General features: G+C 47.9%; 55 protein-coding genes and 3 pseudogenes. 34 read left to right on the top strand and 24 right to left on the bottom strand.

All coding sequences use genetic code 11. The features are described from left to right. Positions 1 to 132 precede the first annotated feature (132 nt). Positions 133 to 741 (bottom strand): 30S ribosomal protein S4, encoded by a 609-nt coding sequence (gene rpsD, locus ACJ2PR_RS11420; protein ID WP_446856689.1) that lies wholly within the window; start codon positions 739 to 741, stop codon positions 133 to 135. Between the two features lie 93 nt (positions 742 to 834). On the opposite strand from rpsD, the gene yidD reads away from it, so the two are divergent. After that, the gene (gene yidD, locus ACJ2PR_RS11415; RefSeq protein WP_446856690.1) at positions 835 to 1,053 is read left to right on the top strand and encodes a membrane protein insertion efficiency factor YidD; all 219 of its coding nucleotides are present in this window, start codon (positions 835 to 837) and stop codon (positions 1,051 to 1,053) included. 571 nt (positions 1,054 to 1,624) lie between these two features. Beyond that, a complete protein-coding gene (locus ACJ2PR_RS11410) occupies positions 1,625 to 1,999 on the top strand; it encodes a Mo-dependent nitrogenase C-terminal domain-containing protein (RefSeq protein ID WP_446877093.1) in 375 nt (124 codons plus the stop codon). A 243-nt stretch (positions 2,000 to 2,242) separates the two neighbouring features. Here the strand turns inward: ACJ2PR_RS11410 and serS are convergent, their stop codons facing one another. The 3 genes from serS to ACJ2PR_RS11395 all read right to left on the bottom strand — a co-directional run bounded on the left by serS (position 2,243) and on the right by ACJ2PR_RS11395 (position 5,327). Continuing rightward, on the bottom strand, positions 2,243 to 3,523 hold the full coding sequence (serS, locus tag ACJ2PR_RS11405; protein ID WP_446877092.1) for a serine--tRNA ligase: 1,281 nt from the start codon (positions 3,521 to 3,523) through the stop codon (positions 2,243 to 2,245). 106 nt (positions 3,524 to 3,629) lie between these two features. Continuing rightward, complete coding sequence (locus ACJ2PR_RS11400; protein ID WP_446877091.1) at positions 3,630 to 4,550, bottom strand: hypothetical protein; 921 nt, start codon at positions 4,548 to 4,550, stop codon at positions 3,630 to 3,632. Positions 4,551 to 4,667: 117 nt separating this feature from the next. Beyond that, positions 4,668 to 5,327, bottom strand: coding sequence for a SanA/YdcF family protein (locus tag ACJ2PR_RS11395; RefSeq protein WP_446856695.1), 660 nt, complete (start codon positions 5,325 to 5,327; stop codon positions 4,668 to 4,670). A gap of 139 nt (positions 5,328 to 5,466) precedes the next feature. Here ACJ2PR_RS11395 and ACJ2PR_RS11390 point away from each other — a divergent pair, with 139 nt between their 5' ends. Both ACJ2PR_RS11390 and ACJ2PR_RS11385 read left to right on the top strand, forming a co-directional pair. Continuing rightward, on the top strand, positions 5,467 to 6,201 hold the full coding sequence (locus ACJ2PR_RS11390; RefSeq protein WP_446856696.1) for an SDR family NAD(P)-dependent oxidoreductase: 735 nt from the start codon (positions 5,467 to 5,469) through the stop codon (positions 6,199 to 6,201). A 168-nt stretch (positions 6,202 to 6,369) separates the two neighbouring features. Continuing rightward, entirely contained in the window at positions 6,370 to 6,864 is a 495-nt protein-coding gene (locus ACJ2PR_RS11385) for a 3'-5' exonuclease (protein WP_446866109.1), read from the top strand. A gap of 124 nt (positions 6,865 to 6,988) precedes the next feature. On the opposite strand, the gene ACJ2PR_RS11380 is transcribed toward ACJ2PR_RS11385, so the two are convergent. Beyond that, positions 6,989 to 8,086 carry a sensor histidine kinase gene (locus ACJ2PR_RS11380; protein ID WP_446877090.1) on the bottom strand — a complete coding sequence of 366 codons (1,098 nt, stop codon included), beginning with the start codon at positions 8,084 to 8,086 and terminating at the stop codon, positions 6,989 to 6,991. Between the two features lie 866 nt (positions 8,087 to 8,952). Here ACJ2PR_RS11380 and ACJ2PR_RS11375 point away from each other — a divergent pair. Beyond that, positions 8,953 to 9,087: a hypothetical protein gene (locus ACJ2PR_RS11375; RefSeq protein WP_446856699.1), complete on the top strand. Its 135-nt coding sequence runs from the start codon at positions 8,953 to 8,955 to the stop codon at positions 9,085 to 9,087. Between the two features lie 12 nt (positions 9,088 to 9,099). On the opposite strand, the gene ACJ2PR_RS11370 is transcribed toward ACJ2PR_RS11375, so the two are convergent. Together ACJ2PR_RS11370 and aqpZ are read right to left on the bottom strand one after the other, a co-directional pair. Then, a complete protein-coding gene (locus ACJ2PR_RS11370) occupies positions 9,100 to 9,882 on the bottom strand; it encodes an SH3 domain-containing protein (RefSeq protein WP_446856700.1) in 783 nt (260 codons plus the stop codon). Positions 9,883 to 10,644: 762 nt separating this feature from the next. Continuing rightward, the gene (aqpZ, locus tag ACJ2PR_RS11365) at positions 10,645 to 11,418 is read right to left on the bottom strand and encodes an aquaporin Z (RefSeq protein WP_446856701.1); all 774 of its coding nucleotides are present in this window, start codon (positions 11,416 to 11,418) and stop codon (positions 10,645 to 10,647) included. Positions 11,419 to 11,705: 287 nt separating this feature from the next. On the opposite strand from aqpZ, the gene ACJ2PR_RS11360 reads away from it, so the two are divergent. Further along, positions 11,706 to 11,885 (top strand): hypothetical protein, encoded by a 180-nt coding sequence (locus ACJ2PR_RS11360; protein WP_446877089.1) that lies wholly within the window; start codon positions 11,706 to 11,708, stop codon positions 11,883 to 11,885. Positions 11,886 to 12,141: 256 nt separating this feature from the next. Here ACJ2PR_RS11360 and ACJ2PR_RS11355 read toward each other — a convergent pair whose 3' ends face one another. Next, complete coding sequence (locus tag ACJ2PR_RS11355) at positions 12,142 to 12,306, bottom strand: ABC transporter permease (protein ID WP_446866111.1); 165 nt, start codon at positions 12,304 to 12,306, stop codon at positions 12,142 to 12,144. 252 nt (positions 12,307 to 12,558) lie between these two features. Between ACJ2PR_RS11355 and ACJ2PR_RS11350 the strand changes: the two genes are divergently transcribed. The 5 genes from ACJ2PR_RS11350 to ACJ2PR_RS11330 all read left to right on the top strand — a co-directional run bounded on the left by ACJ2PR_RS11350 (position 12,559) and on the right by ACJ2PR_RS11330 (position 17,570). Continuing rightward, positions 12,559 to 13,548, top strand: coding sequence for a helix-turn-helix domain-containing protein (locus tag ACJ2PR_RS11350; protein WP_446877088.1), 990 nt, complete (start codon positions 12,559 to 12,561; stop codon positions 13,546 to 13,548). Positions 13,549 to 13,649: 101 nt separating this feature from the next. Then, entirely contained in the window at positions 13,650 to 16,184 is a 2,535-nt protein-coding gene (locus ACJ2PR_RS11345) for a TonB-dependent siderophore receptor (protein ID WP_446877108.1), read from the top strand. Positions 16,185 to 16,274: 90 nt separating this feature from the next. Then, the gene (locus ACJ2PR_RS11340; RefSeq protein WP_446877087.1) at positions 16,275 to 17,183 is read left to right on the top strand and encodes an iron-siderophore ABC transporter substrate-binding protein; all 909 of its coding nucleotides are present in this window, start codon (positions 16,275 to 16,277) and stop codon (positions 17,181 to 17,183) included. Positions 17,184 to 17,229: 46 nt separating this feature from the next. Next, positions 17,230 to 17,367 carry a hypothetical protein gene (locus tag ACJ2PR_RS11335; RefSeq protein WP_446877086.1) on the top strand — a complete coding sequence of 46 codons (138 nt, stop codon included), beginning with the start codon at positions 17,230 to 17,232 and terminating at the stop codon, positions 17,365 to 17,367. After that, on the top strand, positions 17,316 to 17,570 hold the full coding sequence (locus ACJ2PR_RS11330) for a hypothetical protein (RefSeq protein WP_446877085.1): 255 nt from the start codon (positions 17,316 to 17,318) through the stop codon (positions 17,568 to 17,570). Before ACJ2PR_RS11335 ends, ACJ2PR_RS11330 begins: the two co-directional genes overlap by 52 nt. On the opposite strand, the gene ACJ2PR_RS11325 is transcribed toward ACJ2PR_RS11330, so the two are convergent. The 3 genes and pseudogenes from ACJ2PR_RS11325 to ACJ2PR_RS11315 all read right to left on the bottom strand — a co-directional run bounded on the left by ACJ2PR_RS11325 (position 17,524) and on the right by ACJ2PR_RS11315 (position 18,550). Further along, entirely contained in the window at positions 17,524 to 17,811 is a 288-nt protein-coding gene (locus tag ACJ2PR_RS11325; protein WP_446877107.1) for a DUF4351 domain-containing protein, read from the bottom strand. The two genes, ACJ2PR_RS11330 and ACJ2PR_RS11325, sit on opposite strands and share 47 nt — an antisense overlap. Positions 17,812 to 17,865: 54 nt before the next feature. Then, positions 17,866 to 18,411 (bottom strand): annotated as a pseudogene (locus ACJ2PR_RS11320) (Rpn family recombination-promoting nuclease/putative transposase); the annotation flags it as partial. Further along, on the bottom strand, positions 18,401 to 18,550 hold the full coding sequence (locus ACJ2PR_RS11315) for a hypothetical protein (RefSeq protein WP_446877084.1): 150 nt from the start codon (positions 18,548 to 18,550) through the stop codon (positions 18,401 to 18,403). The gene ACJ2PR_RS11315 and the pseudogene ACJ2PR_RS11320, both read right to left, overlap by 11 nt. A 19-nt stretch (positions 18,551 to 18,569) precedes the next feature. Between ACJ2PR_RS11315 and ACJ2PR_RS11310 the strand changes: the two genes are divergently transcribed. Further along, positions 18,570 to 19,160, top strand: a complete 591-nt coding sequence (locus tag ACJ2PR_RS11310) for a Uma2 family endonuclease (RefSeq protein ID WP_446877083.1) — start codon at positions 18,570 to 18,572, stop codon at positions 19,158 to 19,160. A 273-nt stretch (positions 19,161 to 19,433) separates the two neighbouring features. Here the strand turns inward: ACJ2PR_RS11310 and ACJ2PR_RS11305 are convergent, their stop codons facing one another. The 3 genes from ACJ2PR_RS11305 to ACJ2PR_RS11295 form a co-directional block, all read right to left on the bottom strand. Further along, a complete protein-coding gene (locus ACJ2PR_RS11305; protein WP_446877082.1) occupies positions 19,434 to 20,276 on the bottom strand; it encodes an Rpn family recombination-promoting nuclease/putative transposase in 843 nt (280 codons plus the stop codon). A 173-nt stretch (positions 20,277 to 20,449) separates the two neighbouring features. Further along, entirely contained in the window at positions 20,450 to 20,779 is a 330-nt protein-coding gene (locus tag ACJ2PR_RS11300; RefSeq protein ID WP_446877081.1) for a DUF5615 family PIN-like protein, read from the bottom strand. Further along, positions 20,772 to 21,101 (bottom strand): DUF433 domain-containing protein, encoded by a 330-nt coding sequence (locus tag ACJ2PR_RS11295; RefSeq protein ID WP_446877080.1) that lies wholly within the window; start codon positions 21,099 to 21,101, stop codon positions 20,772 to 20,774. Before ACJ2PR_RS11295 ends, ACJ2PR_RS11300 begins: the two co-directional genes overlap by 8 nt. Before the next feature lie 435 nt (positions 21,102 to 21,536). On the opposite strand from ACJ2PR_RS11295, the gene ACJ2PR_RS11290 reads away from it, so the two are divergent. From ACJ2PR_RS11290 to ACJ2PR_RS11250, 9 genes are all read left to right on the top strand, one after another. Continuing rightward, positions 21,537 to 21,725 carry a hypothetical protein gene (locus ACJ2PR_RS11290; RefSeq protein WP_446866119.1) on the top strand — a complete coding sequence of 63 codons (189 nt, stop codon included), beginning with the start codon at positions 21,537 to 21,539 and terminating at the stop codon, positions 21,723 to 21,725. 71 nt (positions 21,726 to 21,796) lie between these two features. Then, positions 21,797 to 23,698: an ATP-binding cassette domain-containing protein gene (locus ACJ2PR_RS11285; protein WP_446877079.1), complete on the top strand. Its 1,902-nt coding sequence runs from the start codon at positions 21,797 to 21,799 to the stop codon at positions 23,696 to 23,698. Positions 23,699 to 23,953: 255 nt separating this feature from the next. Next, positions 23,954 to 24,952 carry a helix-turn-helix transcriptional regulator gene (locus ACJ2PR_RS11280; protein ID WP_446877078.1) on the top strand — a complete coding sequence of 333 codons (999 nt, stop codon included), beginning with the start codon at positions 23,954 to 23,956 and terminating at the stop codon, positions 24,950 to 24,952. A gap of 141 nt (positions 24,953 to 25,093) precedes the next feature. Beyond that, positions 25,094 to 27,646: a TonB-dependent receptor domain-containing protein gene (locus tag ACJ2PR_RS11275; RefSeq protein WP_446877077.1), complete on the top strand. Its 2,553-nt coding sequence runs from the start codon at positions 25,094 to 25,096 to the stop codon at positions 27,644 to 27,646. 11 nt (positions 27,647 to 27,657) lie between these two features. Then, positions 27,658 to 28,491 carry a class I SAM-dependent methyltransferase gene (locus ACJ2PR_RS11270; RefSeq protein WP_446877076.1) on the top strand — a complete coding sequence of 278 codons (834 nt, stop codon included), beginning with the start codon at positions 27,658 to 27,660 and terminating at the stop codon, positions 28,489 to 28,491. Between the two features lie 27 nt (positions 28,492 to 28,518). Next, positions 28,519 to 29,661, top strand: a complete 1,143-nt coding sequence (locus tag ACJ2PR_RS11265; protein ID WP_446866124.1) for an FAD-dependent monooxygenase — start codon at positions 28,519 to 28,521, stop codon at positions 29,659 to 29,661. A 5-nt stretch (positions 29,662 to 29,666) separates the two neighbouring features. After that, positions 29,667 to 30,893, top strand: a complete 1,227-nt coding sequence (locus tag ACJ2PR_RS11260; protein WP_446877075.1) for an MFS transporter — start codon at positions 29,667 to 29,669, stop codon at positions 30,891 to 30,893. A gap of 24 nt (positions 30,894 to 30,917) precedes the next feature. Next, entirely contained in the window at positions 30,918 to 32,708 is a 1,791-nt protein-coding gene (locus ACJ2PR_RS11255; protein WP_446877074.1) for an ABC transporter ATP-binding protein, read from the top strand. A 188-nt stretch (positions 32,709 to 32,896) separates the two neighbouring features. After that, positions 32,897 to 34,639 (top strand): ABC transporter ATP-binding protein, encoded by a 1,743-nt coding sequence (locus ACJ2PR_RS11250; RefSeq protein WP_446877073.1) that lies wholly within the window; start codon positions 32,897 to 32,899, stop codon positions 34,637 to 34,639. 26 nt (positions 34,640 to 34,665) lie between these two features. Here ACJ2PR_RS11250 and ACJ2PR_RS11245 read toward each other — a convergent pair whose 3' ends face one another. Genes ACJ2PR_RS11245 through ACJ2PR_RS11220 form a run of 6 tightly spaced genes read right to left on the bottom strand, consistent with a single transcriptional unit; the run spans position 34,666 to position 37,877 of the window. Continuing rightward, entirely contained in the window at positions 34,666 to 35,406 is a 741-nt protein-coding gene (locus ACJ2PR_RS11245; protein ID WP_446877072.1) for a metallophosphatase, read from the bottom strand. 59 nt (positions 35,407 to 35,465) lie between these two features. Then, positions 35,466 to 36,167, bottom strand: coding sequence for a class I SAM-dependent methyltransferase (locus ACJ2PR_RS11240; protein WP_446877071.1), 702 nt, complete (start codon positions 36,165 to 36,167; stop codon positions 35,466 to 35,468). Positions 36,168 to 36,169: 2 nt separating this feature from the next. After that, positions 36,170 to 36,496 carry a metallophosphoesterase family protein gene (locus tag ACJ2PR_RS11235; RefSeq protein ID WP_446866130.1) on the bottom strand — a complete coding sequence of 109 codons (327 nt, stop codon included), beginning with the start codon at positions 36,494 to 36,496 and terminating at the stop codon, positions 36,170 to 36,172. Next, complete coding sequence (locus tag ACJ2PR_RS11230) at positions 36,456 to 37,106, bottom strand: hypothetical protein (protein WP_446877070.1); 651 nt, start codon at positions 37,104 to 37,106, stop codon at positions 36,456 to 36,458. Before ACJ2PR_RS11230 ends, ACJ2PR_RS11235 begins: the two co-directional genes overlap by 41 nt. After that, positions 37,072 to 37,476 (bottom strand): hypothetical protein, encoded by a 405-nt coding sequence (locus tag ACJ2PR_RS11225; RefSeq protein WP_446877069.1) that lies wholly within the window; start codon positions 37,474 to 37,476, stop codon positions 37,072 to 37,074. The genes ACJ2PR_RS11230 and ACJ2PR_RS11225 overlap by 35 nt, the downstream gene beginning before the upstream one ends. 8 nt (positions 37,477 to 37,484) lie before the next feature. Further along, entirely contained in the window at positions 37,485 to 37,877 is a 393-nt protein-coding gene (locus ACJ2PR_RS11220; protein WP_446877068.1) for an SCO5389 family protein, read from the bottom strand. Between the two features lie 88 nt (positions 37,878 to 37,965). Here ACJ2PR_RS11220 and ACJ2PR_RS11215 point away from each other — a divergent pair, with 88 nt between their 5' ends. From ACJ2PR_RS11215 to ACJ2PR_RS11205, 3 genes are all read left to right on the top strand, one after another. Beyond that, complete coding sequence (locus ACJ2PR_RS11215) at positions 37,966 to 39,216, top strand: SidA/IucD/PvdA family monooxygenase (RefSeq protein ID WP_446877067.1); 1,251 nt, start codon at positions 37,966 to 37,968, stop codon at positions 39,214 to 39,216. Positions 39,217 to 39,343: 127 nt separating this feature from the next. Continuing rightward, complete coding sequence (locus ACJ2PR_RS11210; RefSeq protein ID WP_446877066.1) at positions 39,344 to 39,697, top strand: hypothetical protein; 354 nt, start codon at positions 39,344 to 39,346, stop codon at positions 39,695 to 39,697. 59 nt (positions 39,698 to 39,756) lie between these two features. Beyond that, entirely contained in the window at positions 39,757 to 39,879 is a 123-nt protein-coding gene (locus tag ACJ2PR_RS11205) for a hypothetical protein (protein WP_446877065.1), read from the top strand. An 11-nt stretch (positions 39,880 to 39,890) separates the two neighbouring features. Here the strand turns inward: ACJ2PR_RS11205 and ACJ2PR_RS11200 are convergent, their stop codons facing one another. Next, complete coding sequence (locus tag ACJ2PR_RS11200) at positions 39,891 to 40,262, bottom strand: FeoA family protein (RefSeq protein ID WP_446856733.1); 372 nt, start codon at positions 40,260 to 40,262, stop codon at positions 39,891 to 39,893. A 332-nt stretch (positions 40,263 to 40,594) separates the two neighbouring features. Between ACJ2PR_RS11200 and ACJ2PR_RS11195 the strand changes: the two genes are divergently transcribed. Continuing rightward, positions 40,595 to 41,635 (top strand): chlorophyll a/b binding light-harvesting protein, encoded by a 1,041-nt coding sequence (locus tag ACJ2PR_RS11195; protein WP_446877064.1) that lies wholly within the window; start codon positions 40,595 to 40,597, stop codon positions 41,633 to 41,635. A gap of 138 nt (positions 41,636 to 41,773) precedes the next feature. Further along, the gene (locus tag ACJ2PR_RS11190; protein WP_446877063.1) at positions 41,774 to 43,300 is read left to right on the top strand and encodes a chlorophyll a/b binding light-harvesting protein; all 1,527 of its coding nucleotides are present in this window, start codon (positions 41,774 to 41,776) and stop codon (positions 43,298 to 43,300) included. 189 nt (positions 43,301 to 43,489) lie between these two features. Here ACJ2PR_RS11190 and ACJ2PR_RS11185 read toward each other — a convergent pair. Then, positions 43,490 to 44,178 (bottom strand): annotated as a pseudogene (locus ACJ2PR_RS11185) (IS630 family transposase); the annotation flags it as partial. A 5-nt stretch (positions 44,179 to 44,183) separates the two neighbouring features. Here ACJ2PR_RS11185 and ACJ2PR_RS11180 point away from each other — a divergent pair. Further along, positions 44,184 to 44,402 (top strand): annotated as a pseudogene (locus ACJ2PR_RS11180) (transposase); the annotation flags it as partial. On the opposite strand, the gene ACJ2PR_RS11175 reads toward ACJ2PR_RS11180, so the two are convergent. After that, positions 44,403 to 45,065, bottom strand: coding sequence for an ABC transporter transmembrane domain-containing protein (locus ACJ2PR_RS11175; RefSeq protein ID WP_446877062.1), 663 nt, complete (start codon positions 45,063 to 45,065; stop codon positions 44,403 to 44,405). 944 nt (positions 45,066 to 46,009) lie between these two features. Here ACJ2PR_RS11175 and ACJ2PR_RS11170 point away from each other — a divergent pair. Then, a complete protein-coding gene (locus tag ACJ2PR_RS11170) occupies positions 46,010 to 47,350 on the top strand; it encodes a CmpA/NrtA family ABC transporter substrate-binding protein (protein WP_446877061.1) in 1,341 nt (446 codons plus the stop codon). 700 nt (positions 47,351 to 48,050) lie between these two features. Here the strand turns inward: ACJ2PR_RS11170 and ACJ2PR_RS11165 are convergent. Further along, positions 48,051 to 48,551 carry an orange carotenoid protein N-terminal domain-containing protein gene (locus ACJ2PR_RS11165; RefSeq protein WP_446856736.1) on the bottom strand — a complete coding sequence of 167 codons (501 nt, stop codon included), beginning with the start codon at positions 48,549 to 48,551 and terminating at the stop codon, positions 48,051 to 48,053. Between the two features lie 192 nt (positions 48,552 to 48,743). Between ACJ2PR_RS11165 and ACJ2PR_RS11160 the strand changes: the two genes are divergently transcribed. From ACJ2PR_RS11160 to ACJ2PR_RS11135, 6 genes are all read left to right on the top strand, one after another. Further along, a complete protein-coding gene (locus ACJ2PR_RS11160) occupies positions 48,744 to 49,526 on the top strand; it encodes an SDR family oxidoreductase (RefSeq protein WP_446856737.1) in 783 nt (260 codons plus the stop codon). Positions 49,527 to 49,550: 24 nt separating this feature from the next. Further along, entirely contained in the window at positions 49,551 to 51,890 is a 2,340-nt protein-coding gene (locus ACJ2PR_RS11155; RefSeq protein WP_446877060.1) for a glycoside hydrolase family 31 protein, read from the top strand. A 1,014-nt stretch (positions 51,891 to 52,904) separates the two neighbouring features. Beyond that, positions 52,905 to 54,755: an iron uptake porin gene (locus tag ACJ2PR_RS11150; RefSeq protein ID WP_446877059.1), complete on the top strand. Its 1,851-nt coding sequence runs from the start codon at positions 52,905 to 52,907 to the stop codon at positions 54,753 to 54,755. A 193-nt stretch (positions 54,756 to 54,948) separates the two neighbouring features. After that, positions 54,949 to 56,130 (top strand): sugar ABC transporter substrate-binding protein, encoded by a 1,182-nt coding sequence (locus ACJ2PR_RS11145; protein ID WP_446877058.1) that lies wholly within the window; start codon positions 54,949 to 54,951, stop codon positions 56,128 to 56,130. 230 nt (positions 56,131 to 56,360) lie between these two features. Then, a complete protein-coding gene (locus ACJ2PR_RS11140; protein WP_446856742.1) occupies positions 56,361 to 57,173 on the top strand; it encodes an ATP-binding cassette domain-containing protein in 813 nt (270 codons plus the stop codon). A gap of 8 nt (positions 57,174 to 57,181) precedes the next feature. Further along, positions 57,182 to 57,671 (top strand): ABC transporter permease subunit (locus ACJ2PR_RS11135; RefSeq protein WP_446877057.1); only part of this gene is annotated, 490 nt, incomplete at its 3' end.

The following is a 57,671-nucleotide window of genomic DNA, read 5'->3' as shown; positions in this document are numbered from 1 at the left end:
TTCAAAGTGACTTTCCACAATCAAACAATTCTCCTAGATCAGCGTCCTCAAAGCAAAAACCCCTTGACTGACGGGATCAAAGGGTTTTGAAAAAATATTCGAGTGCCGCGAAATCTCGATAACTTTGAAAAACTAGGCTTGACGTGAATAGTACTCAACGACCAGCAGTTCATTAATTTGAAGGGCAATCCATTCGCGCTCTACAACGCCATTGACCTTGCCTTGCATTTTGTTTTTGTCGAACTCTAAGTGGCTCGGCAGGTTTGCCAAACCGGGATACTGCAAGTTTTGTTGCACCAGTTTACGCGAAGCATCCCGATCTTTGACTCCGATCACTTCTCCTGAACGGCACTGATAGCTGGCAATGTCTACCACTTTGCCGTTGACAGTGACATGTCCGTGGTTGACCAACTGACGAGCGCTCGGAATCGTAGGAGCCATACCCAGACGGAAAATGGTGTTGTCTAACCGCATCTCAAGCAGTTGGAGTAGTACCTGTCCCGTGGAGCCTGCTGCCCGACGAGCTTTTCTGACGTAGCGGAGCAGTTGACGTTCGGTAACGCCGTAATTAAAGCGGAGTTTTTGCTTTTCTTCTAAACGGACAGCATATTCAGAGCGCTTTTTGCGTTCTTGACCGTGTTGTCCGGGGGGATATGCTCGTCTGGGAGATTTGCGGGTTAGACCAGGTAAATCTCCTAAACGCCGCACAATTCTAAGGCGCGGGCCTCGATATCGCGACATGAATACTTCCTCTGTTGCTCGAATTTTTAAACAGCTTATCTAGTATAGTCGCCAAGCTGCTAACTTCAAAGAAGATGCAGTGGTTTTTTTGAGATGAAGGTTTTACTTATCGGGTTGGTACGGGGCTATCGAGTTTTTATCTCGCCGTTGTGGTTGCCGTCCTGTCGGTTTCAGCCAACTTGCTCACAGTATGCGATCGAAGCCCTCGATCGTCATGGGGCCCTCAAAGGCACTTGGCTGGCAACTCAACGTATCTGTCGCTGTCACCCCTTTAACCCTGGGGGATATGATCCGGTGCCAGAGAGAAAGTGAGGGATTGATAGAGAGGGAGACGATCGGGCTATGGCTGGCAATAATCCAGGGACGTTTTTGGATGACCAGTTGTAGGGAAGCACTTTACTGGCGAAGCATTTTATTGAATTTGCACTAAATTTCGCTCAATAGGTTCGATCGATGCAGGGATCACATGTTCTGCATTCCAAAGCTGCATGATCCTTGTAAACAGACCTGAAAGCTTGCCAAAAGACGTTTAGAATAAGAATCAAATCCTTTACGTTCCGCTACAAAAACTGGCTGTTTACTTTGCACGATCGACACATTTGGTAAGTTAGACTATCAGAGGTAAAGCGCTACAGGTCTCTAAAGTTCAGTAGTTTCTCGCATTTACCCTGCCGAAACATAAGGCAGTATTGGTGCGGCAGGTTACAGACTGTAACATCAGTTTTAGTCTATACTTCAAGCTGTCCCTGCTGAGGTTTGTACTCTCAAGGTTTTAGGCTTCCGGGAGTGCTGCCAGTCACGCTGTATTCAACTTCAGAATCACTAAAGTCTTTATTCATCTCCTTCATTCCCTTCACGCACTACAAGTTGAGGCTACGCAAGAATGAAATCTCAACAGACCAACCGAAGAATCGCCTTAGAAGGTTGGGTCAGACTTTCTCCCGCAGTACACTCTACCGATGCTGCTACCGTCACCGACTCTTCTGCCCGGAAAAATAATATTGATTGGTTGCTTCCTTTACGGAAACAGATCGATCGTGTTCAGGTTCGTGATGCAGGCTTGGCTCATCGCCTCTGCAAAGTGATCCCAGCTCAATGCCCATTTGAACGCGATGTCAAAGTTTTGGGCAAGACTCTGTTTCACATTCCACCCATGTGCAAGCTCAACCCTCTCTATGATGAGGTGGTTGCTCTACGCTTTCGCGCATTGTGCTATTTAGCGGATGAGTGCGGTGAAGATATTAGCTGTTACTGCTAATTTTCAAAGGTTTAACCCTACCCATTGCACGAAAATAGCTTGAGCGACGATTTAACTGATTCTTAACTAGATGCTGTGATGACAGTTTAGCGAGTTGATCGTTCTAACGCTCATAATTGCAACAAACCTTATCATTTTCCTCTGAGCTTTGCCTCAGACTTTTATAGAGATGCCTACCGTTAAGGGTCTCTATTTTTTTGAGTCCTTATGAACGTGGACATTATTTCCAGCCAGCCTTTCCTGTTACAGCGTTTCTCGGTTTAAGTAGGGCTGTAACACTTCTGGTAGGCGCACTGTCCCGTCAGGTTGCTGGTAATTTTCTAGAATGGCGGCCATCGTTCGACCGACGGCCAACCCCGATCCGTTGAGCGTATGAACGAACTGAGTGCCTTTTTGTCCGGCTTCTTTAAATCGAATGCTGCCGCGTCGAGCTTGAAAATCAAGGAAATTGGAGCAGCTTGAGATTTCGCGGTAGGTGCCAGCGGCGGGAAGCCACACTTCTAAGTCGTAGCATTTGGCGGCACCAAAGCCGAGATCTCCGGTACAGAGTTCGATCGTTCGATAAGGCAGCTTGAGGGCTTCTAAAATCGCTTCGGCATTTTGGACGAGGGTCTGATGTTCTTGCTCAGAAGTGCCAGGGTGAACGATTTTGACGAGTTCGACTTTGTTGAATTGGTGCAGACGAATCAGTCCACGGGTATCTCGGCCATAGCTGCCCGCCTCGCGGCGAAAACAGGGCGTGTAGGCACAGTGACGAATCGGTAACACTTCGGACGACAGCACTTCTTCGCGATAAAGGTTAGTCACCGGAACTTCGGCCGTGGGGATCAGCCAGAGATCGTCGTCACTACACTTAAAGCTTTCTTCGGCAAACTTGGGTAGCTGACTGGTGGCGGTGAGCGATTGGCTATTGACTAAAAGGGGTGGCAAAACTTCGAGGTATCCAGCGGCGATCTGGCGATCGAGCATAAATTGAATCAGCGCTCTCTCTAAGGCGGCTCCGGCTCCCAGCAGGGTAATAAATCTGGCCTGGGCGACTTTGGTGGCTCGCTCGGTGTTGAGAATGCCTAGCTTTTCAGCGATTTCCCAGTGGGGCAGAATCTCTGTGTGCTGCGGTTTATATTCATCGCCCCAGCGCCGGACTTCTATATTTTCGGTTTCATCTTTGCCGATCGGCGTACTGTCACTCGGTAGATTGGGCAGGGTTAGCAACAGCGCTTCGATTTGGGTTTTGAGGTCTTTTTCGGCTGGCTCTAACTCGCTCAACTGGGCTTTAATCTGGTTGCCTTCGTCGCGCAATGCCTGAATTTCTTCGCCCTTGGGATCGCTGCCCGATTTGATTTTCTGTCCGACGAGTTTGCCGATTTCGTTGCTGCGGGCCTGGAGGTGCGATCGCATTTTCTCCAAGTCGCGCTGTTGGAGGTCAAGCTGCACGATCGGCTGAATGTCATAACTGCCGTTTCGATGGCTGAGTTTTTCTTGAACGAGTTCTGGATTTTCGCGAATTAGCTTCAGGTCAAGCACAAATCTTTTCCAATCAGGTTGAGTTATGAGTTTAGCCCAATCTGAAATTGAGCGATCGCCCATTCATCAGGATACATCGCACACGAGAGGATGGTGGAATCTGCTGTCAGAAGCGCTGCAATTTCACGGTTAGAGTACGCTGCTGGGATGCGTGGGGTTTGAGTTGGGCGATCGTTCCGTTTTGACTAGCGACTTCTAGATCGAAGGGAATGGTTGTAGCAGGCTCCATCACCAGGACGTAGTGATCGCGCCATCCGCCATAACTTTGAAAGAGCCAAACGTAAGGGAAATCGGCCGTATCGAAGCTCATGAGAAAGGTTGACTGTTTGCTGCGAATGCCACACTCGCCGATCGCTAAATCTGAACAGTAGTAAAATTCTTGCAGCTTTGAGGATTTGGGCGGAATCTTCTGCACTTCGATTTCTCGTCCGTCAGCGGCAAAGGCTTTGGGAAAGCGAGTTTTCTGGTTTTGTCCGATGATTTTGCTGAATTCGATGAAGGCGGGTTCGATCAGGCAGTCGGGTAGCAGAATTTCGTCGTCGGCTTGAATGGCGATCGCGCAGTGTTGTTTAAACAGAAAGGGAATCGTTTGATCAGATTGATTTCGGAAGATGTAGGCGATCGTCACTTCCGGTTGGGTTGCGTTGAGTTGAATAGTTTTCTCGACGCTGACGGGCACCGTTTGGCAGGCGTAAATTAATTTGACGCTCAAGGGAGAAGCGTCGGCAACTCTCCAGCTTTGTGACCAAAATTCACCGTGATCGACGAGTTGATAGCCGCGAAATTCACCTGCGGCATCGTTGGGAAAAATTTCGTCCCAGCCGCCTGTCCAATTGTCGTCAAATGAGGCACCAAGGGAGAGCGACCCCTTGCGGGTATCTCGAAGAGATCGCGTTTCTGAGTCGTCATACTCTAAAGGATGCCACAGCCAATCTTTGCCTGTTTTGAGATCCTGGAAGCGATCGAGACGACCTCCCAAATCAGGACGGATGTTCAGCTTAATTTCAGCATTTTCTAGCGTAATCATGGACTTTAAATCGGGGGGTTTTACGTTGCTTGTAGCATTCGTTCAGTGAATCGCAAGCGCATTTATTCTACGATTTGCACGTAAGCAAAATAAATCGTCCGTAGGGATTAAATTCTCTTAGCGAATGCCTTCAAACTGTCCCAAAAAAGTGGGCTTGGGATGCAATAAATGCACTTGTAAAGTTGCTTTCATCGTCGAGGCGATTTCGCGCAGGGCGTAGGGCACCATCACCTGATTTCCGTAGCTTTCCCAGTCTGGCGTTCCGAGTCCGATCGCATCGATTCCGAGTTGACGACAGGTGTAGACAGCGCGCGGCAGATGATAGTGCTGAGTCACCAAAACAGACTGCGTAACGCCAAAAATTGCTTTAGCACGATAACAGCTTTCATAGGTGCTAAACCCGGCATAGTCGAGCGTGATGTCTTTTTCTGGGATTCCTAATGTCATTGCGTATCGCTTCATCGCCGTAACTTCGTCATAATTCGTGGCGCTATTGTCTCCGGTCATCAACAGTTTGCGAACGCGGCCCTGACGGTAAAGATCAACTCCTCCCTGTACTCGATCCGCTAGCATTGGTGTAGGCGTTCCGTTTGTATAAATTCCAGCGCCAAATACGATCGCCACAGGTTTAACGGGTACATTCTTAGCAGCGTTGTAACGATCGTTTCTCGTCATAAAACTCACGTATTGCATTAATAGAAGCGGCAGTATGAGTGTTCCGATTGCCAAACTGAGTAAAAGAATGCGATTTTTCAGGATGGGTTTGAGCCGATTCATAGATTTTGGGACGATTTGCAACAAATTAGAGATTGCTACAGACTGACTGATCAACTTTCCGCATTAAATCTTGAATGGTATACTCAGAGGACGTTTTATCGATTTACCTTTATCGTTTTATCCTTTATTTTTTTGTACAATGACGATCGCTGCATTAATCACGGGAGCAGGACAAGGCATCGGACTAGAATTTGTGCGTCAACTGCTGCAACGCGATCGGGCTGACCTTCTCTACGCGACTTATCGCAATCCGGAGTCAAACTTATTGGCGCTTCAGGATTCTCGCTTGCGCTGTCTGCCGATGGACATTACAGATGAATCTCAAATCGCCAGCGTGATCCAAAAAATTCAGACAGAAACGACCACACTTGAGTTAGTTGTTAACTGTGTAGGCGTGTTGCATACCGAGACGATGCAGCCAGAAAAGAGTTTGCGCCATATTAACTCAGAACAACTGCTGGATTATTTTCGGACAAACAGCATGGGTGCAGTCCTTTTGGCGAAACACATCCAACCATTGCTCAAGCATCAAAACCGATCCATCTTCGCCACGATCTCAGCAAAAGTTGGCAGTATTGGCGACAATCAACTGGGTGGCTGGTATGGCTATCGGGCCTCTAAAGCCGCGTTGAATATGTTGATGAAAAACACGGCGATCGAATACAAACGCACTTGTCCCAAAGCGATCGTCGTCACGCTACATCCTGGCACCACGGACACAAATCTGTCTCGCCCCTTTCAGCGCAACGTGCCGCCCGAAAAGCTGTTTAGCGTCGATCGTACCGTTCAGCAATTACTCACCGTTTTAGACAAACTACAAGCCCACGACAGCGGCGAATTCTTTTCTTGGAACGGCGATCGCTTGCCCTGGTGAAGCGCGTCTGGCTTAAAATAGCAGTAATTCTCAGTGAGCGTGATCGATGAACGATCATTTTTTGATGCCCTCCGAAAATTGGCTAGAGTGGGTAACGGTATTGGGCTATCTCAGCTTTGCGGGGTTTATTGCATGGCGTGTGTTGAGCAGCAAGTAGAGGCAGGTTGAATGAATTTGAATCGATCGTTTGTGTCACTCGATTTTGAAACGGCCGATTATGGGCGAGATAGTGCCTGTGCGATCGGTCTGGTGCGGGTTGAGAATCATCGGATTGTACGATCGGTTCATGCGCTGATTCGTCCACCGCGTCGTGCTTTCAAGTTTACCGACATTCACGGGATTACCTGGGACGATGTAGCTGAGGAGCCGACCTTTGGCGAAGTTTGGGAAACATTGCAACCCATGCTGGAGAATGTTGACTTTATCGCGGCTCACAATGCTTCTTTTGACCAGGGAGTGCTGTATGCCTGCTGCGATGCTCATGGTATGGTGCGTCCCTCTCAAAACTTTGTTTGCACTGTACAACTAGCCCGTAAAACCTGGAGAATTTACCCTACCAAGTTGCCCAATGTTTGTGACTACTTAGGAATCGATCTAGTGCACCATCACGCCTTATCAGATGCAGAAGCCTGCGCTCGAATCGTGATAGCAGCTAGTCGTTAATAAAGCTCAGTCGATCTCAAAGTAATGTTGTTTTGTAGATTATTGGATCTCGATTGTTTAAAGTGTCTTCGATCGCAGGTCTCTCACGCTTGTTAGCTTTAATTCCGGTTCCATCCCTTATCCCTCATCCCTCTCTTACCGAAGTACTCGTCGCAGGCAACCGAAAGGCAAACAGCGCCCCGTGAGGAGACCGATTTTCTGCCCAAATTGTCCCGCCGTGCGCTTCGATGATTTGCCGAGTTAAATAGAGTCCCAGTCCAGATCCTTTGGCTTGTCGATCGCTGTGTCCCTGATAAAATCGTTCAAACAGATGAGGCAGTTCTTCGGGGGTAATGCCGGGCCCCGTGTCGAGAATTTTGACAATTTGGTGTGAGGAATAGGATTCTAGACTGACTTCGACTTTGCCGCCCCTGGGTGAGTGATTGATACTGTTAGCCAGCAGGTTCGTAAAAACTCGCTGAAGCTGCAAGCGATCGCCCATCACCCACAACGCCCGACGAAAATCAGAATCGCCATGACAGGTACTCAGATAAACGCGCCGAGTCGCCGCCAAATCTCGCAGCGTCACGATCGCATCTTCTGCGCTGTCTGTGAGGTTGAGTGGCTCCAGGTCAAGCTGCAATCCTTCGGCATCGTTGCGATAAACATCAAGCATCATCTCAACCATTTGCAGTGTTGTTTGATGACTGCGCGCCATCATGTCAAAAATCTTTTGCTGCGTTGAGCTAACAATCCCAAACTCGTGCCGCTGAAAGGCTTTGATGGTCTCGATCGCGCCCAATAGCGGCGTTTTTAGATCGTGGGTCAGCGTCGAAACAAAATCTTCTCTCAGTCGAGACAGTTGCTCTTGAGCTTGAAGTTGGCTTTGCTGTTGAGCGATCGCATCTTGATAATCTCGATTTCGGATTTCTAACAATCCCGTTACCACCAGTGCGATCACAGTAATGATGCGATTGGCAATCGTAGAAGACTCAACTAATTGACCTGACGGAAACCACAAATTAGAAAAAGTCAGTATCGCTGAAACAACCATTACTTGAAAAATTTCTGATCGTCTCAGTTTAGAACTTGCGAGTAAAATTGCACCGATGTAGAGATAGCCAAACACATAGCTAGGCGGCGTAAGATACTCCAACATCAACACGATCGCGCAAAAAATTACAATCAGCCAACGAGTAGAATCAGCCCGATCGAGACTAGAAAACACAGAACGACGTAACATATGCACTGGTCTGTACGATCTAATTTTCTGTACTCGACCCCTCCGTCTTGAGCGTACCGCAAGCGCGATCGAATGGTTTCGGGCGGAGACAGTATGATCACAGTAAAATCCCAGCTTCCCAGAGAGAGCGGGGATCTTAGTTTTGGAGCGAAATTAACACCAATCAGGCTAATTAGTTTTCGTCAAACCAAACCGATTTAAGAAGTCGTTGACCCACTGTTTTGTTTGCTCAACTCTGACACTTTCAGGTGACTGTGACCATGCCTTGTGTAAGGCTCATCATTGTCAATCTGAACGCGATCGTATTAGATCGTATTAGGTGTCCTTCAAGTCTTAGCACTTGAACTGCCTCAAACGGTTTGGAACGGGTTCCCCGATGGTTTCGCACTTTCCCGGAACATGGCTATCCGAGCGAGCAGATTGTGCGCCTGACACTTCAGCATCAACAGCCAATGATTTTTTCGAGAAGTAGAGTGCGTCTACTTCTGCCTCAATTGATTGCCGATAAAACTGGGTGATCTACATCACTGAATATGCTTGAGTTAACGGATTGATGCAACTGTCGAGGGGCATCAATAACTTCGCACTGTCCAGAGAGTCAACTTTTTCTAAAGAATTAGAAATTTTGCTAGTTAAACGGGCGTTGCTGATTGGAGGGATGAATCTGTGAGAAGTGTCCATCTTTTCGCCCCCTAAATTCCCCAAAATTGGAGGACTTTGAACCTGGGGTTCCCGCCGCTTTGGGGCACACCCCCTGATTCAGCAACGCCGTTAAACGTTAGTTTGATGAAGCTTTAAAGTTCTCTAGAATCAGCAGCTTGGGGGGCAGAAGCTTGACAACAAAGCGAAAAAGTTTCATCGAATTCATGTTAATTAAAATTGGTCGATGCACAAAAAGTAGAACACAAAATAATGGGACGATCGCTCCCAGAGATTTCTTAACCCCTGACCTCGATCGCCCCATCACTTTTATGAGTCCAGATATCAATCCAGAACGCTAAAATCTAGCTGGTTTACTGAACATGAGATCCCGAAACCCAGCCGCCTGAGACCCGATACCAACCGCCAGAAGTGCCAAACGTTGAGACTCTCGCCCCACCGCCAAGACCGCCGACGATCGCATAATTGGTGCCCGGCCCGCTGCGAACATTCACCCCGATCGCAGGAATGACGGTAACGACACCAGTCGATGGGCTGCTCCCCCCACTGCCGCCACCAATGCCACCTGTATACGCGCTCGAAATCCAGCCACCATTGACTCTGAGCCAGCCATTAGAAGACCCGAAGGTACTGACTCGCGCGCCGTTGCCTAAGCCGCCGACGATCGCATAGTTGGTGCCCGGCCCGCTGCGAACATTTACGCCGCTGCCTGCTGTGATGGTGACCGTTCCCGTCTGAGAGCCACCGCCAGTGCCGCCGCCTGATGATGATACGCCTAGCGCCGATGCTGTGGCAGAGCCAACAATGCCATCCGCGACTAGACCCCGATCGCGCTGAAACGCCCGGATGACAGATTCGGTTTGGACACCAAAAACGCCATCTACACCCAAGCTATAGCCTCGATTTCTCAAAGCAGATTGCACCTGAGTCACGGCTGCACCCGTATTGCCGCGCACGATGAGCGCCATTGCTTGATGAGTCGTTGCCACAATTGACACCGCAATCATCAAACTCGCCACGCCAACCCAAGTGGAGTTGGGCAACGTTAGTCCCAGTTCTTTGAGCGATCGCACCGCTGGTTCTGGACTGGGGTCTTCATAATCAACTGCTACATGAAGGTATGCAAAGTTTTCCATAATGGTCTCCCTGATTCAATCAGCACAAAAATGAAGTGGTTTGTCACGATCGACTTGCCTTAGCAGATTTCCCTTTTGCCTTCAAGAGGAGAAATCTCTATTCCGCAAGCGGCGATCACGGAATGTCAGAATTTCTACTAACACGGGGACTGTATGCGTAGAAAAAGGTTGGTTTTTAGAAGGGGTCAGTAATTTTGCTGAATCTTCAGCATCTGTATCATCCTCCTTTTTTCATTGAGGGTAAAGTAAAATTACCAAATCAGCGAAAAAAGTTAAGAATTGACTTACAAAGGGCACTGCCAGACGTTCAGATTGCAGTCGATCGCAAATTGACGTTACTTGGTGAATCGTCGAATCTCGCTTGTTGTGAAGCAGGTTTGATCTCAGGCTGAGGTCTTGAAGCTCCTCACTAACCTCCCTTAAAAAAACGTCAGTTCGATGAACGCTTCGCTTTTAGATCCAGGAACGCCCCCTAAATCCCCCACGAGTGAGGGACTTTGAACCAGAATTCCTCTCTTAAAGTCCCCCAAATTGGGGGGTTGGGGGGCAGAAGCCGTGAACAACGAAGCGAAAAAACTCTCATCGAATTCACGCTAAAAAGAGAAAATCAGCAGACTGCAAATTGCTGTGACTGTGTGGATTGCCTCATCTTCATTTCTCTCACCTCTCTAAGCGTCGTGACTAACTAAAAATGTTTACTTGCGATCGACGGAATCTGTAATCAGGTGGGGCAGTTACTTTTTAGTTAGATTATCCGTCAAATCAGACGGTTTCTCTCAGGTGTTCTTCAGCGATCGCGGCTTCACTAAACACAGCCGAGTACAGCCACCCCGCCAGCACCGCTCCTAAAATAGGCGCAACCCAGAATAACCACACTTGTCCCAGCAGTTCTCCGCCTGCAAACAGAGCAGGGCCAAAGCTTCGAGCCGGATTGACCGAGGTATTGGTGACCGGAATGCTAATCAAGTGAATCAGTGTCAAAGCAAGCCCGATCGTAATTGGAGCAATCCCTTGAGGGGCGCGGCGATCGGTGGCTCCCAAAATAATCATCAAGAAAAAGAACGTCAGCACCACTTCGATGACCAGACAAGCAAAGAGGGAATAGCCTCCGGGTGAGTGTGCGTCAAATCCGTTGGTTGCTAGAGGGTTTGAGCCACCTAACGAAAATCCAGGCTTACCGCTGGCAATTAGATAAATCAGACCCGAAGCGGCGATCGCGCCCAAAACCTGAGCCACAATATAGCCCAACAGATCGGGGCCTCCTCGAAATCGCTTGGCGGCATACAGTCCAAAGGAGACCGCCGGGTTGAGATGACAGCCAGAAATATGTCCGATCGCGGATGCCATCGTTAGCACGGTCAACCCAAAAGCCAACGACACGCCGACCAGCCCGATCCCCAATGGAAACGACGTGTTCTCTCCAATTTTTGCTGCGTCTGCGGTGTAAGCGGCGGCCAAAACTGCACTGCCACAGCCTCCCAAAACTAGCCAAAAGGTGCCAATAAATTCTGCTACACAGCGGGTTATCAAAGGCATTTCAACAGACTCCGTGACGTTAGAATATGTGCTGCAAACGATTAGTGTCAGATGGGTCTAATCGTAAATTTTGCAACATGATCCCTGATGTTAGAACTCTGTTATCCACTAATCTAGTTTTATAAAGAAAAATTAATGAATCAAGCGTTTATGACTCAAACTTTTCGATTAATAAGCTCATGAATTGATTTCAAAATTGGAGTTAGAGAGGAATCTTTCAGGCTGGTCTACCTAGCTCACGGTTCGCCCATTTTTGAGTAAGGTCGTGAGATTGAGCTGATGCCCAGATGCAGGAATATCTCAGCCACGCTCAGAGCAAACAGGTGGAGTTAGAGCGTGTTGACTATGACTACGCGGATGGCAAAACACTGCTGATTGCTGAGGGCTATGAACACCAACACGATTGTTCGATGCCAGTCGATGCAACCGAATCGGCAAAAAAACATGACGCGACCTCGAAAGTTTGACGACTGCAACTGAGCAAGTGATGGCGAAGCATCGGGTGGCATCTTTGTTCCAGTTGAACTATCCAGCACAATTGACCCAGGTTACCCAACGGAAATATGGTGATAGACCTGCACGGGTGGTCGAACACCGCCGCTTTCAAGTGGGCTTTTCCTTAGACCTTGCAGCAGTAGAGCAACAAATGCAGCAGTTGGGCTGGCGGGTCTATGCGACCAATCATCCTCAAGCTCAGTTATCGCTGTCTCAGGCAGCCATTGTCTATCGACAGGAGTATGGAGTGGTTAAATCTTCGACTAGGCGATCGGGTGCCAGAGAAGTCCCAGTTAGAGCATTGCCCAGGATCATACCCAACATTGGAATGATGTATTGCGGATTGTACCAAGGCTCAACTCGAATAATTCCAGTCACTGTTATAGAACCCATTTGGTATCTTTTAATGTGTTTCAAAGCTAATATTTTTCTGGATTTTATGTTCCTTATAGTTCCAGAACAATGATTTTCCTTCTAAATTCAGGCTCTGCTTGAAACGGCTCTCCTACACGCCTTGTATATCAACAAGAGATCTCAAACGGGTTCTATAGAATGCGGTACACTCAGGTAAAATTTTTTATTGACAGAGATTCTCACTAGGCTTATGCTACAGCAATATTGGCTCTGAAGTTGCTGTCGATTGTCATGACGATTACGATTTCAGGTGAGGATTTTTTTGATCTACTGAATGCAGAAAAGCCTAAATTCGTTGATCCGTCTGATCCGAGAGATCAAACTCAACAGTACTCCAATCAATTTGGTCAGGGTTGTGTGCGATCGATCGAGTTGCGGGAAGGGTTAGCGATCGAGATTGGTAAGATTCGGTGGCTTGATCAAATCGCGATTCATGACTGCGAAGAACCCGCTTACCTGACACATCATTTTCACCTGTTTGGTCAGCATCAGGATCAGCAAACCACCGTGGGCGATCGAGAATATGCACTCTACGGACGTGGGCTATATCCGAAGCAAACAATCCTCGCACCAGCGCAATCAGCATTAGAGGTGCAGGTCTACATTGAGCCAACGATGCTGCGATCGCTTGTAGGGGATCAGGATGGCGAGTTGCCGATCGCGATTCAGAATTGGATACGTCCAGAAGATCAGGTGCATTATGCCCGATCGGGGGTGCTTTCTCCAGTGATGCAAACGGTGCTATGGCAAATCGTGCGATGCCCCTATCAAGGCACGACCAAGCGATTGTTTATAGAAGGTAAAACGCTGGAACTGATGAGCCTGGTAATCGAGCAAGAACAGGCAATCTATCTCGATCGCGTCGGGACAATTCCGGTGCAAAAGCTATCGCCAGGAACCATTGAGCGAGTTCACTATGCGAGAAATCTGCTGCTGCAAAATCTGCATGAGCCGCCATCGATCGCTACTCTCGCAAAGCAGGTGAAGCTGAATGAATGTACGTTGAAGCGGGGATTTCGCGCCTGTTTTGGCACAACGCCGTTTGATTATCTGCGCGAGTATCGCTTGGAGCAAGCGCGGCAACTGTTGGAGTATGGCGAAATGAAAGTTGAGGAAATTGCCGCACGGGTGGGGTTTGCCAGCCGCAGCCATTTTGCGATCGCGTTCAAAAAGAAATTTGGTCAAAATCCCAAAGACTATCAGCAGCGCAAGTTTTTCTAAAAACCGTTCAAACAAAATTCCAGCAATCGTTCGTTTTGCTTTCTTTCCAAGTTGTAGTTCGGTAATCTTCTTGACATGAATTCTTAACTGGTGTGGGCAAGATGACGAGGAAAGCTTCTATTCTGGGATTGCAACTGAGTGCGATCGGTGTTTTGGCGGTTTTGGCAGCGCCTTGGACTGTTGCACAGGCGACAGAAGAGAACTCTATGCCTCAGTTGAGCCAAGTTCCTCGTCCTGCTACGACGGTGAAAGAATGGATGGCACAGGTGGAAGCGGCAACGGTTCGGGTGACGGGCGTTCGGGTGGAACCTGCGGCGGGAACGATTCGGGTGATTTTGGATACTAGCGCGGGAATCAGTGCGGTTCCGACTCGGCGGAGTGAGGGGAATACATTGATCACAGAGTTAGAAGGGGCAGTGTTGGCGTTGCCGGAGGGAAATCGAGTTGCGATCGACAAACCGGGAGAGGGAATTAGTGCGATCGAGGTGATTCAAGCGACTCCGACAGCGGTACAGGTAAGAATTATGGGAGAAACAGCCGTTCCAGTGGTGGAAGTTGTGCCGAGTGCGGCAGGATTGGTGCTGAGTGCAGAAGTGGATGAGGATGCTGCGGAAGAAGAGATTACAGTGACGGGGGAACGGCAGCAGGATGGTTATCGAGTGCCGAATGCGAGTACGGCGACGAGGACAGATACACCGATTCGTGATATTCCGCAGTCGATTCAGGTTGTGCCGCAGGAGGTGTTGCGCGATCGCAAAGTGAGAAATTTGACTGAAGCTGTAGAAACGGTCAGTGGTGTAGCTGATGGTGGAACCTTCCTTGGTGTTCCCGGAGGGCGCAGAATTCTCAGAGGATTTGTACAAGGATTTCAAGGTAGTGGCATAACTTTCAGAGATGGTGCGCCAGATGCTGATTTTGTCACTCCTACATCGATTGGCACAATTGAGCAAGTGGAGGTACTCAAGGGACCTGCTTCAGTTCTATTTGGATCTGTAGAACCTGGTGGAGTTGTCAATACAATTACCCGCAAGCCTTTGAGCGAACCTTATTACCAGATTGGGTTAGAAGCGGGGAATTATGGATATTTCCAACCCAGTATAGATTTATCAGGTCCATTAAGCACCGACAAAACTTTACTATATCGCTTCATTGCAGGCTATCAAGGTTCAAATGCTATTCAACCTTTTGTAAAGGAGGATTTGACAACTATTTCACCTTCAATCACTTGGAAATTAGGGGATAAAACAAGCCTGAATCTGTACTATGAATACGTCAAATTCTTTTCAGATAATTTGAGAAATAGTTATCCGCGCCTTAGTGATGGCAGTCTTTTGCCGAGGGACTTTTATGTTGGCTATCCTAGTTTAGACTTGCTTGATATTACAGCCCACAGATTTGGCTACAAATTAGAACATAGATTTAACGATAATTGGCAGCTTCGTAATAATCTTTCTCTAAATCTTAGTGATTTTAGAGATGAGCGGAGTTATTCCATTGGGGTAATAGACGATCGCTTCGTAGAAATAGAATCTTTTGATTATGAATATACTCGAAATTTCTATTTTGGACAAATTGATTTAGTAGGAAAGTTTAAAACAGGATCGATTGCACACCAACTTCTAGTGGGCTTCGACATCAACCGATATGTAGAAAATATTGAAGTATTTAGCAATAATGACCCTAGCTTACCCCTTCTGGATATTCGTAATCCCAACTACGATATTCCAAAACCAGTACCTGTTGCAGCTTATAAAGGTATTGACACGATTCAATCTTACGGAGTTTATCTTCAAGACCAGATCAGTTTCAATGATCACTTCAAACTGCTAATTGGTGGTCGCTATGATTGGTCGTCTTATGAAAACGAAATTGCCGATTTCGGATTAGATGGAAATACAGTTGATGACCCGGTACAACGGGACGGTGCCTTTAGCCCACGTATCGGTTTGGTCTATCAGCCCAGTAAAAATATTTCACTTTATGGTAGTTACAGCAGTTCATTTCGCCAAAGCCCAGGTTTTAACCCTGATGGCAGATTCTTTGAGCCAACGAGGGGAACGCAGTATGAAGTTGGTGTCAAAACTGATTTTCTTGATGGCAGGCTTTCGGCAACATTGGCAGCCTATCACCTTACTAAGACAAATGTTACGACGGAAGATCCAAACAATCCCAGATTTTCCATCCAGACTGGAGAGCAACGAAGTCAAGGAATTGAGTTGGATATTGCCGGGGAAATTTTGCCCGGATGGAAAGTGATTGCTTCCTATGCATACACCAATGCAGAAGTGACTAGGGATAATAGCACCCCTGTTGGTAATAGATTAAATGGTGTACCAGAGAACCAAGCCAGCTTATGGACAACCTATGAGATTCAGAACGGCACTTTAAAAGGGTTGGGCTTTGGCTTGGGATTGTTTTATGTCGGCGAGCGGCAAGGGAATTTAGCGAATACGTTTCAACTGAAAGATTACTTGCGGACTGATGCAGCAATTTATTATCGCAGAGATCGCTTGAAGGCAGCAATTAATGTTCGTAATCTATTTGATGTAGATTATGCCAGCTTCGCGTTCCGACCATCTGTTGTTCAGAGAGGTGCGCCGTTTACAATTACTGGTTCGATCAGTTGGGAGTTTTAAGTAGTTTGCCGTGAACTAGTGTTTACTTAGCTAGATATAGTATCAATGTTCTTACACCGCTTTATTAGCTTGTTGTTGGTAGCATTCTTGATGGTTACAGTTGGTTCAGCTTGCGGCAGAAATATTTCTTATCCTGCTTCAAACCTAGAACCATCTGTAGAATACTGTCGCAAGGTTCAGCATTCTTTGGGCGAGATTTGTGTTCCGCTTAATCCTCAACGGGTGATAGCACTGTGGTCCGCTCCCTTTGCAAATGCGTTAGCTCTCGGTGTTAAACCAATAGCGGCAGCATACGATACCTCTCAAGATTTTCCAAATTATCTTCGAGATCGAGTCGGTGAAATTGAATTAATTGGAGATATCTTTGCGCCGAATCTAGAGAAGATTTTACGACTGAAACCCGATCTTATTCTAGGAAACCCCTGGTTACCCAAGATCTACAAGCAGCTTTCTTACATCGCGCCCACTTATATTCCACCAACCGATTTTTCATTTGAGAAACAGTTGATGGAACTTGCTAAAGTCTTAGGCAGAGAGGAGCTTGGTAATCAATTGATGAAAGACTACTCGCAACGAACTACAAATCTTAGACAAGCTTTGGATATTGACGTAGCATCTCCAGGAAAGAACAGTAAGCAAATTCAAGTATCGTTTGCTGGAATATATCCTACAACTATGTACACTGGCGGAAACAAGAGTAATCTAGCCAGGATCTTCAGAGATATTGGATTGCAACGCCCACTGTCGCAACAGAAAGATCTGTTCTATATAGACAATATCTCCCAAGAACATCTACCTGACATTGATGGGGATGTTCTATTTCTCATGAATCAGCGGGGCGTATCAGAAGAAATCATACAAGAACCTCTATGGCAACAACTTAAAGCCGTTCAACAGAACAAAGTTTACTTCGTAGAGTATCACTGGCATTTCTTAGATATTCTCGCAGTTAATGCAATCCTTGATGATTTGTATAAACACCTCGTAAATGCACTATGAGGAGTAAGCGATTCATTTCTCAAGAGATCGATCGCTTAATGGTTTAGTGAGATCGCGCTTTGATTGTCGATCGCTTGATGGTTTGTGCGATCGCTCTATTATTTTTCAAGATGTCGATCGCTCAGTGACTCAGTGCGATCACGCTCAATTGTCGATCGCTCGATGGTTTTGCGATCGCGTTTGATTGTCGATCGCTTGATGGTTTATGCGATCGCTCTATTATTTCTCAGGATGACGATCGCTGGATGGTTTGTGCGATCGCTCTATTATTTTTCAAGATGTCGATCGCTTGATGGTTTGTGCGGTTCCTGCGGAGTTGCGCTTTGCGCTAATCGCTTTTCTAACTTTGTTCTGTCAGCCAAGCTTCTAAATTTGCAACATCAGTGAAATCGAGTAACGCTTCTCCCAAAGCTTCGAGTTGTTCGATCGATAAGGAGGAAACGCGATCTCGAAGAGATACCCGCGAGGGGTCGCGCAATGAATCATCTAAGGCTCCTACTTTTTTGGTAAGTTGGCGGAGAATTAGCGATCGCTCTCGTTGCAGTGCTTCTTCCCGTCCTTCTTCCCGCCCTTCTTCCTTCGCTTCTCGGATGGCGCGGGGTTCCTGCGTTAAATCTAGTCCTAGCATCCTTTTAATCTCCGTTCGGCTTAAAGTCGTCAGCTTGTAGACCAGAATCGAGGTCACGATATCTATTATGTCTTGTTTTTGTTGAGGTGTTAATGCTTCCCGTTCCGTTCGTGCAATTAGCTCTCTCGCAGCTTCCGGGGCTTCTGCTTCGTCTACAATCGTCAACACAATTGCCCCCACCGTCACAGGCAACTCGCTCACCTGCCCCAACTCATCCAAATACACCCGATGTGCCTGCCCACCGTTAAGCATTGACCGATGTGGATGCACATCACTTTGCTCGATCGACCGAGATGGATAAATCAGCACCACTTGCTAATCACTAAAACGGCTGCGATTGCGATAAAAGTACAGTGCAGACTCCGCAAACAGCCGCTCATACAGCAGTTCATCTTTCTGCATTTGCACCTCACAGAAGTAAACGATGCCCCTCTCATCTTCTGGCGGCAGAAACACCCCATCAATCTCAAACTTCGGTTCCTTCACTGCCACCGCATCAAAGCGATAGTTTGCTGCATTGCTCGGTCTTGTACCAATCAAATCAAACAGCAATCCTGGCGATTGTGCGAACAGTTTGTAAAAGAGCGGATCACGTCGCATTGCAGCCAGCCGGAAACAACACGAGCAAGTGTACTCTAAATACACCACCGCTGCTAGAATTCAGCGATCGCATCTCAAGGCTTTTGTGAAGTGCGATCGTACTGCTAAGACCGCAGTTAATTTGATAAACTGAGAGCATTGATTGGGCGAGGTGACCTATGACCGCTACAACCCAAAAACGCATGACATTGGACGAGTATCTGACCTATGACGACGGCACAGATACCCGCTACGAATTGGTGGATGGGATGCTAGTCGAGATGGGCACAGAAAGCACGATTAATACTTGGATTGTAGGTTTTTTATTTGAGGTCTTTATCCGCTTGGGCTTGCCTGCCTACCGCATTGGCTTCAAACAAAAGATTGAAGCAACCAGTGCTTACGCGAGTGCCCGTGACCCAGATTTGATCGTGCATACAGAAGAATCAGCATTAGCGATCGAGGGTCGCAAAGAATCCATCCTTCGATTGGGTGAACCCAACCCGATGCTGATCATCGAAGTCGCTTCCCCCGGCACCGAATCCAGCGAAAACTACCAGCGTGACTACCAGCAAAAGCCCGCCGAGTACGCAGCGCGTGGGGTGCTTGAGTATTGGATTACCGACCCCGATCGCCAATGGGTAAAAATCGGCAGCTTAATCAATGGAGCTCACCAATTTGCAGATTTCACCGGGAATCAGTGCATTCTATCCCCCACCTTTCCCCAACTGAACCTGACGGCGGAGCAAATCCTAAACGCGGGTCGATGACTCGCACGGTTCCTAGGTCGTTGCGCTTTGATTTCTCAAGAGGTCGATCGCCAGATGATTTTCGCGATCGCTCTATTATTTCTTAAGTGTGTTGCTGATTGGAGGGATGAATGCGTAGGAAGTGTTCATCTTTTCGCCCCCTAAATCCCCCAAAATTGAGGGACTTTGAACCTTGGGTTTCCCGCCGCTTTGGGGCAATTCATCCCCTGATTCAGCAACGCCTTCTTAAGATGTCGATCGCTCAATGACTTAGTGCGATCGCTTGATGATTTCTCAAGATGTCGATCGCGCTTCCAACCAAGCCTCTAAATCTGCCAACGTGGTGAAATCGAGTAAGGATTCGCTGAGGTCTTCTAGGACAGGTAAAGGTAGGGATGAAAGGCGCGATCGCATCTCCTCAGAAAGTTCCTGCCTTAGTCGTCGGGTTAATTGCCGAGTGATAAGCGCGATCGCTTCCTCTTCTTTTGCCTCCCGAATTGCTCGTGGCTCCTGAGTTAAATCGAGTCCCAACATCGCTTTTACCTCTGACCGACTTAGGTTTGCAAACTTGTACACCATGATGGATGTCACTATGTCTATTATGTCGCGTCTTTGAGCTACGGTGAAATCTTCCTGCTCCGTTCGTACGATTAGCTCTCTCGCGACTTCTGGAGCTTCATCTTCTTCCACAATGGTAAGTACGATTGCGCCCACTGTCACTGGAAGGGAGCGCACGTCCCCTAGTTCATTCAAATACACCCGATGGACTTGCTCTCCATTCAGTACCGAGCGATGCGGGTACACCTTACTCTGCTCTACTGCACGAGATGGATAAATAATCACCGCTTGCCAATCTGAGAAGCGAGAACTGTTTCTGTAAAAGTACAGCGCAGATTCACTAAACAATCGCTCGTACAATTCATCATCTTTCTGCATTTGCAATTCGCAGAAATAGATCGTCCCTGGTTCATCGGTTTCAGGTGGCAGAAACACCCCATCAATCTCAAACTTTGGTTCCTTCACCGCTACTGAGTCAAACCGATAGTTTGCCGCATTGCTCGGTCTGCTGCCAATCAAATCAAACAGCAGTTCAGGAGATTGCTGAAATAGTTTGTAAAAGAGCGGATCACGACGCATTACATCAGGTGAAAGACAATACGATCAAGTGTACTTAAGTCGCGCTCAATTGTCGGTACCTTCGGTAAGCTTCGCTAGCGCTTGATGGTTTGTGCGGTCAGCTTTGCTGTGCCGAAGGCAACGCAGTTCAGGTAATCGACCAAAAATCACAGTGGAATGTAGACAATGCGATCTTAAAATTCAGCGATCGCATCAACTTCAGCAATCAAAATCAAATCATCCAGAATTTCCCCCAAAGATGCCTTGGGTCTGAGCGCGAAAATCCCAGGAATATGCTGCCCACGATCGAGGTGTTCAACCCAGTGAGTTGGCATTGATCGACGATTGTTCGTGATCAGAATAAAGTCATGCTGTTCACACCATTCAAAAATTACTGGATCAAGCGTTCCTTTAGGTGGAGTTCCAGGATCGCCAACCGCCCAAACCGTCATATCTGGTTTACGTCTCAACAACTGCATTTGATAGCTCGGTGGCAGGTTTTCATCGATCAAATATCTAACCATGCGCGGTCAAACTGCGTTCCGCCTTAATCTGTTTCAGACGAACCACGATCGCCGATGGATTCTCGTCCTGTTCCCGCTCCACTTGAGTACAATAGTCCAACCAATCTGCCAAGTACTGAGTCACCTGAGCTTGGTTATGTAGATAGTAGAGAATCGTTGCGTAAATCTGTTCAAGCGTGATCTGAGGATAGATCTGAGCAATCTCTTCAGCCGTGCGCTGTTGGTGAATATAAGCATAGAGAATCGTTTCGATGCCCATGCGCGTCCCTTTCAGACGAATATCATCCGCACAAACGAAGTCAAAGTAATGTTCTAGTTCCACGGTAAAATCCTGCTTGCCGTCTTCTAAATTTTGGCACAGAATTGCTCTACCGCTAATCTTGCTCTAATGGTCGGTACCTTCGGTGAGCTTTGCGCTTCGCTCAATGACTTAGTGCGGTTCCTGCGGAGTTGCGCTTTGCGCTAATCGCTCGATCATTCCTCAAAGCGATCGCTCCCATCCTCATGGTACACAGATGATCTTCAGCCCTGCCATTTGACGAATAGACTTCCTGCACGAATCATAGATGCCCTCCGACTAAAGTCGGGGCTACAAGAGCAAAGTGTGCCTTCGCACACTAAAGAGGCGATTTTAACCGTTAGTCCACGGAGGTGGACTTTGTTCTGATAGCAGCGATTTCAATCGCCAGGTATTCATGCAGGAAGTCTAATATACTGATCAGACGAAAGAACCATAGGAATCTCCAAGCGTTGAGCCATGCTAGCAATGAACAATCTGTATCGCTCCAAAGCTTATCATCATACTGACAAAGGCTTCCCATACTGCCTGACCTGCCCCTGCGATGCCACCCTTCCACAAGCTTCGTCGGTTCCTACGGAGTTGCGCTTTGCGCTAATCGCGCTTCACCAAAAAAGTCCGTCTAGCATTCAAAAAAAGTTCCGCTAACCGTCAAAATAGGCTTTTACGATGTGCCGTGACTCGGTAGGCTAGCAGAGGAATACTTTTATCATCGCCCTATGCCGACTTCTAAGCCACCCAAGTCTACAACTCCCTTAGTTCGATTGTTAAATTATGGCAGACGATATCGATCGCAGATTTGGATGGCGGCAAGTTGCTCGATCGTCAACACACTGATGGATCTCGCGCCGCCTGCACTGATGGGAGCCGCGATCGATGTCCTCATCCAACAGCAAAACTCATTCTTATCTCGATTCGGAATGGCTAACGTTGTTCACCAGTTCTTTCTACTTGCTTTCCTTACGGTAGCAATTTGGGGACTCGAATCGCTCTCGAACTATGGCTACGATCTACTCTGGCGCAATCTCGCCCAAGATATTCAGCATGACTTACGATTAGATGCCTATACTCATTTACAAGAACTAGAAGCGGCATATTTCGAGGAACAAACAACAGGCGGCTTGATTGCAATTCTCAGCGATGATATCAATCAGCTAGAGCATTTCTTAAATACGATCGCAAACAATATTATTCAGATTATCAGTGCAGTGATTATCCTGATGATTGGTGCGTTTCTTGTTTTGCCGATTGAGATTGCGATCGCTTCAATGCTACCCATGCCGTTCATCTTAATCGGTTCGTTGCGCTATCAGAAATTACTAGAACCTCGCTACGATCGGGTTCGTGAGCAAGTTGGAGATCTCAATGCCAGGTTAGAGAACAACATTAGCGGCATTATCACAATTAAAAGCTTTACGGCAGAACGATATGAGCGCGATCGCTTAAAAGCCGAAAGTAATGCTTATCGTCGCAGTAACTCGAAGGCGATTCGATTGTCTGCGGGCTTTATTCCGCTCATTCGCATCTTAGTCTTGATTGGATTTACAACACTGTTAGTATTAGGTGGAATTGCAGCATTTTCGGGAAGATTGTCGATCGCAAATTACAGCGTTGCTCTAATCTTGATTCAGCAATTGCTCTGGTCACTGGTCAATTTAGGTGAAATCTTCGATTCCTATCAACGGGCGATGGCATCAACCAGACGAATTATGGATCTGCTCGATACGCCTGTGCAGATCCAGACCGGAGAGATTTCGCTCTCGACTGTGCAAGGTGAAGTCAACTTTGAGCAAGTAAAATTTGCGTACCCAAATCGGAATTCAGTGCTAACCAACCTATCACTGCATATTCCTGCTGGGAAAACCACCGCGATCGTCGGCTCTACCGGATCAGGAAAAAGCACCCTAGTTAAACTACTAATGCGACTGTATGAAGTCGATTCTGGCAGGATTACGATCGACCATCTCAACATTCGCGATCTCAACCTCTACGATTTGCGACGCAACATTGGGCTAGTTAGTCAAGATGTGTTTCTATTTCATGGCACAGTTGCCGAAAACATTACTTACGGAACCTTTGACGCAACTGAACAGGACATCATTGCAGCGGCAAAAGTCGCAGAAGCACATGAGTTTATTGAACGGTTGCCAGAAGGCTATCAAACCATTGTGGGTGAGCGCGGACAGAAACTATCGGGAGGGCAACGGCAAAGAATCGCGATCGCCAGAGCCGTAATCAAAAATCCACCAATTCTGATTCTCGATGAAGCGACTTCTGCGGTGGATAACGAAACTGAAGCGGCAATTCAGCGATCGCTCTCTCGGATTACACAAAACCGGACGACGATCGCGATCGCACATCGACTTTCAACGATTCGCCATGCAGACTGCATCTATGTGATGGAGCATGGGCAATTTGTCGAATCTGGAACCCATGAACAGTTACGCTCGCTCAACGGGGTTTATGCGAAGCTCTGGTCAGTGCAGTCTGGCGATCGGGTGTTTATCGAACAACACGGCAAGGAACCGAAACAAATCATCCTGGATCTGGATGTGAGCGATGATCCGGTGCAGGGGACACAGGAGCAAGCGTTCTTCAAGGGAGATGGAAAATCGCATTAAAGAGCATCAACTTGACCATTGAAAGTTATTATCAATAAGTCTAGGATTTAGGCAATAGAGGGTGTTGATGCTGATGGAATCTGGCGTTGCTGAATTGCAGGATGAAAGGCTAAATTCGCCCTCACCCTAACCCTCTCTCAAGGGGCGAGGGAACCAGAGTTCTGGCTCTCTTCTCCCTGGGGATGAGGGCAATTCATACCTGCATTCAGCAACGCCTGGAATCTCTCTTCAACAGGTGATCCCCGGAGGTTTAAATTGCAACTAACAATCACGGTGCAAGATTTGCTGGATATGTTTGAGGAGATTCAGTCTCAGACGGGCATTGGCTTTCAAGTAGATGGGTGTGAAACCTCTTTGCACTTACCCAGTGAATTTGGTAAAAGTTTAATCCGAAATTGGCATCTGCGCGATGGGCTGGAACTGTATGTCCAAACCCATGACCTGACCGAAGAAATCACGATCGCATCGCACAATCACTATGCCATGTTTGGCTTGTGCTATGGCATCGCTGGTACAGTCAATATGGTGGCAAATCAATCGCGATCGGAAGTCGCCATTCGCCCCGGATCTTGCTTGTCTGTAAACATGACGGACGCTCAAACCGTTGGGCAACTACCCGCTAACCAATCAATTTGCCTGATAGAACTGGCGATCGCGCCCCATCTACTCCAAGATTTTCTAAAAGATGAACTGGACACTTTCCCAGCTAGTTTGAGACACTGCTTGCAAACCTCTGACCATTTTTACTGGCAACAGGGAGCCACCACCTCAGCAATGAGGACTACATTGCACCAGATTTTACAATGTCCCTACCAGGGCGCAACTCAGCGATTGTATCTAGAAAGTAAGGCACTAGAGTTGATCACCTTTCAACTGCACCAACTCAAGGAAACACAAACCACATCCAGTCAGCGGGGCTTAAAATCAGACGAAGTAGAGCGGATTTATCAAGCGCGAGATATCTTGATCCAACAGTTGCACAATCCGCCTACACTGATAGCCTTGGCGCGACAGGTCGGGCTAAATGACTGCAAACTCAAACAAGGGTTTCATCAGGTATTTGGAACCACCGCCTTTGGATGTTTGCACCAGCACCGGATGGAACAGGCGCGCCAACTGCTGGAAACTCAGCCGATTCAGGTGGCGATCGCTGCTCATACTGTCGGCTACAGCAGCTTAAGTTCTTTTCACCGGGCCTACAAGAAATATTTTGGTGTAAACCCTGGTGTGCATCGGTATGAGAATCGTTCTTAAAAACTCCGTTTGGGACATCCGAAAATTCCGTTTGGGACAAATCGCCCTGGGTTGACCGCTCTACAATCACTCTCAGACAACTCATGCAAATGAGAATTAGTTGCGACAGGTCGTCGGACTTTTTGAATTGAGGAGTATATTGTGTCGCGAATTTCTCAACCCGATTTGAATCACCTGATGGGGTTTCCACTTATCCTGGCGATGGTCATGCCTATTCCAGACGTGGCGAATGCGGTTTTGATCGACGATTCCACAGAACAGGCAACCAACAGCGTTGAGCGCTTAAAGGATGTGCAGCGTCCGGCCACAACGGTTGAGGAATGGCTGTCTCAATCTCCAACTTTGACAACTATTACGAATGTTCGCCTCAAGCCAGCCGAGGATGAACTAGAGATTATGCTAGAAACTGCCGATGGCAAGCTGTTGCAGGGTGAAGTGAAACAGGAGCGTGATTCCTCACAGGAAAGGCTTGGCCAACGCCTGATTGTGACCATTGCCAACGCCCAACTACAATCTGCCTTTCAGCAAAACAATCCGGCTACTGGGATTATCAACCTGACAGCTAATAATGCAACCGCAACCACGGTTCAAGTCGTGATCACAGGTGCGCCAGGAGTACCCCTGGAAGCCGATATTGTGCCCGGTACGACGGGCTTGACGGTGAGTGTCTTGACCGAAGCTGAAGAAGAAATCACCGTCACGGCTGAAAAACGAGAAGACAGTCCGCAAAATGTACCCATCAGCCTGACTGTCATTCCCAAACGAGAACTAGAAGATGCTCAGATTGATTCGCTGCAAAGTATTGCCAACAATACTCCCAGCTTCACTTTTTTGCGTGGCTCGACGGGAGCTTCCTACTTCAACTACTACAGCATTCGGGGACTCAGTAACTTCAACTTTTTGGCTTCTCAAGACAACGTGGCGTTTTACGTCGATGACGTGCCCTATGATTACGGCGGTTTTTTAGATGGGGTTCTGTTTGATTTAGAGCGAGTGGAAGTGTTGCGGGGGCCGCAAAGTACACTCTATGGCAGAAGTTCGCAGGCGGGGGTGGTCAACATCATTTCGCGTCCGCCCAGTAATCAGCCAGAAATCCGCACGGCTGCCAGCTATGGCAACAATAATTTTCGCAATCTGCAACTCTCGTTGAGTGATGCAGTGCTGCCAGACAAACTATTCTTCCGACTGGCAAGCATTTACAAAGCGCGGGATGGCATTGTAGAAAACACGTTTTTGAATCGAGAGGTCGGCGAAAAAAATGGGTTAGCTGGACGCGCTGAGATCCTTTGGACACCTGCTAAAGAGTGGAACATCTCCTTCAATACCACCATCAACTCTGACGATGACGGTAGCCCCCTGTTTGCCCCACGAGATACTCCCAACCCCTTTAAAGTTGCTCAAGATTTTGATGGCTTCTATCGCCTGGACAACAATACTCAAGCCTTGAAAGTTGCTTATGAGGGTACGGGGTTTCGAGCAGTTTCGGTAACGACGCGGCGATCGACCCAACAGGCTTTTGCCACCGAAGCGGACTATACCGAAGTGAATCTGTTTAATGGAATCGGGGCATTTGATTCTACGGTATGGACTCAGGAACTTCGATTTCAGTCTCCTAATACAGCCGATCGTTTGCGCTGGGTGGTGGGTGGCTATTTTGAGTCCCGCGAGTTTAATACCCTTCAAGACGGCATTACTCTGAGCAATTTGGGAGCCGCCGCGTTTGGGGCACCCTTCGCAGGCACGAACAATGTTTCTGCCGAACAGCAGCGCTACACCTATGCCGCGTTTGGACAATTGGACTACAAGCCGATCGAGCCATTAACGCTGTTTGCAGGTTTGCGCTATGAGTCTTCTCAGGTAGAGATGGCGCGGCGACGAATTTTTACTGTTCCAGGGTTGGGAGATGTGCCTCTAAGTCCCACGATTAGCGGCTTAGAAGAAAGCAGTAATGCCCTCATTCCCCGGTTTGGAGCGCAGTATCGGTTTAGTCCAAACGTCATGGCCTATGGCACGATCGCGAAAGGCTATCGCCCCAGTGGGTTTAACTATCGGTCTGATACCGAAGCCACTCGCCGATTTCAGGAGGAAAGCTCCTGGAACTACGAATTGGGCGTGAAAACCTCCTGGCTAAATAACCGCTTAACAGCCAATCTAGCGGTTTTTCAAATTGATGCCAGTAACTATCAAGTTGCTTTGCCTGATGTAACAGGATTTTTCAACAATATTGCCAATGCTGACATCAAAAGTACAGGATTTGAACTAGAACTGCGAGCAGAAGTAACAAAGGGACTCAGCCTGAGTGCTGGATTGGGCTACACCAACGCCACATTCAAAAACTACACCAACCCCTTTACAGGGCAAAGCTTCAACAATAATCGCGTCCCCGTTTCGCCCAGTCTCACTTATAACCTGGCGATGCAATATCGCAGCACGGGGGGCATTTTTGGTCGCTTAGAACTGGTGGGATTAGGCAACACCTTTTTTGATGATGCCAACCAAATCGAACAAAAACCCTATGCTCTGGTAAATGCTCGTCTGGGCTATGAATGGAAAACTGGAGGAATTTATGTGTTTGCTAATAACTTATTGGATACCCGCTACATTACTCAAGGCTTTGTGTTTCCGCCCCCCAATGTGATTGCTGCGTTTGGTGAACCCGTGACTTATGGAGTGCAGATTCGAGCAAATTTTTAAGGAGTCCTGTGATGACAAATCAATTGGAACCAACCCAACAACTAACTGGCGTTGCTGAAACTCTGATGATTACCCTGTATGCACGAGTGGTAGAAACGCAGCGATCGGATAGTTTACTCCAAGATCCAAAAGCCGTTGAAATTGCTCAAAAAACAGATTATGACTTCAGTAAATATCAGAAGGGATGGGCTTCTCAGTTGGGAGTCGTGATTCGAGTCAGAGAGTACGATCGCATTGTCAAAAGCTTTTTAGAAGCTCATCCTGGTGCAGTCGTGATTAATTTAGGGTGTGGATTATGTACCCGGTTTACGAGAATTGGTCACAGAGAAGTTCACTGGTATGAAGTCGATTTTCCTGAAGTCATTGAACTCCGGCGCAAGTTCTTTGAGGAAACCGATCGCTACCAGTTTATTGCAAAATCTATTCTCGACTTTACCTGGATTGATCAGATTCAAAGAGCGCCAAATCAACCGCTGATCGTGTTGATGGAAGGGGTTTCTCCCTACTTGAGTGAAGCTGAAAATCGCAGCATTATTTTGCAGTTGCGCGATCGCCTTGCTCCTGTCGAAATTGTTCTTGATGTACTCGATCGTAAGGCAGCAAAAAATTCCAAGAAGCATGATACTGTCTCCAAAACCAATGCCGAGTTCAAATCAGGCTTTGATGCTGGGCAAGAATTAGAAACTTGGGGAGACGGCATCCGCCTCAAAGATGAAATCTATTCGCTCACCCAGTTTGCGGATTATCCCGATCGCTTGCCTATTTGGGCAAGATACATCCGATTTTTGCTTGTCCCTGTGTTCAAAAAATCTGCTCGTATTTTGCGTCTACAACTTACCAAGTAACCACTATTTTTAGTCACTATTTTCACAATGAAAATTCTCATTTCTGGTGGTGGCATTGCTGGACTCACGCTCGCTTATTGGCTACAGCAGTCTGGGTTTCAGCCCATTGTGATCGATAAAGCAACAGAATTTAAGCGCGTGGGCTATCCGCTAGGAACCTATGGAGCGAGTGTACAAATTCTCGAAAAAATGGGACTGTTGGAAACATTGGTTCAGAAGAGTATTCCCTTGACTGAATCAGCTTTTGTAGATAGCACCGGACGCATCATTCGCAAGCTAAACATGAGTCAGGTTTTTACTGTAGAGCAGCGTAACCTGGCACTAAATCGCGCCGACCTGCATTTAGCTATTTACGAAGTGGTCAAAGATCAGGTTGAAATCCGCATGGGTCACATGATTCAGACCGTCGAACAACAGAGCGATCGCGTCACCGTCGCATTTAACAATGGCAGTTCTGAGTCTTTTGACTTACTCATCGGTGCTGATGGAGTACATTCTCAGACGCGCCAACAGGTATTTGGTGATGGCTTTGAGAAGTTTTTTAACGTCGCATACATGACTTTTTTTAGCCAATATACTCCCCCAGATTTGGGCGATTGTAACTATAACATTACGCTGCCTCGCCGCTACGCTGGCATTGGTAAATATGGCTCATCCGGTGTTGGGGCATTTCTACTTTACCAATCGCCGCCCGGTCGCAAAATTCCACCTCAAGAACGAGTGCCCCATCTACTTCAAGAATTTAGCGATGCTGATTGGTTGATTCAAGACGTGATTTGCAGTGTTCAAGATCTAACCACTATTTTTTATGATGACATGCTGCAAATTGTTATGCCCCAGTGGTCAAAGGGGCGAGTTTGCCTGATTGGAGACGCTGCCCATACCCTAACACTGATGTCTGGACGCGGCGCAGGCACGGCAATTTTGGGTGCCTATCTCTTAGCAAAAGCACTCACTCAGCAAGATTACTCTCATGCATTTGCGACCTACGAAAATCACCTGAGAAAAACAGTGAATGACTTGCAAAAAGATGCTTTTAAGCTAACTCAAATGATGCTACCAGAAACCCAATGGTCGATCGCGCTAACCAACCTCTACATGAAATACATTCCAGAATCCTGGCTGCTAAATCGATTCACAAAGTCTGCTGCACTCATTGAGGCATTGTAAACGCTATGTCTAAATCATCCATCCCTAAATTGAGCCTACTAGCGAGTTTATATGTTTCGCAGTACATTCCGATCGCTTTCTTCTATCAAGCACTCCCCACTTTCCTCCGGCAGCAAGGTGCTTCTTTAGAAGTCATTGGCATGATTGGTTTTCTGGCGATTCCCTGGATGCTGAAGTTCCTCTGGGCCCCTTACATCGATCGCATTCGCTTTCGTTGGGGACACTATCGGATCTGGATTATCCTGTTTCAAAGCTTGTTAATCTTCAATCTTGTTCTGTGTGCATTTCTAGATCTAAAAACTCAACTACCACTCATGCTGGTCTGTATGTTTTTAGTCTGCTTTTTTGCGGCTAGTCAAGATATTGCCACGGATGCCCTCGCGATCGGGCTGCTAAATCCAAATGAACGGGGCATCGGCAACGGCATTCAATCCGGTGGTAATTTTCTGGGGTCGATCATCGGTGGAGGCATTCTTCTCATTTTGCTCGATCGCCTCGGTTGGACAGTTAGCTTACTGCTACTAGCAAGTTTTATGGGACTGTCGCTTTTTCCCGTCATTTTTCACCCAGAAACAATCCTCCCTCCCCCGACCCAAAAGGCTGGTTTACTGACGCTACTGCAATTTTTCCGCCGTCCGGGGCACTGGCAATGGTTATTGATGTTATCGCTGTATATGGCAGGGAGCAGTATGGCGAGTGCCATGATTCGTCCCTTGATGGTCGATCGCGGATTCTCACTCACCGACATTGGTTGGATCTTAGGCGTTGTTAGCTTTAGTGCAGGGCTAGTCGGCTCATTGCTCGCTGGATGGCTCATCAGTCATTGGGGACGCAAACGATCGCTGATTCTGTTTGGTCTTCTGTCGGCAGTTGCGATCGCAACCTACTTACCCATTGCCTTCGGATTATCCAGCCTGACTTTGATGTATGGCTCCAATATTCTAGTTGCGATCGCTTCCGGCATGGCATACACCGCAACACTGACGGTGATGATGGATTACAGCCGCCCAGAAACTGCCGGAACCGACTACACCTTGCAGGTTTCCACAATCTACTTCACTGGCATTTTAGCAATGGTATTAGGCGGATTTGTCGCAAAAGCATTTGGCTATGCGGTCATGTTTGCGATCGGGATTGTCTTAACGTTGTCCAGTGTTGCCCTAATCGCGAAAGGCTTTTCTAGCCGAGAATTAGCCCCTGTAATAGCACCTGAATCGATTGCTCATCTGTGATCTGTTAAACCCCAATTACCCCAAATGACTGATCAACTCTACCCAAAGCCACCCCTAAACATCTGGGAAGTCATGGCTCCAGTGCAAGGCAGAATCATGGTGGCGATCGCGCTTTCTGTGATCAGCACTATTGCAGCGATTGTGTCTTTGTTGGCGATTCCACCCATTGCGTCTGAGTTGCTCAAGCCTGCTCCTGATGGTGATCAAATCTGGATGTGGGTAGCAGTTTCCGCGATCGCAGTTGCCATTTCTTTCACCACTAAAGTATTTGCCTCCAGTACTTCCCATTTAGCAGCATTCAAGTTAGAAGTAATCGTGCGAACCGCCATCACTGAACATTTGGCAAAAGTACCGCTGGGATACGTGATCACAACGGGTTCTGGTGCGATTAAAAAGATTGTTCAGGATGATGTCAAATCGCTCCATGCCTTTGTTGCCGACAGTACTCCACTTCTTGGACGAGCCTATACTACACCTGTGATCTCGCTGATTGCGATGTTGATTGCCGATTGGCGGTTGGGATTGGTGACAGTGGCTGTGTTGCCGATCGGACTGATTTTTATTCGGTTAGCATTGCAAGATTATGCTGAAAAGCGAGGGGAATACGATCGCGCTAATGAGCAGATCAACAGCGTTGTGATTGAGTTTGTGCAAGGGATGCAGGTGGTTCGCACCTTTGATGATGGGAGTAGCTCCTTTGCTCGATTTCAGCGATCGCTCGATTCTTTTACGCAATCGATTCGAGACTGGAACAAAACCACGGGCACCTCTGGACGCTTGGGCACACTCCTGTTTGAACCCTTACCCACGCTGATTATTATTTCAATCGTAGGAGCCTGGCTTATGATCCAGGGATCACTAAAATTTCCGCAACTGTCGGTGTTTTTGCTACTATCGCCTAGATTGTGTGGAGCCTTCAAACCGATTTTCACCCTGTCCTATTTCATCAATCAGGCAAATGCGGGAGCAAAACGGATTGGGACAATATTGGCAGAGCCTCCGTTACCGCAGCCAGAACAATCCAAACAACCTACAGAGGCTTCCATACAGTTCCACGCAGTCACTTTCTCGTATGGAAACCGTCTCGCCCTGCAAGATGTCAGCATTGAGATGCCCGCAGGGAGCGTTACCGCTTTGGTTGGTTCCTCTGGTGCAGGTAAAACCACGATCGCCCGATTGATTCCGCGCTTTTGGGATGTGGAGGATGGTTCGATCGCTATTGGGGGTGTAGATGTGCGAGAAATGACCTCTGACACTCTGATGTCCTGGGTTTCTTTTGTATTTCAAGACACCTTTTTGCTATATGACACGATTCGCAACAACATTAAATTAGGCAAAATCAATGCCACCGATGCCGAAGTAGAAGCTGCTGCTCGTGCGGCTCAAGCCCATGAGTTTATTCTGGCGTTACCACAGGGATACGACACGATCGCCGGAGAGCGCGGCTCCTATTTGTCTGGGGGGCAACGACAGCGCATCACGATCGCTCGTGCCATTCTGCAAGATAATCCCATTGTGGTATTAGACGAAGCAACCGCCTTTGCTGATCCTGAAAATGAGGCATTGATTCAGGCGGCGATCGCTTCTCTAACAACGGACAAAACCTTAGTCATTGTTGCTCATCGGCTACCTACTATCATGAGCGCAGATCAAATTGTTGTATTAGATCAAGGGCAAGTCGTGGAGCAAGGTAACCATGATGAATTGGTGAATGCAAATGGCGTGTATGCCAAACTCTGGGAGCGGCACGAAGAAGCCCAACAGTGGAAACTCCAGTTGAAAGTAAGAGAAAGCACTACTCTTGAGGCACTTTAAGTGCAGGCATTGCTGAATCAGGGGATGAATTGCCCCAAAGCGGCGGGAAACCCAAGGTTCAAAGTCCCCCATTTTTGGGGGATTTAGGGGGCGAAAAGATCGACACTTCCCACAGATTCATCCCTCCAATCAGCAACAGGTGTAGGTGCGTTCTATCTAAGTTAATCTCTCAAAATAGCAGAAGTTTTATGCTAAAAACCTATCGTCGGATGTTGGATGTTGCAGGCTCCTATCAACCTCAGCTAAAAACGGCATTGTTGCTATCGGTGATTGCTTCTATTCTGCAAGGCATTATTTTTGCATTGTTTTTCCCGCTGCTATCGGCTTTGCTGACACAACCGATCGACATACAACAGGTTGGAATACTGCTGGCAATCATGACAATACTTGTTCTGATCGAGGGCTTCATTCGCTGGCAAGAACTTGATTTTGGCTGGAACACCTCCAACGATGTTGCCCACGAAACCCGATTACGACTGGGAGAACAACTGCGACGAATGCCACTAGAAGAACTCAACCGTCGGAGATCGGGCGACCTCAATGTTGTTCTGAGCGGCAATGTTAGCGAGATTGTTTTGTGGATTGGTAGCCTATGTACGCTGGTGATTCAAACGCTGATTGTGCCGTTGACGATCGTGCTTGTGACGCTGTTCATTGATTGGCGATTAGCCGTGGCGCTATTCGTTGCCTTTCCATTTGCGATTCCGCTCTATCGCTATTTCCGCACGCTGACGGCTAAAGTGTTTCGTGATGTGGCAACGGCTGATGCAGAGGTTGCCTCTCGCGTGGTGGAATATGCTCAAGGATTGCCTGTACTAAGAGCAACCCAACAAACGGGGCAACAGTCGCAGCGATTGCAAGCAGCATTGATCACTCAGCGATCGATTCAATCCACCGCACAACGCTTGTTTAACTTGCCGTCGATCGCGCTCTCCACCCTGGTCGAAGCGGGAATTTTACTCGTGCTGGCTTTGGGAACACTGTTTATTTTACAAGGAAGTCTGTCTGTCCCCGCTCTGTTTGCGCTGATTGTGATTGCTCTGCGATTTAGCGAACCTTTGGCACAACTGACTGGGTTAACTAGCATCTTTGACCTGATGGAAAGTGGGCTAGAACGCATTGAAGCGGTGATGAACATTCCTCCTCTCCCTGTGCAATCTACATCGATTCAACCGACTCGATTTGAGATTACGTTTGAGCAAGTCTACTTTCACTATGCTGATCAGAGCGACTGGACGCTGCAAAATCTCTCCTTTCAGTTGCCAGAGCGATCGCTGACGGCTTTAGTCGGATCATCAGGGAGCGGAAAATCGACGATCGCTCGTCTGATCAGTCGCTATGCAGATGTGCAGCAGGGCAGCATCAAGATTGGCGGAGTCGATCTGCGTCAACTAGAGCAAACTCAACTGATGCGGCTGATTTCCGTCGTCTTTCAGGATGTGTATCTATTTGACGACACCATTTTGAATAACATTCGCATGGCAAAGCCAAATGCCACCGATGCCGACGTAGAAACGGCTGCCTGTGCTGCTAATTGCCACGAGTTTATTACACGCTTGCCCAACGGCTATGAGACTCGCGTTGGCGAAATTGGTGGCGCATTATCGGGCGGTGAACGGCAGCGAATCTCTATTGCCCGTGCCATTCTCAAAGACGCGCCGATCGTACTGCTAGATGAGCCAACTTCAGCCTTGGATACCGAAAGCGAAGTGGCAGTCCAACGGGCGATCGATCAACTAGTAGCAAACAAAACCGTGATTGTGATTGCTCATCGCCTCTCTACTGTCGTAGGTGCTGATCAAATTCTAGTGTTAGAGAATGGGCAGATTGTAGAGCGAGGAACTCACACAGAACTAATGTCCAACGGCGATCGCTATGCCTTGCTCTGGCAAACTCAACAACAGTCTCGTCAATGGCATATCGCTGCGTAAGATGATTTCGCCTCAAACTACATTTCTTACAGAGCAGCAAACCCACGACTTTTACCATATCGCACCGTTCTAAATTCAATTTGATTGGTGTTCGGACTGTAGAGCGTGTAGGTTGCCTGTCCGGGAATGCGTCCGACATTGCCCACACCAATCACCTGCCGAGGTTTAACCAGGGTGGCTTGCGATGAGGTTGCCTGATCTAAGGTTGTGACGCTGGAGGTTACACTACCCTGCTGAATTTCGTATTGGAACGTTAATCCCGATCGCCCACAGAACAGTATGTTCGCATCCATTCGCATCAGGCGATCGAGCATTTGAATGGGCGATGTATCCGGTGTTAATTCATCACTGACACTAACGCTGCTGCCATGAATCAGTAAGCAATCGAGTTCAAAGAAACCAAAGTCAAGCGGTTGCTTCGCAGTTGCGCTTTGCGCTAAACGCACCCATTCAACCATTTCTCGTGGAATCGCGTCCCACAAAGTTTTCACCATTTCTATTCCATATTGCTCAATCAGTTCAGTCGGTTCTCCCGTTCGTCCCAAACAGTGTAAGATGAACAACTGTTCTTCCCACCAACCCTGACAAACCTGGGGTACAGGTTCATAGTCGCGAGGCGATCTGACTCGTTCAATCACTTTTTCAGTTTCGGGTGTCGGTGCAATCACATCACCCAAGATATAGAGTTCTTCGACTGGCGATCGCTGCCGTTTGATGTCCGCCAGTACTGCTTCATAAGCAGCTAAATTACCTTCGATTCCGCTCAAGATTACCTAGTAAGTCATTATTGCTGCACTACAAACTTTGTAATTTTGGCTCACTGCAACTATGCTGCAAACGCTACCCAGCCTGCAAAAATAAAAGCAGTATAGAAGCGGGTTATGTTGACGAAACCCGCTTGAGCCAATAATTCCAGGGTTCGTTCTTCTGGAATGCATTGGATGTGTTGCCACACTCCGTCAGCAAGTTCGCTGAGCCGCTGTGATTCCATCCCTACCATTTGTGCTCGTTTCTGCCATCCGTCAACCAATCGCTTAAACACCTCTGATTGCTTATCTCCATGCGAATCTACTAACACAAATGGGCTACCTGGTTGAAGACGAGCCGCGATCGCCTTGAGGTAATCCAGTTTTGTGCCATCATCCGGGAGAAAATGCATCACAAGTAGGCTAGTAGCAGCGTTGAAGAGGTGTATTGGAAGTTCTTGCACAACGCCATGATAAAGTCTGACGCGGTTCTCAATTTCTAAGGAGTCAACCTTTGACTGAGCCACTGCCAGCATTTTCTCAGAGGGATCAACCCCTGTGAATTGCCACGTTAGATGAGTTTGACTCAAAGAACTGATCTCATTACCACCGCCTGCCCCAACCACAAGAATATGAGCATCATCGGTCAAATAAAGCTGGAATAAAGCCGCCAGCATTGCGAGCATGGCATCATATCCCGGAATACTTTGCCGTACTGCGATGTCGTAGTCAGCCGTTGGCAAATTGGGATTCTGATCAAAATCAAATGGGTTTTCACTCATGGCTACCGCTCACATACATGAGTTGGATCATCGGCGCGTTCAGCGTACTCTAGCCCTTTAGACAACTTGCCGCGCTTTTCTGCCAACACTGATGGGTAGCTACATTCACAGGAATTCAACCCTTCCACAATGTCTTCATCCCAACATCCCTGACAGGTGGGAATATCGAGCGCGCGAATCATTTCTACTACGGCATTTGGATGGGGGCCATACCCCACGAGATCACCGAGACAGTAGACCTTATCGGCATTGTGATCGTCAATGTCAGACAGTACCGCATTCAAGGCTTCATAGTTGCCATGAATGCAAGACATTACCGCAATCTTCATCTGCTTCCTCTCCTGGTTCTAATGAGTCTTTAATTTGTTTTTGGTAGTCAGCGATCGCTTGATCATTCAAGCAGCAGTCTTTAATTGTTTGAGCAATTAAAGACTGCTCCAATGCTTCACCCACGACTTCAATGCCGCTAAAGCGATTCCTTCGGAGAGCTTCGCTAACGGGTCTACCCTTCAGCCAGCGCGGTAGATTGAGTTCTAGATAAGTTGGTTCAGCGAGTCCTGCAACAAAATCGAAATGGAGCGCGCTGCTTCGCAGATACCGCAAGGGTCGCCCATCGGCAACATCAAAAATGCCTTTAGCGCGTCCAACAGTGCCATACGCCCCCTTTATCAGTTCATACCAAAACGTATTCAGACTCGCGAGGTCAAGCACCTGTCCCGACAGAACAGAACGCCAGAGATGAGGCTGTGATAACGCCGCACCCGTCTCAACACCCGTTACCACAAGGTCTGCCCAGTCATGCCATTCTGTGTGTCGAGTTCTCGGCGGCAACACCGCCACTCGTCGGCAGTCTGCCATCTGGTCAGGCAGGATTAGAGAAGTTAGATCAATATGAAACCCTAGTTCAACGTAGACAGCAGATCCCGCCAGCGGATACACCCGTTACCACAAGGTCTGCCCAGTCATGCCATTCTGTGTGTCGAGTTCTCGGCGGCAACACCGCCACTCGTCGGCAGTCTGCCATCTGGTCAGGCAGGATTAGAGAAGTTAGATCAATATGAAACCCTAGTTCAACGTAGACAGCAGATCCCGCCAGCGGATGGGCTAAAAAATCAGTCAACTGCTCGACTGGGAGCACGGTGAGTCCAGGAATCTCTGCTGCCTGATAGGTTGGGTCAATGGGAGTGTTTCCCGATCCCAAACTTAGATAGACGGCTGTCTCAGCAGCAGAATTGACCTGTTGCCGTATCCAGGTCGTTTTTCCCGCGCCGGGTGAACCAGACACCAGTGTGACGTTGAGTGATGGCATCAAAGGTTTTAACAGTCTTGGAGTTCAGGCGTTTGGTTGAGAATCTGATTCCGAATAGACGTGAAGTTGCGGTAAGCATCAGAATCTAGGCGATCGCGCCGAAAGACCGCCAGGTTGTGACAATTCTGGAATGCCAGCTTCACGTCAAAGTGCCGCTCTACTGCCCCCCGAATCGCATCACTCCCCACCATGCGAAGCAATTGTCCTCGCGCCTGTTCGCTAGGTGGAGCGACTGCATGGTTTGCCCACTCTTCGCCATCCTGGTGGAGGCTATGGGACAGCTTCTCGACAATATTCCAGGCATAGGGCAAGGATTGCTGGATGGTTTCGACAAAGGCTGACTCATCCACCTCGCCTGCTGCTGCTTGTTGAACCAGGGCTTCACTAACGTTTAGAGACATTTTTTCTCCTCATGATCCATTAACTGCAAAACATCGTCCTATGATACAACTAAAATGATAATCATTCTCACAACCTAGTAATTGATTCATGCCTGATGCCGTGTTTGCTCTGCCAGACTCCATTGACCTGGCGATCGTCGGGGCGGGGCCCCATGCCCTGACGCTGGTAACCCACCTCTTGCAAAAGAAAAAATCGATGCGAGGACGGTTTCTCGTCTTCGACCCCAGCGGCACCTGGATGAGTCGTTGGAATCATCAGTTTGCGGCGTTGGAAATTCCTCATCTCAGGTCGCCAGCCGTCCACCAACCCGACCCCAATTCCCACGCCCTTCGCACCTTTGCCGAGTCTCGCCCCAATGAACTGTTTCCACCCTACGACCTGCCGGGAACTCGATTGTTTCAGGATTTTTGCCAGGATGTGATCCGTCGCTGGCAGCTACAGAATTGCGTGTGTGCGGCTCAAGTTGAACAGATCAAACCCTTGAACAACCAGCGTCAGTCCCGGTTCTGTCTGCAATTAGCCACCGGGCAAACTGTGATCGCTCGCCGAGTCGTGATTGCCAATGGGGGTGGAATCCCTCAACTTCCAGCCTGGGTCAGTCAGATTCCAATGAGTTATCCATGCGATCGCCTCCTACATTCTCATCAGGTGGATCTGCGAGGCTTACAACTCCGAGGTGAACGAATCCTGATTATTGGTGGTGGATTGACCAGTGGACACTTGGCAGTTGGCGCAATTCAACGCGGCGCACAGGTGCTACTTATGTCTCGCCGCACCGTCTACGAAAAACTCTTTGATGCCGATCCGGGTTGGTTGGGTCCGAAATACCTCAAAGACTTTTGGGCAGAACCGGATTGGTACGCTCGTTGGCATATGATTCAGCAAGCGCGGAATGGGGGTTCCATGACCCCAGCGATGCTAACTCAACTGCGTCGTTTACAGCGAGATGGGCGGATTGTGTTTCATGAACAATGTCAGGTCTCTCAAGCGAGATGGAATGAAGACCACTGGCAGGTGTGTTGTGATCGTGCAGCCTTGCATGAATGCATTCAGCATCAAACAATTGATCGCATCTGGTGCGCTACGGGTAGCCAGTTAGATGCAACAAAGCACCCGCTGTTGAACGATGTTTTCGACACTTATCCCACCGATCTTGTAAACGGGTTGCCGATTGTGGATGAATGCTTACGCTGGCGAAACTGTGAGCTATTTATCATGGGCGGGTTAGCTGCATTACGCACTGGGCCAACAGCGCGAAATTTATCAGGCGCAAGGGCAGTGAGCGATCGCATTGTTCCAGCCATCATCAAGCCTAGGTTGGCAATGGCTTCTCATTAGTTGTTCTAATTGGGATGGTGCATCCTGGAACTCCGTGCAAACAGGCTAGAATGTCAGTATCAAACGAGGCGTGCGGCTTTGCCGATTCCCTTTGGGATCGTTGCCAGTTCTGACGGAAGTTGCACTGATGATTTACGGAAATCGAACCCTTCTAGAATGGCTTACTCGTACTGTGTGTGCGATCGCCACGCCAATGTTGATGATTGCTTCCCTAATACAATCCGCATGGGCGACTCCACAGGTGGTGAAGTCAGCCGGATTGAAGTCGGATCTGAATGTGCCGTTTTCTCAACCCGTGCAAGTGGAAGATCCGTACCGCGATCGCTCCCGCAAGGTGATTAGTCTCTGGAGTCGGGATGCGGTGCGAGTGCTGTTGACGAACAATTTGCGGCAGCGTGGCTACGGCTATGCTTACAGTGCCAGTCTGCGTTGCCTGTCGCCGGATTGCCAGACGATCGCGGGTGCAGGCGTGGTGCGATAACTATTGGTGAACGTGAGCGATCAAGTGCTGCGACTGTCGGGGGAGAACGTAGGTTTGCGGTGAGTGGAGAAGTGGCAGGGGTGTTGAAGAATGCGCCGGAGCAGAATATTGCGATCCGGTTGATTTTGGAGGAGGGTGAATCGGTGGATAGTGAGATTGGCAAGGAAACGGTGAAGTTGTAGCGATCGATCTACTAAATTGAAGGCTCCAAACGGGTGGCTAAAATACTCTGCGCGATGGCAGAACCCACCCCTATGCTTCGACCATAACAACGTACCACTACAGAACCACTTACTGTTCGGCTAAGGATTTGCACCTCTGCCCCAACAATCATCCCTGCATTAGTGAGTTCTGCCAGAGCGTTAAGACAATGCAGTTTAATGATGCGGACACGATCGCCAGCATTCGTTTGAGCTAAAAGAATCAAAGGGCTGGAATGATCAATCTGCTTCACCGCAGTTAACCCTGCTTGAACCGCTAAATCCACTTCCGCTTCGCAACCTCCAGACAAAAAAGTGAATTCGCGCCAAACAGGAAGTTCCGATAAATCCGGTTCGTCAGTCATGCTACCTCCAATCAGAATGGGCTAGATTGAAAGCTAGCGTAGCACTCTTGATACTGGCTTGCATTAAACTTCTGCCATTCCTTTAGCAACTATCCATCATCAATTGTCTGATTTTATTGAAGCATAGCTAGTTACAGGAGTTGGAAAGTAGTTGAGCATTGGGCTGAAGGTGCGCTCGTTCTATAGACTTAACTAAAGCATTACTTTCTTTATATTTCTTAATCGCACTTTAATAGGAAAGAATTGCAATAGTCATGCTAAGATGCCTCCAAAGCTTATTGAATGTTTTTCTCAATAAGTTTGACCTTTAATCTAATTCAGGAGGACTGTGTATGGTCAGAACTACAGACCAGCCGCTCGAAACTGTTCCTTGGTGGGCTGGCAATGCCCGCCTCACGAATCTCTCTGGCAAACTTTTGGGTGCTCATGTCGCCCATGCTGGATTAATTGTGCTGTGGGCAGGCGCAATGACGTTATTTGAGCTTGCCCACTTTGATCCGCAACAGCCAATGTATGAGCAAGGTTTAATTCTGTTGCCTCATTTAGCAACTCAAGGTTGGGGCATCGGAGCAGGCGGCACGGTAGTAACTACCTATCCCTACTTTGTGATTGGGGCCTTACATCTAATCTCATCTGCATTTCTAGGATTTGGTGGAATCTTTCATTCGTTGCGCGGCCCAGAAAAATTAGAGCCAAAGTTCCGCTTTTTTGGCTATGACTGGGCGGATACGAACAAAATGACGACCATTTTAGGAACTCATCTGGTGCTGTTAGGAATTGGTGCATTGTTACTGGTTGCCAAAGCGATGTTCTTCGGTGGATTGTATGATCCAACGATCGAAAATGTGCGGGTGATCACTAATCCCACCCTCAATCCTGCGATCGTTTTTGGTTACCTATTTGGTGCAGTGGGCAAATTTTGGATTGCAGGGGTGAATAATCTGGAAGATGTGGTCGGCGGTCATATTTGGGTTGGATTACTCTTGATTGGCGGTGGTATTTTCCACATTGTTACCAAACCGTTTGAATGGACGCATCCGCTGTTTGTTTGGTCTGGAGAGGCGTATTTATCCTACAGTTTGGGTGCGTTGGCGCTAATGGGATTTATTGCGACGTTGTTTGTTTCAGTTAACACGACGGTGTATCCTGAAGTGTTTTATGGCCCGATGCTGGTGATTCGGCAGAATGTGATTCCCTACTTTGCCTCACCTGATCCTGATTTTTTAAGTGCGCGATCGTGGTTGGCAAATGCACATTTCTGGTTAGCGTTCTTCTTTTTGCAAGGACATATCTGGCACGCACTGCGGGCACGCGGGTTTGACTTCCGCAAGGGTCGGATTAATGACGCGGCAGTGTTGCCCCAACCTGTCTAACAAGAATTGACGAGTCTAACTTTGACTGAATCATGTCGATCGCAGTCATTACCTAACAGCCGCAAATCGGCTGCAATCTGAGAGAGAACATAGAACACGGTTGTAATCAGTTGTGATGATTCAATGGAGATCTCTACTATGACAGCAGTTACTGCTGAAAGCCCTTATCAACAGCAAATTCCGAGAACAGGCTGGTGGGCTGGTAATTTTCGCTTGGTCAATCTATCGGGTAAACTGCTTGGCGCGCATGTAGCTCATGCTGCTTTAATTCTGTTGTGGGCTGGTGGCATGACCTTGTTTGAAGTGTCGCGCTTCATTCAGACCAAGCCTATGTATGAGCAGGGGCTAATTATCCTACCTCACCTAGCAACACTCGGTTTTGGCGTGGGTGCAGGCGGACAAATTACCAGCGTTTATCCTTATTTTGTGATTGCGGTGTTGCACATTGTTCCCTCAGTTATTCTGGCAGCCGGAGGGATTTATCATTCGCTGCTAGGTCCAGAGGTGCTGGAAGATAGCCCAACTTGGGCGGGTTTCTTTGGCTATGACTGGAAAGATACCGATAAGATGACGACCATTTTAGGCATCCACCTAACACTGTTGGGGCTGGGAGCCTGGTTGCTAGTCGTCAAAGCCATGTTTTGGGGTGGATTGTTTGACCCCTGGGTTGCAGGCGGTGGTGATGTGCGCGTGATTAACCATCCAACACTCAACCCCGTCACCATTTTCGGCTATCTGTTTGGCACTCATGGTTCAGAAGGCATGGCAGCAGTTGATAATCTGGAGGATCTGATGGGTGGTCATATTTGGGTTGGCGGAATGCTGATCGCAGGTGGACTGTTCCACATCCTGACGCAACCGTTTGCCTGGGCACGGCGTATTCTAATCTACTCCGGTGAGGCATATCTGTCCTACAGCATTGGTGCCGTTGCCTATATGGGGTTTCTTGCCGCCTACTTTGTCAGCGTCAACAACACGGTTTACCCGGAAGTGTTTTATGGACCGTTGGGAACGTTGACGAGTCAAGTACCGACAGAAACGTTACCGACTGCGATCGGTATTGTCTCTGCTCGCGGCTGGCTAGCCACATTCCACTTCGTTCTGGCAGGATTGTTTTTAGCGGGTCACATCTGGCACGCGATTCGATCGCGCGGAGATGCCGCCGGGTTTGATTTCAAACGGGGAAGTGTAGTACGACCACCCGCAGATTTGCAAGCGGGGAATCTACTAACCCCAATTAACTCCTCAGATTTCACCCTAAATTTCCTCAAGAACTTACCAATCTATCGATCAGGGTTGTCTCCACTCACACGCGGCTTAGAGATTGGGATGGCGCATGGTTATTGGCTCATTGGCCCCTTTGTCAAACTCGGCCCCTTGCGGGATTCAGCATCAGCAAATTTGGCTGGTTTGATTGCCGCTGCAAGTTTGATTGTAATTGCAACCGTTTGTCTATCTTTGTATGGCAGTATCACCTTTGAACGACGGCTAGAAGCGATACCCCGCCCTGCCTTTGCGGAGATGGTGCCCAATGTTCCAACCTCCCTGCAAACGGTGGAAGGCTGGAGCCAGTTTTCCAGTGGCTTTTTGATTGGCGGTATGGGTGGCGCGATTTTTGCTTACCTGCTGTTGAACAATCTTGACCTGTTTCGACAGTTAGTTTAGGCGCGTCAATTGCGTGAACCAAGTTTTGCTGTTCGAAATGAGAATTAAATAACTTCGACAATTGTAGAGTCTCGGATCGCCCTCATCCCTTCTCCCCAGGGAGAAGGGGGCTAGAGTCTGGTTCCCTCTACTTGGGGAGAGGGCTAGGGTGAGGGTGAAATTTCGGAGTTATAGCTGTATTCACTTTAGTTAGGACGCTGCCTGTTTGAGAACAGATTCTATCGCAGCCCGTAAACTAGAGGCGGTGGGTAACTGTTTGCGAATCCGGTTTTTCAACCATGCCCAACACTTCTCAATTCGATTGAGGTCAGGTGAGTAGGGTGGCAAATAGACTAATTGACAGCCTGCGGTTTCAATCAACTGAGCAATCCGACCGCCATGATGAAACGTGGCATTATCCACGATCACCCACTCCCAGGGTGCAATTGGAGCACCAAGCACGTCTCTAGCCAGCGTTCAAACACGCTGCGGTTACAGACCCCCTCGACCGTAAAGGGTGCCATGATCTCACCCGCCCGATAGAGTGCGATCAGATTGATGCGTCCTTGCCTGCGACCCGATTTGAGGTCATAGAAGCGTTCTCCTGCCGGGGCATAGCCGTAGCCAGCGTTGTCCCGTTCGTCCATCCCAGACTCGTCCACGTAAACCAAGTGCGGCGCTTTGGGGTCTGTCACTTGGGCTAGGAAGTCCGCCCGTTTAGCTTCGTCGCGTTGGCTGTACCCGTAGGTTTTTTTACGGGTATACCCGATCTTTTGTAATGCCCTCGAAATGGTGGACTGGCTAATCTCGCTGTCCCACAGGTCTGCCATTTCACTCTGGGTTTTATCCCCATGCGCTTTGACAAAAGCACGAAACTTCTCCCAATTATGAATCTTGTTTTGTTGCGATCGCGGACAAGCTAGCGGAGTGGAAGCAGCGCAACATTGAGATTTTTAACTTACCAACCTACTCCCCGCAATTGAATCTGATTGAGATCCTATGGCGGTTTATCAAGTACGAATGGATTGAGTTCAGTGCTTATCGGAATTGGCAAAGCTTAGTTCAGTATGTAGAGAGAGTACTCAAAGAGTTTGGCGAGAACTATGTAATTAATTTTGTTTAACTACTTAGCTAATCGACCGTTGACCAGACTGGCTTTTTGGCGAATGTCAGCATATCGAGGCGCAAGCTGTTTTTGAAAGGCAAAGGAACCCCACAAAATAAAGGGAATGGGCAGCATTGCATACCAGGAAACGCCCGGTGCCAGGGCTAAAAAAGTGCCGCCGACAAAGACAATCGTCGTAACAAACTGCAAAATCTCATTGGCACCACTGTCGAGAAAGCGTTCTAGTTGGTTAATGTCATCGTTGAGAATAGACAGCAGCGTTCCGGTACTTTGTTCTTCAAAAAAGCCCAGTTCTAATGCTTGCAGGTGACTGTAGGCATCCAATCGCAATTCATGCTGTACGGTCTGGGCCAGGTTGCGCCAGAGGCGATCGTAGGCATATTCAAACAGCGATTCTAAACTCCAGATCAAGAAGGTCAGCAGTGACAAGACGGTAAGTTGTCCAATAATGCTGGTGATGCCAACGTAGGCGATCCAGGAAGATTCTCGTTTGACGACAACATCGACAGCCATGCCAATCAGATAGGGTGGTGCCAGGTCAAAAATTTTGTTAAGAACTGAGCAGACGCTGGCTTGCCAAATTTGAGTGCGATGAGGACGACTATAGCGAAGTAGCCGCTTTAAGGGATTCGTCTGGGTAGATGAAACAACAGCAGACATAGGACGTTTGGGTAAACAAAGGAGTCTCGATCGTAATCCTAAGCTGCAATTCTGGGGCGATCGTCGCTAATTCAACGTCAGTCTCTAACCAGGGCACTTGAGAATCGGGTGGTTAGCAGAAGCGCTAAATAACGAAACAAAAAAACTTCATCGAGTTCACGTTAATCTGCAATTCCAGACTGTTCTTTCTATATTAGACTTCCTGCATGAATACCTGGCGATTGATGTTAGCTTCGCAAGAGCCTTCGGCAACGCTGCTATCAGAACAAAGTCCACCTCCGTGGACTAACGGTTAAAATCGCCTCTTTAGTGTGCGAAGGCACACTTTGCTTTTGTAGCCCCGACTTTAGTCGGAGGGCATCTATGATTCGTGCAGGAAGTCTATTGACGATAGGTTAAATCGCACTTGATAGGAATAATTACTTAACTGCTTATCTAGAGGTTTCTTAACTTTTCTTCATAATTAAAACGGCATTTCTTCTTGTTTATAGAGTTCATAGAACTAACCCATTTACTAACAGCTTTTCTGTATTAAAAGTCCTACTTTTATTAGAGATCTATACATTGAGTTCAGTATTAAACCGTAATAGACAGCTTTCAATAGAGACTTAATAGTACTGGAAAGATAGACACTTAGATGTTTAATTAATTCTCTACAACTTATGCACAGCAGCACTTTTGAGATAGGTGAATCTAGATAACATAGAAGGTTTTATAATTAATATATAGAGACAACTTGATAAATTTTGCTCTTCAAGATCAACAACTTTTACTTATCTATTTAATTTAATATTTCATCTGAGCTTTTGAATTCAGATTGATCTGTAAGTGATTTAAAGCGCTTAAACTAACATCTAACAAAAGAAGTGCTTCTTTCAAAAGTAAGACTATCTTTTCGATAGTTCTACTTAATAAATATCCCTACCTTTTTTGGAGAAAACTATATGTCCAACGTTTCTCGTCGTCGATTTCTCTATACAGCGGGCGCTACCGCAATGGGATCGATCGTTCTCAAAGGCTGTGCTGGAAATCCGCCAACTACCGAAAATGCAACCTCTCCGGCGGCCGTTCCTGCGGTAAATGCTGGGACAGGCCAAGCCCCCGAAACAACCAGCGTGCGAATCGGCTACATCCCCATTTTTGAATCGGCTCCCTTGCTCGTCGCCCAAGAAAAAGGCTTCTTTGCCAAACACGGTATGAGCGGAGTCCAGGTGCTCAAACAGTCTTCCTGGGGGTCTTTGCGCGATAACCTGGTGATTGGCGCAGGCGGCGGTGGCATTGAGGGCGCACAGTTTCAAATGCCCATGCCCTACCTGATTAGCGAAGGCAAAATCACCACGCAAAACCAGAAAATTCCCATGTATGTGCTGCTGCAAACCTCGACACAGGGTAATGGGATTGCGATCGCCAGCAAGCATTTAGGCAAAAACATTCACCTCGATCTGTCCCAAGCAAAAGGCTACTTTGACGAACTAAAAGCAAAGGGCACGCCATTTACAGCCGCTTACACCTTCCCCAGTGCCAATCAGGAATTGTGGATTCGCTATTGGTTAGCCGCAGGTGGCATCAATCCCGATACCGATGTAAAGCTGATCACTGTCCCACCCGCCCAAACAGTTGCCAACATGAAAACAGGCACAATGGACGGCTTTAGCACAGGTGACCCCTGGCCCTATCGGATTTTGGCAGAGAACATTGGCTTTATGGCGGCTCTGACGGCTCAAATTTGGCCGAGTCACCCAGAAGAATATTTTGCAATGCGATCGGATTGGGTCGATAAACATCCCAAAGCGACGAAAGCCCTGATCAAAGGCGTGATCGAAGCACAACAGTGGTGCGACCAACCAGAAAACCGTAAAGAACTAGCAGAAATTTTGGCGAAGCGGCAAAACTTTAACCTGCCTCTTGAGATTCTGTCTCCTCCCCTGGCAGGCAACTACAAGATGGGCGACGGACAAGCTGAGATCAAAGACATCAAAATGGGGCCGCTCTACTGGAAGGATGCTATCAGCACTGTTTCTTACCCCTTTAAGAGCCACGACACCTGGTTTTTGACCGAAAACGTGCGTTGGGGAATGCTGCCGGGTGACACTGACATCAAAGCGCTAGTAGACAAAACCAATCGGGAAGACCTGTGGAAAGAAGCTGCTAAAGAAATCAGTATTGCTGAAGCTGACATTCCTAAAGAAATGACTCGCGGCTTAGAGAAATTCTTTGATGGTGTTACCTTCGACGCTGCCAATCCCAGCGAGTATCTGAAGACCGTCAAGATCAAAAAGGTCTAGAAGTAACTTTGACGGGTATTAGATCAACTTCAACAGTCTGCCAAATTCCTGCATATTTGAATCGATCGACAACCGTTCACTCAATCAATTGATCAATCACCTGTTCAGTTATGAGAAGTTCGATAAGTCGGATTTAAACAGGGGAATGATCTGGTGAATGCGATCGTAAAAACACTGTTTTGGTACAGGTGCGCTGAAAGAGCTACCTACTCTAACAGAACGTGAATTCGATGGAGTTTTCTCACTTCGTTATTCAGCACTTCTGCCCCCCAACCCCCCAATTTTGGGGGACTTTGAGACAATATTTCTCGTTCAAAGTCCCTCACTTGTGGGGGATTTAGGGGGCTGAAGCCGATTGAAACGAAGCGAGTCACTCTCATCGAACTGACGTTAACAGAGCTAAACAAACGAACTAAAGGGTGCTACTACGTAGATACTAGAAGGTTTGGGTTAGTGGAGACAAAGGCTTAGAAACTCCACAAACGTTACCTACGACAAAAGCTTGAAGTTGTGCTGGTAGAGGTCGATCGACAGTCTGTTTTCTCCTTAGCCGGAGGTCGATCGATCTCTACTTTTCTTATTGTTTGTAGACAGATAAGGGATCAGGTCTAAGGGTCGTTACTGAACAGTAATAGGATCACAACGCCGTTGGCTTTCAGCACCTTGTAAACATCCCCTTCACTCTGCCGACTGCTTTAATCTACGACCCAGATTTATTACCTGGTTGGATAACAGTCGGATCGACCCCCATCGGAGACACAATATCCCGGAAGAGTGTGATCTGCTGCTCAAATTCTAGGGCCTTGACTTGCTCAAACACTTGGTTGGCTTCAGAAGAAAGCTCATAGCCTGGGGGCATGGGAACGATCGTTTGGTTGTCCATGCCTTGAGCAAGTAGATACCAAAAGAGAAGTTTGGTTGTATCGCTAAGTGCGCCGTATTCGCGAGAGAATTCTGTGTCTTTGTGGTTGATCAGATCGCGTTGTAGTTCTAGTTGCTGGTCGTGGGAAAGTTCTTTGACGCGGTTAAAATAAGCTTCTCCAATTTCGGGTGAGGCAGTGCTGGCTCCGGGTGCAGCAGGCGTGATCGAGTGTCCCATTTCTTTGTAAATGAAGTAGAACAAGGCAAGCTGTTGATCTACATCGAGGCTTTGAAATCCAGTCACCAATTGATTCTCAGTATCAGAAGTTGTATATGTCATCACAATTCTCCATTCGTCTATTGCACACTAGCAAAGCGATCGCTTGGTTCCTACTCGCTTAAGACAGAGGAAGATAACCTTTCTATAGACAGAGGTATTGCTTGCGGCTCTACACAACAGTTTGGGGAGGAGTCAGCAAGTTCAATTTCATCCCTCATCCCTCATCCCTCATCCCTCCAAAAGGAGCACATTATGCAACTAACCGGAAAAGTCGCCGTCATCACAGGAGCCGGGTCAGGAATTGGGAAAGCCGCAGCCCTTTTGTTGTCTCAAGAAGGTGCCGTTGTTGGCGCAATTGACCGCACGCCTGAAGACAGTCAACAAACGATCGACGAAATCCAAAAGCTAGGCGGCAAGGCAATAACCACGATCGCAGATATTTCTCAACCAGATCAGGTCAAGCAGGCGATCGATAAAATAGCACAGGAGTTTGGCAAAATTGACATCGTGTTTGCGAATGCTGGAATTAATGGCGTGTGGGCTGCGATCGAGGAACTTTCACCCGAAGAGTGGGACAAAACCTTAAACATTAATCTCAAAGGAACGTTTCTCACGGTTAAATACGCCGTACCTTACTTAAAACAACAGGGCGGTTCTATCATTGTGACTGCTTCGGTGAATGGAACGCGAATTTTTAGCAACACTGGCGCGACCGCTTATTCTTGTTCTAAAGCAGGACAAGTTGCATTTACTAAAATGGTTGCGTTAGAGTTGGCGAGATACAAAATTCGCGTCAATGTGATCTGTCCAGGAGCGATCGAAACTGAGATTAGCAATAACACGGAACAACGCAATCTAGAATCGATCAAAGAACCTGTCGAATTTCCTGAAGGGAAGATTCCTCTTACTGATGGAGAACCCGGAACCTCTGAACAAGTCGCCCAGCTAGTCTTATTTCTAGCCTCTAATGCCTCCAGTCATATCTCTGGGACTGAAATCTGGATCGACGGCACAGAATCTCTGCTCAAAGGCTAACTTTTATCCCTCATTACCTTTCCCATGCCTCAAGTTTTTGGAAAACTGCCTCAGACTAATCAACCGTGGAACACGATCGCAGATGTTCAGAGTGTTGAAGTTGACGATCGCTACATTAATCTAGACTGTGGTGACGTTCATCTCAAGCTGAGTGTGTTGTCTCCAACTTTGATTCGAGTGAGAATGGCGGCTCAAGGGGAGTTTTTGCCGCAGCGATCGTGGGCCGTCAATCAAGCAGACAATCAGTGGGAAAAAACACCGTTTGATGTTGAACAAACTGATGAGTCAATTGAGATCAAAACTGATCAGATTCGAGTCAAAATTCAGCGTCGTCCTTGTCGAATTAGCTACTACGATGCCAATGGACAGCCATTTGCACAAGATGCTGAAATGGGGATGGGCTGGCGAGTTGGGCAGGTTGCCGCCTGGAAAACAATTGAAGTTGAAGATCACTTTTATGGATTTGGCGAACGTACGGGACTGTTAGACAAGCGATCGCAGATCAAAACAAACTGGACGGTGGATGCGCTGGATTACACGTCGATCGACAACGAAATGTACCAGGCAATTCCCTTTTTTACGGTGCTGCGTCCTGGCTTGATTTACGGGATTTTTCTCAATGTGACCTATTGGAGCGAATTTGATCTGGGAGCCACTAAACCCGATGTCTGGCAGATGTTGGCGCACAGTTCAGAACTTGACTATTACATCATTTACGGTGCGACACCCGCCCAGATTCTCGACACCTACACCCAGCTAACCGGACGGATGCTCCTACCGCCAAAGTGGGCGCTGGGCTATCACCAATGTCGCTGGAGCTATGAATCAGAAGATGTGGTACGAAGGCTGACTAAAGAGTTTCGTGATCGCAAGATTCCCTGTGATGTCATTCATCTCGACATTGACTATATGCAGGGTTATCGCGTTTTCACCTGGAGTCCGACTCGTTTTCCTGACCCCGCGAAACTGATTGGGGAGTTGCAGCAAAATGGATTCAAGACCGTTACGATCGTTGATCCAGGTGTGAAATATGAACCGGACGGTGAATACAAAATTTATTACGAAGGATTGCAGAACGACTACTTTGTGAGAACGACGGATGGACATTTAGTCTATGGCTATGTGTGGCCTGACAAATCGGTGTTTCCTGACTTTTTGCGTCCTGAAGTGCGTGACTGGTGGGGCGATCGCCAAAAGATTCTCACCGATGCGGGCGTGGCGGGCATCTGGAACGACATGAATGAGCCGACGTTGGATGAGCGTCCTTTTGGTGACAGCGGCAAGAAGATTTCCTTTCCATTGGATGCCCCTCAAGGCTCACCCCAAGAAGGCGGCAACCATGCTGAAACGCATAATCTCTACGGTTTAACCATGTCTCAAGCGGCGTATCAGGGATTAGAAAAACTGAGGCCAAATCAGCGATCGTTCGTGCTAACTCGTTCAGGATTTGCGGGAATTCAACGCTGGTCGTCGGTGTGGATGGGGGACAACCAATCGCTGTGGGAGCATTTGGAAATGTCGCTGCCAATGCTCTGTAATATGGCGCTGTCAGGGGTGGCATTTGTGGGGGCGGATATTGGCGGGTTTGCCGGGAATGCGACTCCAGAATTGTTTGCTCGATGGATGCAGATGGGATTGCTCTATCCATTGATGCGCGGACATTCTGCCTTAAAGTCATTGCCTCATGAACCGTGGGCATTTGGCGATCGTACCGAGCAAATTTGTCGTGACTCGATTGAATTGCGCTATCAGTTGTTGCCGTATCTCTATACGCTTTTTTGGCAATCATCAAATACAGGAAATGCTATCCTTCGACCATTGCTTTATGAGTATCCCCACGATTCCAAAACTTATCATCTTCACGATCAAGTTATGTTGGGTTCAGCGTTGATGGCCGCCCCTGTGTGTCGTCCGGGTGTGGAGGCGCGATCGGTCTACTTGCCCGCGGGGGTTTGGTACGACTGGTGGAGCGGCGATCGCTATCAAGGGTCTACTCACATTCTTGCTGACGCGCCTCTAGAACGGATGCCACTGTATGTTAAAGCCGGATCAATCATTCCGCTACAACCTATTATGCAATACGTGGATGAACGCCCGATCGATCATCTCCGGATTCGCATTTGGCCCGGTGTGGGTGAATTTACACTGTACGAAGATGATGGGGACAGTTTTGAGTCTCAATCGGGTGCCTGGTCAACGACGACCTATCGAGTTCAGGAAACCACCGTTCAAATTGAGGCGAGGCAGGGAAACTGGAAACCAAGCGATCGAGAAATCACTGTCGAATGTGTGGGCGTAGGTGAACAACACTTTAAGGATGATGGCAGTGCGCGTCAACTGCAATTTACCCCAGCAGCCTCCTAAAAACTCTGGCGTTGCTGAATCAAGGGATGAATTGCCCCAAAGCGGCGGGAACCCCAAGGTTCAAAGTCCCCCAATTTTGGGGGATTTAGGGGGCGAAAAGATGGACACTTCCCACAGATTCATCCCTCCAATCAGCAACGCCAAAACCCCAAGGTTCAAAGTCCCCCAATTTGGGGGATTTAGGGGGCGAAAAGATGGACACTTCCCACAGATTCACCTCTCCAATCCAGCAACGCCAAAACTCTATGCAATCTGCTGACTTCTTTAAGGGGGGCTAGGGAAGATGTCCAGGGTCTCGCCTGCGATCGAGAACGCTTCAGATAATCAATATTCGACAGTACACAGAGTAGCATTATTTTACAATTGAATAATCAGATTCAGAAAGGTTCACTAATAAGAATTGCTATGACAATAGCTCTACTCATATAAATTTAAGCAGCCTAATCTAGTAGAAATCTTAACCATTCAAATTGGAAATTAGCCGCCTTCTTTTTCGCCACTTTAGTCATTTTTCTTAACAATTGAAGGTCGATTAACCATAAAGAATTTGATCTTTTTCTAGCTACTCCTTATGAAGGATTTTGAGTTTCAAACTTTCAAATAGTCGTTCAGGAGAGCTTTACAGTTTAATAGATTCTTCTTTACATTTGTTCTTTGCAATCACCTCTATCCTGTGGCAGAGGAGAATAAAGCCTAAAACAAACTATTTTAAATGTATTAGAAATAACAGAAGTGCCGAAGGCATCGTAGAGAAGACTAATTCGACGCTCAACCTCACTTCGATCGACTGAACTTAAAAGTTCTTTAGCGTTGCTCTATGGTTCGCTCACTTTGCACTGTGCTGGAAAAACATGGTGCTGAAAACAAAATTCAGATGGACTTCTAGTTGAGAACTGTTGAGGCTTCTTTGGACTGAAGCTAATTCTGAAATCATTATTTTTTGCCCCCAGGCATCGGACTAGCTCGGTGCCACTTTGTAATTTGGATATTCATTCAAGCTGTGAGGAAAGAATTTTGAAATACCAATTTTTCGCCAACTCGATCGCACTCGCCGCAACCCTTTCTTTGTTGTCTCCGGCGATCGTTCGAGCCGCTCAGACTTCTAGCGATTTGCCTGCTGTCGATTTGCCCACTGTCAATCCGCTCAAAACTGCCGAAAAAGTCATAGATTTGCAGGCTGTCCCGAAGGCTCAATCGACCAAGGACATCACTCAGTCCACGTCTGTGGAAAGTACGATCGCCTCGCCTCTTCTGGCACAAACAACCCGTTCAGGGATCGAGAAAGCTGCAAATCCTAACCACACTCAACCTGTTGAGAATCCTGCTTTACAGCCGACCAAACTGCAACTTCTAGCTCAGATACCAACGGCGATCGATCAGGTTACTTCTGTTTCTCAACTGTCTGACGTGCGACCGACTGATTGGGCATTTCAGGCGCTGCAGTCTCTCGTAGAACGCTACGGCTGTATTGCGGGCTATCCTGACCGAACCTATCGCGGCAATCGCGCCCTGACTCGCTACGAATTCGCGGCTGGACTGAATGCTTGTCTTGCTCGCGTCAACGAACTGATTGCTGCTTCGACAGCCGATCTCGTCAAAAAAGAAGACCTGGCAACCCTTCAGCGACTCCAGCAAGAATTTTCAGTCGAGCTAGCCACCATTCGCGGACGAGTCGATGCACTAGAAGCCCGCACCGCGACGCTAGAAAGCCAGCAGTTCTCCACCACCACCAAACTGCAAGGAGAAGTGATTTTCGGCTTGATTAGCCCCATTCAGGGCGATAATGTGGTCACAGGTCAAGAGGTCGAAAAGAACCCAACCCTGGGCTATCGGGTGCGGCTCAATCTCAACACTAGCTTTTCGGGCAGAGACTTGCTGACGACTCGATTGCAGGCTAACAACGTTACGCCCTTGGGTGCGACACGGTTTGACCCGACCAGTCCCACGGGTGTCGTCGGATCGGGCACTCTCGGCACTAACATGGGGCGCATTGAATTTGATGGTGACAGCCGCAATCAGGTGAGCTTGAGTTTGTTGCGCTATCGATTCCCGATCGGTGCCAATACCAATGTCTACCTCGCTGGTACTGGAAATGGCTTTGTGGACTTGGATGCATCGTCTCAGTTAAACCCTTACTTTGATGGTGGAGCCGTTTCGCTGTTTGCCTTACGGAACCCAATCTACAACTACTCTGGCGGCGCAGGGATTGGAATTCGGCACCAGTTTGGGACAGCAGGTGAATTAAACCTGGCTTATCTGACTTCGGTGGCAAACAATCCAGCCGACAAAAACGGTCTAACTGACGGTCAATATGGCGCACTAGCCCAGTTTATTTTGAATCTGGGAACTTCCTCACGCATCGGTTTCACCTACATCAATGCCTATACTCCGTTTGACACGCTGACTCCGGGTAACGAGTTTAACCTGACCGCAATCGGAAGCAACTTGTCCAACAGCAATTTTGGCGTTCCTGTAAATGTGAATGCCTATGGTATTTCAGGCACCTTTCAACTGTCGCCTAAGTTTGCATTGGGGGGTTGGGTTGGCTATGCCAATCATCGGTATGTCGGCCGAGGCGATGGAGATGTGTGGAACTGGGCAGTTACGCTGGCATTTCCTGACCTGTTAAAGCAGGGAAATCTAGGCGGCATTTTAGTGGGTCAACAACCCAAGCTCACCTCGTCTTCGGGAGGAATTGGACAGCGTGATCGCGATACTTCTTTACACCTAGAAGCCTTTTACCGTCATCGCCTCAACGACAATATCTCGATTACACCGGGTGTCATTTGGGTGACCAATCCAGAATTCAACGAAGCGAACGAAGATACTGTGATTGGTGTCGTGAGAACGGTCTTCTCGTTCTAAGTTTGTCATGTGGGTGGAGATAGATTTAACACAGGTCTAACAATATCTCTGCCCACGGGTTTTATATTAAAACTTAATCTTAGAACGTAAAGTTTTTTGAAAATGGTAGTCAATTCGACAGACGCAAAAAAATATCTGCTAAACTCACAATATAACAACACTACAACGAACCACAAGGATTCAAAACTTTTCCATGAACACGATTAGAAAACTGACTAAATTTCTGCCGCTGGTAGGAATTATCTTTTTTACTGCCTGTAGCAATACAAACACTGCACAAAACAATACGTCTAACAATACGCCTGGCAACACTACAACCAACGCTGCAAACAACGAAACTGCAACTAAGTTTTCTGCTGCTAAGGGATGCAAAAATATCGGCGTTCTACTCCCCGAATCGGACTCCTCGGCTCGTTATGAAGCCTACGATCGCCCCCTGCTAGACCAGGAAATCAAGAAAGCAGTTCCGGGTGCGACGATTCAATACTCCAACGCCAACAATGATGCCGACTCTCAACAAAATCAGGCCGAAGCCGTTTTGACAAAAGGAGCCTGCATTCTGGTTGTTGACCCCAAAGACAGTGAAAAAGCCTCTGTGATTGTGCAGCGGGCCAAAGCGAGCCAGGTGCCTGTGATTGCGTACGATCGCTTGATTCAAGATCCCGACACCGCTTATTACGTCTCATTTGACAATGTGCGAGTCGGCGAACTGCAAGGACAGTACATTGTCGATCAGTTTCGCAAAGGCGCTTATGGTTTGAAAAAAGGCGCAAACTTGGTCATGATTAACGGCTCCCAAACCGATAACAACGCCCTGCAATTCCGCGAAGGTGCGATGAAAGCGTTGCAGCCCTTGATCGATAACAAAGACGTAAATCTGATTTTCGATCAATACACGCCTAATTGGGATAATGGTCGCGCCCAATCTTTAATGGAAGGCGTATTGACTAAAGAAAAGAACAACGTTCAGATTGCGTACGTGGCCAATGATGGAATGGCGAATACGGTTGTAGCAGCTTTGCGATCGCAAAAACTAGACGGTAAGATTCTCGTCACTGGACAAGATGCAACGCTAAGTGGAATTCAAAATATTCTGGCGGGTGATCAGGCGATGACTATCTACAAACCGATCGTTCAAGAAGCTCAAGCCACCGCCCAACTCGTTGCTGCCCTGAGTAATGGCACTGATCCAGGCTCTCTCGTCAACGGTCAAACTCAGACAAAAGCAGGCGGACAAATTGCTTCTGTCTTGGTGACCCCGATCGCGGTTGACAAAACCAACGTACAGCAAACCGTTATCTCTGATGGCTACTTAACCAAAGACCAAGTTTGCAATGGTTTGACCGGAGACACTACCGGAACTTGCAAAGGCTAAAACAACCAGGGTAGAACACTGTGAACTCGATGAAAAATTTCGCGATGGTGACTCATCCGGGCAGCCCCCTAAACCCCCCAATGCTGGAGGACTTTGAACCGGAAATCTGATCCAAAAGTCCCCACTTGGCAGCTTGGGGGCAGACGCTTGACACCAAAGCGAAAAAATCATCGAATTCATAGTCTCAATCTGAAAGCCAACCGTTCGATCGCAGCTAGGGAGTTAAATTTGTGGAAAGTCAAGTCTCAACCATTCCTAATGGGGCCGCTCCGCAACGAGTGCCACGTCTGGAGTTACGCAACATTAACAAATCGTTTGGCGGCGTACATGCCCTAAAAAACGTTGATTTTGAGGTTTATGCGGGTGAAGTGGTCGGGCTAGTTGGTGACAACGGTGCCGGAAAATCGACCCTAATCAAAACCATGTCTGGGGCCTATGTTCCCGATCAGGGTGACATTCTCATTGATGGGCAAAAAGTGGCGATCGCCAGTCCCCAAGACTCGACTCGGTTGGGAATCGAAACCGTCTATCAAGACCTGGCCCTCTGTGACAATTTAGATGTAGTCGCCAACCTCTGGCTGGGTCGTGAAGCTTATCGCCAAATCATTCCAGGCGTTCTCAAAGTTCTCGATGAGACAGAAATGGAGCGGCAAACCCTGGATGTCTTAAAGACGCTTGATGTCAAAATTCCCTCGGTGCGGCGACCTGTGGCGGCTCTGTCGGGCGGTCAGCGTCAGTGTATCGCGGTTGCCAAAACCATTTTGCGTCATCCCAAAGTCGTGTTGTTAGACGAGCCAACGGCTGCTCTCGGTGTTGCTCAAACGCTGCAAGTGTTGAATCTAATTAAGCGCCTCAAGCAGCAAGGATTGGCCGTCGTTGTCATCTCTCACAATTTGCGCGACGTGTTTGAAGTCGCCGATCGCGTTGTCGTCATGCGGCTTGGAGAACGAGCAGACACCTTCGATATCAAAAACAGCACTTCAGAACAAATTGTTGCTTCGATCACAGGGGCCGTCCACCGCAAACCCCTGACTCATGAATAGGAATTGATATGAAAAGTTCAGATCAAACGAATCCCACCACCGATCGAGAAAATGTCGTCGAACAACAGCCTTCTACCGGGGATGCCGAAATCGCGCCTTTAGTACCCAAAGAGAAGTTGAGCCTGCGATCGCTGATTCGCGGTGATTTAGGATTTCTCCCTGTCCTGATCACATTAGCAATCATCACCCTGTACTTTCAACTCACAACAAACGGTGTTTTTCTGCAAGCCAGAAATCTCTCAAACCTGACTCAGCAAATTGTTGTCATCAGTATTTTGAGTACTGCGGCGGTGTTGGTGTTGCTGTTGGGCGAAATTGATTTAAGTTTGGCGGCGGTTGCTCAAGCCTGTGCCGCTGTGATGGCCACGCTGTCGGTTTACCAAAACTGGAATGCGGCCTCAGCAATCGGAGCAGCGTTGTTAACCGGAGCCGTGATTGGATTGGTCAACGGCTTCTTTGTTGCTGTTCTTCGCGTTCCCTCTTTCATTGTGACATTGG

Source organism: Phormidesmis sp. 146-33 (assembly GCF_052939515.1).
This window is presented reverse-complemented; position numbering and strand designations above follow the sequence as displayed.

Coding starts and splice junctions, on each gene's coding strand:
- rpsD (WP_446856689.1), bottom strand. CDS start 741: ATGTCGCGATATCGAGGCCCGCGCCTTAGAATTGTGCGGCGTTTAGGA.
- yidD (WP_446856690.1), top strand. CDS start 835: ATGAAGGTTTTACTTATCGGGTTGGTACGGGGCTATCGAGTTTTTATC.
- ACJ2PR_RS11410 (WP_446877093.1), top strand. CDS start 1,625: ATGAAATCTCAACAGACCAACCGAAGAATCGCCTTAGAAGGTTGGGTC.
- ACJ2PR_RS11400 (WP_446877091.1), bottom strand. CDS start 4,550: ATGATTACGCTAGAAAATGCTGAAATTAAGCTGAACATCCGTCCTGAT.
- ACJ2PR_RS11395 (WP_446856695.1), bottom strand. CDS start 5,327: ATGAATCGGCTCAAACCCATCCTGAAAAATCGCATTCTTTTACTCAGT.
- ACJ2PR_RS11390 (WP_446856696.1), top strand. CDS start 5,467: ATGACGATCGCTGCATTAATCACGGGAGCAGGACAAGGCATCGGACTA.
- ACJ2PR_RS11385 (WP_446866109.1), top strand. CDS start 6,370: ATGAATTTGAATCGATCGTTTGTGTCACTCGATTTTGAAACGGCCGAT.
- ACJ2PR_RS11380 (WP_446877090.1), bottom strand. CDS start 8,086: ATGTTACGTCGTTCTGTGTTTTCTAGTCTCGATCGGGCTGATTCTACT.
- ACJ2PR_RS11375 (WP_446856699.1), top strand. CDS start 8,953: ATGTTAATTAAAATTGGTCGATGCACAAAAAGTAGAACACAAAATAAT.
- ACJ2PR_RS11370 (WP_446856700.1), bottom strand. CDS start 9,882: ATGGAAAACTTTGCATACCTTCATGTAGCAGTTGATTATGAAGACCCC.
- aqpZ (WP_446856701.1), bottom strand. CDS start 11,418: ATGCCTTTGATAACCCGCTGTGTAGCAGAATTTATTGGCACCTTTTGG.
- ACJ2PR_RS11360 (WP_446877089.1), top strand. CDS start 11,706: ATGCAGGAATATCTCAGCCACGCTCAGAGCAAACAGGTGGAGTTAGAG.
- ACJ2PR_RS11355 (WP_446866111.1), bottom strand. CDS start 12,306: ATGGGTTCTATAACAGTGACTGGAATTATTCGAGTTGAGCCTTGGTAC.
- ACJ2PR_RS11350 (WP_446877088.1), top strand. CDS start 12,559: ATGACGATTACGATTTCAGGTGAGGATTTTTTTGATCTACTGAATGCA.
- ACJ2PR_RS11345 (WP_446877108.1), top strand. CDS start 13,650: ATGACGAGGAAAGCTTCTATTCTGGGATTGCAACTGAGTGCGATCGGT.
- ACJ2PR_RS11340 (WP_446877087.1), top strand. CDS start 16,275: ATGGTTACAGTTGGTTCAGCTTGCGGCAGAAATATTTCTTATCCTGCT.
- ACJ2PR_RS11325 (WP_446877107.1), bottom strand. CDS start 17,811: ATGCTAGGACTAGATTTAACGCAGGAACCCCGCGCCATCCGAGAAGCG.
- ACJ2PR_RS11315 (WP_446877084.1), bottom strand. CDS start 18,550: ATGCTCTCAGTTTATCAAATTAACTGCGGTCTTAGCAGTACGATCGCA.
- ACJ2PR_RS11310 (WP_446877083.1), top strand. CDS start 18,570: ATGACCGCTACAACCCAAAAACGCATGACATTGGACGAGTATCTGACC.
- ACJ2PR_RS11305 (WP_446877082.1), bottom strand. CDS start 20,276: ATGCGTCGTGATCCGCTCTTTTACAAACTATTTCAGCAATCTCCTGAA.
- ACJ2PR_RS11300 (WP_446877081.1), bottom strand. CDS start 20,779: ATGGTTAGATATTTGATCGATGAAAACCTGCCACCGAGCTATCAAATG.
- ACJ2PR_RS11290 (WP_446866119.1), top strand. CDS start 21,537: ATGCTAGCAATGAACAATCTGTATCGCTCCAAAGCTTATCATCATACT.
- ACJ2PR_RS11285 (WP_446877079.1), top strand. CDS start 21,797: ATGCCGACTTCTAAGCCACCCAAGTCTACAACTCCCTTAGTTCGATTG.
- ACJ2PR_RS11270 (WP_446877076.1), top strand. CDS start 27,658: ATGACAAATCAATTGGAACCAACCCAACAACTAACTGGCGTTGCTGAA.
- ACJ2PR_RS11265 (WP_446866124.1), top strand. CDS start 28,519: ATGAAAATTCTCATTTCTGGTGGTGGCATTGCTGGACTCACGCTCGCT.
- ACJ2PR_RS11260 (WP_446877075.1), top strand. CDS start 29,667: ATGTCTAAATCATCCATCCCTAAATTGAGCCTACTAGCGAGTTTATAT.
- ACJ2PR_RS11255 (WP_446877074.1), top strand. CDS start 30,918: ATGACTGATCAACTCTACCCAAAGCCACCCCTAAACATCTGGGAAGTC.
- ACJ2PR_RS11250 (WP_446877073.1), top strand. CDS start 32,897: ATGCTAAAAACCTATCGTCGGATGTTGGATGTTGCAGGCTCCTATCAA.
- ACJ2PR_RS11240 (WP_446877071.1), bottom strand. CDS start 36,167: ATGAGTGAAAACCCATTTGATTTTGATCAGAATCCCAATTTGCCAACG.
- ACJ2PR_RS11235 (WP_446866130.1), bottom strand. CDS start 36,496: ATGAAGATTGCGGTAATGTCTTGCATTCATGGCAACTATGAAGCCTTG.
- ACJ2PR_RS11225 (WP_446877069.1), bottom strand. CDS start 37,476: ATGCCATCACTCAACGTCACACTGGTGTCTGGTTCACCCGGCGCGGGA.
- ACJ2PR_RS11220 (WP_446877068.1), bottom strand. CDS start 37,877: ATGTCTCTAAACGTTAGTGAAGCCCTGGTTCAACAAGCAGCAGCAGGC.
- ACJ2PR_RS11215 (WP_446877067.1), top strand. CDS start 37,966: ATGCCTGATGCCGTGTTTGCTCTGCCAGACTCCATTGACCTGGCGATC.
- ACJ2PR_RS11210 (WP_446877066.1), top strand. CDS start 39,344: ATGATTTACGGAAATCGAACCCTTCTAGAATGGCTTACTCGTACTGTG.
- ACJ2PR_RS11200 (WP_446856733.1), bottom strand. CDS start 40,262: ATGACTGACGAACCGGATTTATCGGAACTTCCTGTTTGGCGCGAATTC.
- ACJ2PR_RS11195 (WP_446877064.1), top strand. CDS start 40,595: ATGGTCAGAACTACAGACCAGCCGCTCGAAACTGTTCCTTGGTGGGCT.
- ACJ2PR_RS11190 (WP_446877063.1), top strand. CDS start 41,774: ATGACAGCAGTTACTGCTGAAAGCCCTTATCAACAGCAAATTCCGAGA.
- ACJ2PR_RS11175 (WP_446877062.1), bottom strand. CDS start 45,065: ATGTCTGCTGTTGTTTCATCTACCCAGACGAATCCCTTAAAGCGGCTA.
- ACJ2PR_RS11170 (WP_446877061.1), top strand. CDS start 46,010: ATGTCCAACGTTTCTCGTCGTCGATTTCTCTATACAGCGGGCGCTACC.
- ACJ2PR_RS11165 (WP_446856736.1), bottom strand. CDS start 48,551: ATGACATATACAACTTCTGATACTGAGAATCAATTGGTGACTGGATTT.
- ACJ2PR_RS11160 (WP_446856737.1), top strand. CDS start 48,744: ATGCAACTAACCGGAAAAGTCGCCGTCATCACAGGAGCCGGGTCAGGA.
- ACJ2PR_RS11155 (WP_446877060.1), top strand. CDS start 49,551: ATGCCTCAAGTTTTTGGAAAACTGCCTCAGACTAATCAACCGTGGAAC.
- ACJ2PR_RS11145 (WP_446877058.1), top strand. CDS start 54,949: ATGAACACGATTAGAAAACTGACTAAATTTCTGCCGCTGGTAGGAATT.